General features: G+C 63.1%; 57 protein-coding genes and 1 pseudogene (1 of these 58 cut by a window edge). 29 read left to right on the plus strand and 29 right to left on the minus strand.

Translation table 11 applies throughout. The features are described from left to right. Positions 1-231, plus strand: partial view of a PIN domain-containing protein gene (locus CIT26_RS25500; RefSeq protein WP_095495129.1) — the 3' portion only. The gene continues 177 nt to the left of window position 1, outside the view; the window shows 231 of its 408 coding nt (coding positions 178-408); the start codon falls outside the window, past its left edge; it ends in the stop codon at positions 229-231. A 43-nt stretch (positions 232-274) separates the two neighbouring features. Here the strand turns inward: CIT26_RS25500 and CIT26_RS25505 are convergent, their stop codons facing one another. The 3 genes from CIT26_RS25505 to CIT26_RS25515 all read right to left on the minus strand — a co-directional run bounded on the left by CIT26_RS25505 (position 275) and on the right by CIT26_RS25515 (position 3,674). After that, the gene (locus CIT26_RS25505; RefSeq protein WP_095495130.1) at positions 275-856 is read right to left on the minus strand and encodes a DUF1349 domain-containing protein; all 582 of its coding nucleotides are present in this window, start codon (positions 854-856) and stop codon (positions 275-277) included. A gap of 100 nt (positions 857-956) precedes the next feature. Further along, entirely contained in the window at positions 957-2,474 is a 1,518-nt protein-coding gene (locus tag CIT26_RS25510; protein WP_095495131.1) for a S10 family peptidase, read from the minus strand. A 102-nt stretch (positions 2,475-2,576) separates the two neighbouring features. After that, positions 2,577-3,674 carry a lactonase family protein gene (locus tag CIT26_RS25515; protein ID WP_095495132.1) on the minus strand — a complete coding sequence of 366 codons (1,098 nt, stop codon included), beginning with the start codon at positions 3,672-3,674 and terminating at the stop codon, positions 2,577-2,579. Positions 3,675-3,844: 170 nt separating this feature from the next. On the opposite strand from CIT26_RS25515, the pseudogene CIT26_RS36095 reads away from it, so the two are divergent. The 3 genes and pseudogenes from CIT26_RS36095 to CIT26_RS25525 all read left to right on the plus strand — a co-directional run. Continuing rightward, positions 3,845-3,931, plus strand: a pseudogene (locus CIT26_RS36095) (amine oxidase); the annotation flags it as partial. A 3-nt stretch (positions 3,932-3,934) separates the two neighbouring features. Further along, positions 3,935-5,095: a CaiB/BaiF CoA transferase family protein gene (locus CIT26_RS25520; protein WP_095495133.1), complete on the plus strand. Its 1,161-nt coding sequence runs from the start codon at positions 3,935-3,937 to the stop codon at positions 5,093-5,095. Positions 5,096-5,115: 20 nt separating this feature from the next. Continuing rightward, positions 5,116-6,261, plus strand: coding sequence for an ABC transporter substrate-binding protein (locus CIT26_RS25525; RefSeq protein WP_206072817.1), 1,146 nt, complete (start codon positions 5,116-5,118; stop codon positions 6,259-6,261). 153 nt (positions 6,262-6,414) lie between these two features. Here the strand turns inward: CIT26_RS25525 and CIT26_RS25530 are convergent, their stop codons facing one another. Next, positions 6,415-7,251 carry an amidohydrolase family protein gene (locus CIT26_RS25530; protein WP_095495135.1) on the minus strand — a complete coding sequence of 279 codons (837 nt, stop codon included), beginning with the start codon at positions 7,249-7,251 and terminating at the stop codon, positions 6,415-6,417. Positions 7,252-7,317: 66 nt separating this feature from the next. After that, positions 7,318-8,106, minus strand: a complete 789-nt coding sequence (locus CIT26_RS25535; protein ID WP_095495136.1) for an IclR family transcriptional regulator — start codon at positions 8,104-8,106, stop codon at positions 7,318-7,320. Positions 8,107-8,342: 236 nt separating this feature from the next. Here CIT26_RS25535 and CIT26_RS25540 point away from each other — a divergent pair, with 236 nt between their 5' ends. The 4 genes from CIT26_RS25540 to CIT26_RS25555 are packed head-to-tail and all read left to right on the plus strand — an operon-like array spanning position 8,343 to position 11,336. Further along, the gene (locus CIT26_RS25540; RefSeq protein WP_095495137.1) at positions 8,343-9,455 is read left to right on the plus strand and encodes a mandelate racemase/muconate lactonizing enzyme family protein; all 1,113 of its coding nucleotides are present in this window, start codon (positions 8,343-8,345) and stop codon (positions 9,453-9,455) included. A gap of 10 nt (positions 9,456-9,465) precedes the next feature. Further along, complete coding sequence (locus tag CIT26_RS25545; protein WP_095495138.1) at positions 9,466-9,795, plus strand: L-rhamnose mutarotase; 330 nt, start codon at positions 9,466-9,468, stop codon at positions 9,793-9,795. Further along, on the plus strand, positions 9,788-10,864 hold the full coding sequence (locus tag CIT26_RS25550; protein ID WP_095495139.1) for a Gfo/Idh/MocA family protein: 1,077 nt from the start codon (positions 9,788-9,790) through the stop codon (positions 10,862-10,864). The genes CIT26_RS25545 and CIT26_RS25550 overlap by 8 nt, the downstream gene beginning before the upstream one ends. Position 10,865: 1 nt before the next feature. Next, the gene (locus tag CIT26_RS25555) at positions 10,866-11,336 is read left to right on the plus strand and encodes a MaoC/PaaZ C-terminal domain-containing protein (protein ID WP_095495140.1); all 471 of its coding nucleotides are present in this window, start codon (positions 10,866-10,868) and stop codon (positions 11,334-11,336) included. Positions 11,337-11,762: 426 nt separating this feature from the next. Here CIT26_RS25555 and CIT26_RS25560 read toward each other — a convergent pair whose 3' ends face one another. Together CIT26_RS25560 and CIT26_RS25565 are read right to left on the minus strand one after the other, a co-directional pair. Continuing rightward, a complete protein-coding gene (locus CIT26_RS25560) occupies positions 11,763-12,413 on the minus strand; it encodes a Vgb family protein (protein WP_095495141.1) in 651 nt (216 codons plus the stop codon). Between the two features lie 9 nt (positions 12,414-12,422). Then, positions 12,423-13,643, minus strand: coding sequence for a helix-turn-helix domain-containing protein (locus tag CIT26_RS25565; protein ID WP_095495142.1), 1,221 nt, complete (start codon positions 13,641-13,643; stop codon positions 12,423-12,425). Between the two features lie 137 nt (positions 13,644-13,780). On the opposite strand from CIT26_RS25565, the gene CIT26_RS25570 reads away from it, so the two are divergent. Both CIT26_RS25570 and CIT26_RS25575 read left to right on the plus strand, forming a co-directional pair. Next, positions 13,781-14,551: a DUF899 domain-containing protein gene (locus tag CIT26_RS25570; RefSeq protein WP_095495143.1), complete on the plus strand. Its 771-nt coding sequence runs from the start codon at positions 13,781-13,783 to the stop codon at positions 14,549-14,551. A 6-nt stretch (positions 14,552-14,557) separates the two neighbouring features. Beyond that, positions 14,558-14,863, plus strand: a complete 306-nt coding sequence (locus tag CIT26_RS25575; RefSeq protein ID WP_095495144.1) for a hypothetical protein — start codon at positions 14,558-14,560, stop codon at positions 14,861-14,863. Positions 14,864-14,902: 39 nt separating this feature from the next. Here the strand turns inward: CIT26_RS25575 and CIT26_RS25580 are convergent, their stop codons facing one another. From CIT26_RS25580 to ehuB, 5 genes are read right to left on the minus strand one after another with little or no spacing between them, the layout of a single operon-like run. Next, positions 14,903-15,625: a GntR family transcriptional regulator gene (locus CIT26_RS25580; protein ID WP_095495145.1), complete on the minus strand. Its 723-nt coding sequence runs from the start codon at positions 15,623-15,625 to the stop codon at positions 14,903-14,905. Continuing rightward, complete coding sequence (ehuA, locus tag CIT26_RS25585) at positions 15,622-16,401, minus strand: ectoine/hydroxyectoine ABC transporter ATP-binding protein EhuA (RefSeq protein ID WP_095495146.1); 780 nt, start codon at positions 16,399-16,401, stop codon at positions 15,622-15,624. Before ehuA ends, CIT26_RS25580 begins: the two co-directional genes overlap by 4 nt. Then, a complete protein-coding gene (gene ehuD / locus CIT26_RS25590) occupies positions 16,398-17,057 on the minus strand; it encodes an ectoine/hydroxyectoine ABC transporter permease subunit EhuD (RefSeq protein ID WP_095495147.1) in 660 nt (219 codons plus the stop codon). The genes ehuA and ehuD overlap by 4 nt, the downstream gene beginning before the upstream one ends. Continuing rightward, complete coding sequence (gene ehuC / locus CIT26_RS25595; protein WP_095495148.1) at positions 17,054-17,782, minus strand: ectoine/hydroxyectoine ABC transporter permease subunit EhuC; 729 nt, start codon at positions 17,780-17,782, stop codon at positions 17,054-17,056. Before ehuC ends, ehuD begins: the two co-directional genes overlap by 4 nt. 54 nt (positions 17,783-17,836) lie before the next feature. Beyond that, a complete protein-coding gene (ehuB, locus tag CIT26_RS25600; protein WP_095495149.1) occupies positions 17,837-18,706 on the minus strand; it encodes an ectoine/hydroxyectoine ABC transporter substrate-binding protein EhuB in 870 nt (289 codons plus the stop codon). 243 nt (positions 18,707-18,949) lie between these two features. Here ehuB and CIT26_RS25605 point away from each other — a divergent pair, with 243 nt between their 5' ends. The 6 genes from CIT26_RS25605 (at position 18,950) to CIT26_RS25630 (ending at position 26,382) form a co-directional block, all read left to right on the plus strand. Then, on the plus strand, positions 18,950-20,140 hold the full coding sequence (locus CIT26_RS25605) for a M24 family metallopeptidase (protein ID WP_245319548.1): 1,191 nt from the start codon (positions 18,950-18,952) through the stop codon (positions 20,138-20,140). Between the two features lie 75 nt (positions 20,141-20,215). Beyond that, a complete protein-coding gene (locus CIT26_RS25610) occupies positions 20,216-21,364 on the plus strand; it encodes a M24 family metallopeptidase (RefSeq protein ID WP_095495150.1) in 1,149 nt (382 codons plus the stop codon). A 10-nt stretch (positions 21,365-21,374) separates the two neighbouring features. After that, positions 21,375-22,631 (plus strand): sarcosine oxidase subunit beta family protein, encoded by a 1,257-nt coding sequence (locus CIT26_RS25615; RefSeq protein WP_095495151.1) that lies wholly within the window; start codon positions 21,375-21,377, stop codon positions 22,629-22,631. A gap of 13 nt (positions 22,632-22,644) precedes the next feature. Then, positions 22,645-22,941 carry a sarcosine oxidase subunit delta gene (locus CIT26_RS25620; RefSeq protein ID WP_095495152.1) on the plus strand — a complete coding sequence of 99 codons (297 nt, stop codon included), beginning with the start codon at positions 22,645-22,647 and terminating at the stop codon, positions 22,939-22,941. Continuing rightward, entirely contained in the window at positions 22,938-25,892 is a 2,955-nt protein-coding gene (locus tag CIT26_RS25625) for a sarcosine oxidase subunit alpha family protein (protein WP_095495153.1), read from the plus strand. The genes CIT26_RS25620 and CIT26_RS25625 overlap by 4 nt, the downstream gene beginning before the upstream one ends. After that, a complete protein-coding gene (locus tag CIT26_RS25630; RefSeq protein ID WP_095495154.1) occupies positions 25,885-26,382 on the plus strand; it encodes an aminomethyltransferase family protein in 498 nt (165 codons plus the stop codon). Before CIT26_RS25625 ends, CIT26_RS25630 begins: the two co-directional genes overlap by 8 nt. A 40-nt stretch (positions 26,383-26,422) precedes the next feature. Here CIT26_RS25630 and CIT26_RS25635 read toward each other — a convergent pair whose 3' ends face one another. From CIT26_RS25635 to CIT26_RS25670, 8 genes are all read right to left on the minus strand, one after another. Further along, complete coding sequence (locus CIT26_RS25635) at positions 26,423-27,460, minus strand: phosphotransferase family protein (protein WP_095495155.1); 1,038 nt, start codon at positions 27,458-27,460, stop codon at positions 26,423-26,425. A 31-nt stretch (positions 27,461-27,491) separates the two neighbouring features. Continuing rightward, entirely contained in the window at positions 27,492-28,703 is a 1,212-nt protein-coding gene (locus tag CIT26_RS25640; RefSeq protein ID WP_095495156.1) for an acyl-CoA dehydrogenase family protein, read from the minus strand. Between the two features lie 97 nt (positions 28,704-28,800). Beyond that, complete coding sequence (locus CIT26_RS25645; RefSeq protein WP_280951134.1) at positions 28,801-29,178, minus strand: SMP-30/gluconolactonase/LRE family protein; 378 nt, start codon at positions 29,176-29,178, stop codon at positions 28,801-28,803. Positions 29,179-29,191: 13 nt separating this feature from the next. Further along, complete coding sequence (gene kce / locus CIT26_RS25650; RefSeq protein WP_095495157.1) at positions 29,192-30,154, minus strand: 3,5-dioxohexanoate:acetyl-CoA acetone transferase; 963 nt, start codon at positions 30,152-30,154, stop codon at positions 29,192-29,194. After that, complete coding sequence (locus CIT26_RS25655; protein WP_095495158.1) at positions 30,151-31,098, minus strand: 3-hydroxyacyl-CoA dehydrogenase; 948 nt, start codon at positions 31,096-31,098, stop codon at positions 30,151-30,153. Before CIT26_RS25655 ends, kce begins: the two co-directional genes overlap by 4 nt. 10 nt (positions 31,099-31,108) lie before the next feature. Then, positions 31,109-31,930 carry an SDR family oxidoreductase gene (locus CIT26_RS25660; protein ID WP_167391533.1) on the minus strand — a complete coding sequence of 274 codons (822 nt, stop codon included), beginning with the start codon at positions 31,928-31,930 and terminating at the stop codon, positions 31,109-31,111. 439 nt (positions 31,931-32,369) lie between these two features. Then, positions 32,370-32,873: a sulfocyanin-like copper-binding protein gene (locus CIT26_RS38545; RefSeq protein WP_342587040.1), complete on the minus strand. Its 504-nt coding sequence runs from the start codon at positions 32,871-32,873 to the stop codon at positions 32,370-32,372. A 139-nt stretch (positions 32,874-33,012) separates the two neighbouring features. Further along, positions 33,013-33,684 carry a GntR family transcriptional regulator gene (locus CIT26_RS25670; protein WP_095495159.1) on the minus strand — a complete coding sequence of 224 codons (672 nt, stop codon included), beginning with the start codon at positions 33,682-33,684 and terminating at the stop codon, positions 33,013-33,015. A 146-nt stretch (positions 33,685-33,830) separates the two neighbouring features. On the opposite strand from CIT26_RS25670, the gene CIT26_RS25675 reads away from it, so the two are divergent. The 8 genes from CIT26_RS25675 to CIT26_RS25710 all read left to right on the plus strand — a co-directional run bounded on the left by CIT26_RS25675 (position 33,831) and on the right by CIT26_RS25710 (position 42,614). After that, complete coding sequence (locus CIT26_RS25675) at positions 33,831-34,418, plus strand: amino acid synthesis family protein (RefSeq protein ID WP_095495160.1); 588 nt, start codon at positions 33,831-33,833, stop codon at positions 34,416-34,418. Beyond that, positions 34,411-36,219, plus strand: coding sequence for an alpha/beta fold hydrolase (locus CIT26_RS25680; RefSeq protein WP_095495161.1), 1,809 nt, complete (start codon positions 34,411-34,413; stop codon positions 36,217-36,219). The genes CIT26_RS25675 and CIT26_RS25680 overlap by 8 nt, the downstream gene beginning before the upstream one ends. After that, complete coding sequence (locus tag CIT26_RS25685) at positions 36,216-37,268, plus strand: LLM class flavin-dependent oxidoreductase (RefSeq protein WP_095495162.1); 1,053 nt, start codon at positions 36,216-36,218, stop codon at positions 37,266-37,268. The genes CIT26_RS25680 and CIT26_RS25685 overlap by 4 nt, the downstream gene beginning before the upstream one ends. Further along, positions 37,265-38,740 carry an aldehyde dehydrogenase gene (locus CIT26_RS25690; protein ID WP_095495163.1) on the plus strand — a complete coding sequence of 492 codons (1,476 nt, stop codon included), beginning with the start codon at positions 37,265-37,267 and terminating at the stop codon, positions 38,738-38,740. The genes CIT26_RS25685 and CIT26_RS25690 overlap by 4 nt, the downstream gene beginning before the upstream one ends. 64 nt (positions 38,741-38,804) lie before the next feature. Then, positions 38,805-39,809, plus strand: coding sequence for an ABC transporter substrate-binding protein (locus CIT26_RS25695; protein WP_095495164.1), 1,005 nt, complete (start codon positions 38,805-38,807; stop codon positions 39,807-39,809). Positions 39,810-39,878: 69 nt separating this feature from the next. Continuing rightward, positions 39,879-40,739: an ABC transporter permease gene (locus tag CIT26_RS25700; protein ID WP_095495165.1), complete on the plus strand. Its 861-nt coding sequence runs from the start codon at positions 39,879-39,881 to the stop codon at positions 40,737-40,739. A 1-nt stretch (position 40,740) separates the two neighbouring features. Beyond that, on the plus strand, positions 40,741-41,541 hold the full coding sequence (locus CIT26_RS25705; protein ID WP_095495166.1) for an ABC transporter permease: 801 nt from the start codon (positions 40,741-40,743) through the stop codon (positions 41,539-41,541). Continuing rightward, positions 41,538-42,614 carry an ABC transporter ATP-binding protein gene (locus CIT26_RS25710; protein ID WP_095495167.1) on the plus strand — a complete coding sequence of 359 codons (1,077 nt, stop codon included), beginning with the start codon at positions 41,538-41,540 and terminating at the stop codon, positions 42,612-42,614. Before CIT26_RS25705 ends, CIT26_RS25710 begins: the two co-directional genes overlap by 4 nt. Positions 42,615-42,631: 17 nt before the next feature. Here the strand turns inward: CIT26_RS25710 and CIT26_RS25715 are convergent, their stop codons facing one another. After that, positions 42,632-43,120: a cupin domain-containing protein gene (locus tag CIT26_RS25715; RefSeq protein WP_167391535.1), complete on the minus strand. Its 489-nt coding sequence runs from the start codon at positions 43,118-43,120 to the stop codon at positions 42,632-42,634. Positions 43,121-43,232: 112 nt separating this feature from the next. On the opposite strand from CIT26_RS25715, the gene CIT26_RS25720 reads away from it, so the two are divergent. Beyond that, positions 43,233-44,141 (plus strand): LysR family transcriptional regulator, encoded by a 909-nt coding sequence (locus CIT26_RS25720; RefSeq protein WP_095495169.1) that lies wholly within the window; start codon positions 43,233-43,235, stop codon positions 44,139-44,141. A 438-nt stretch (positions 44,142-44,579) separates the two neighbouring features. After that, positions 44,580-45,476, plus strand: coding sequence for an arginase family protein (locus tag CIT26_RS25725; RefSeq protein WP_095495170.1), 897 nt, complete (start codon positions 44,580-44,582; stop codon positions 45,474-45,476). Between the two features lie 28 nt (positions 45,477-45,504). On the opposite strand, the gene CIT26_RS25730 is transcribed toward CIT26_RS25725, so the two are convergent. After that, a complete protein-coding gene (locus CIT26_RS25730) occupies positions 45,505-46,365 on the minus strand; it encodes an alpha/beta fold hydrolase (RefSeq protein WP_095495171.1) in 861 nt (286 codons plus the stop codon). A 260-nt stretch (positions 46,366-46,625) separates the two neighbouring features. On the opposite strand from CIT26_RS25730, the gene CIT26_RS37920 reads away from it, so the two are divergent. The 3 genes from CIT26_RS37920 (at position 46,626) to CIT26_RS25740 (ending at position 48,107) form a co-directional block, all read left to right on the plus strand. After that, positions 46,626-46,856, plus strand: a complete 231-nt coding sequence (locus CIT26_RS37920; RefSeq protein WP_245319549.1) for an autoinducer binding domain-containing protein — start codon at positions 46,626-46,628, stop codon at positions 46,854-46,856. Beyond that, positions 46,793-47,050 (plus strand): response regulator transcription factor, encoded by a 258-nt coding sequence (locus CIT26_RS37925; RefSeq protein WP_245319550.1) that lies wholly within the window; start codon positions 46,793-46,795, stop codon positions 47,048-47,050. The genes CIT26_RS37920 and CIT26_RS37925 overlap by 64 nt, the downstream gene beginning before the upstream one ends. Positions 47,051-47,207: 157 nt before the next feature. Further along, the gene (locus CIT26_RS25740; RefSeq protein WP_095495172.1) at positions 47,208-48,107 is read left to right on the plus strand and encodes a proline iminopeptidase-family hydrolase; all 900 of its coding nucleotides are present in this window, start codon (positions 47,208-47,210) and stop codon (positions 48,105-48,107) included. Between the two features lie 63 nt (positions 48,108-48,170). Here CIT26_RS25740 and CIT26_RS25745 read toward each other — a convergent pair whose 3' ends face one another. The 7 genes from CIT26_RS25745 to CIT26_RS25775 all read right to left on the minus strand — a co-directional run bounded on the left by CIT26_RS25745 (position 48,171) and on the right by CIT26_RS25775 (position 55,401). Beyond that, positions 48,171-49,028, minus strand: a complete 858-nt coding sequence (locus CIT26_RS25745; protein ID WP_095495173.1) for a hydrolase — start codon at positions 49,026-49,028, stop codon at positions 48,171-48,173. Between the two features lie 12 nt (positions 49,029-49,040). Then, positions 49,041-49,292, minus strand: coding sequence for a hypothetical protein (locus CIT26_RS25750; RefSeq protein ID WP_143747912.1), 252 nt, complete (start codon positions 49,290-49,292; stop codon positions 49,041-49,043). A gap of 186 nt (positions 49,293-49,478) precedes the next feature. After that, positions 49,479-51,392, minus strand: coding sequence for a CHASE2 domain-containing protein (locus CIT26_RS25755; RefSeq protein ID WP_167391536.1), 1,914 nt, complete (start codon positions 51,390-51,392; stop codon positions 49,479-49,481). Between the two features lie 24 nt (positions 51,393-51,416). Further along, entirely contained in the window at positions 51,417-52,127 is a 711-nt protein-coding gene (locus CIT26_RS25760) for a FecR domain-containing protein (RefSeq protein ID WP_095495176.1), read from the minus strand. Between the two features lie 95 nt (positions 52,128-52,222). Continuing rightward, positions 52,223-53,497, minus strand: coding sequence for a tetratricopeptide repeat protein (locus CIT26_RS25765; protein ID WP_143747914.1), 1,275 nt, complete (start codon positions 53,495-53,497; stop codon positions 52,223-52,225). A 228-nt stretch (positions 53,498-53,725) separates the two neighbouring features. Then, positions 53,726-54,178: a Crp/Fnr family transcriptional regulator gene (locus tag CIT26_RS25770; protein ID WP_245319565.1), complete on the minus strand. Its 453-nt coding sequence runs from the start codon at positions 54,176-54,178 to the stop codon at positions 53,726-53,728. Between the two features lie 35 nt (positions 54,179-54,213). Further along, positions 54,214-55,401 carry a magnesium transporter gene (locus CIT26_RS25775; RefSeq protein WP_095495179.1) on the minus strand — a complete coding sequence of 396 codons (1,188 nt, stop codon included), beginning with the start codon at positions 55,399-55,401 and terminating at the stop codon, positions 54,214-54,216. Positions 55,402-55,622 lie beyond the last annotated feature (221 nt).

Consider the following 55,622-nt stretch of genomic DNA (forward strand, 5'->3'; position numbering starts at 1 on the left):
ACGTTTCTGGCCACGCTACGCGGCCTCCTGACCGTCCATCCCATCACCATCGAGACGCACGAGACCGCGCTGGCGCTGGCCGAGCGTTATAGCTTTTCCATTTACGATGCCATGATCGCCGCCGCAGCTCTTCACGCTGACTGCGACACACTGTGGTCAGAAGATATGCAACATGGGATGGCGCTCGACGAAGGGCTGCGTATCGCCAATCCGTTTCGGCCAAATGCCTGATCCTTCGCGGATTTCCTCCCTGGCTGTATAGGCACACGACGCATCAGACATGGAGTTCCCTCGAGATCGCCGGGCCGACCGAAAAATCACTGAATGTGACTTCGAAACCTTCACGTTGCGGCGAACAGCACATCATGCCGATATCGACTGTTTTCGAGGGCGGGAAGTAGGCGAGCCGCACCGGCTTCCAGTGATGGTCGGAGGCATCAAGATACTGAACACGGACGGTCTCGGCATGGCGGGTCAACCGGATCCTGACGCCGTCTGGACCAGCCGGGATTCTGACCAACGACCAGTCGGAAGCATCATTGGTGACGACGACGGAAAAATATGCCAGCCCGTCGGTGAACTCGATGCCGGCCTTGACCCAGTGCGTCTCGCTCAGCCGGACCATCAAACCGGCCTGATCATAGAGCACCTTGTAGGCCCCCTTGACGGTGACCTCGGCGCTGAAGTCGCCCTCGACCTGCCGGTAGAGGAAGTGGCCATTGTCGCGCCAGAAGCCATAAAACGTCTCGCGCCAGAAATCGGTCTCCTTGCCGGTCCGCACATGCACGGAGCAGTCGCCGAAAGCATGATGCGGAGGCGGGTTGAGCCAGGTCAGTTCTGCATTCTGAGATGTCATCGACTTGCTCGTCTCTCCAGTTCGTGTTGCCTTGTCCGTCGCTCATGCGAAGAGGCGGCTACGATCTCATCCAGATCATTTGTACCCGGCTTCAACCGTTTCATTTCGGCGCTTGGTAAAGCTCGGTCGCGGCCTCTCTCAGCGCGCGCCGGCTGTCTGGCCTGAAATACATCATGTGGCCGCCTTCCAGCAGGTCGACGCGGATGGGCTTTGCGCCAGGAAGCGAAGGAACCTGGCCGACCAGGTAGCGTGACACCAGATAGGGTGTCACCAGGTCGGTGTAGCCGTTGACGATCAAAACGCCGAGGCCGGGATTTAGCGCGCGCGCCTGCTGAAGGTCATCCATCACGCCGACATAGCCCTGACGCGTCGGGCTCGTCCCGTAATCCCAATTGCCGCTGACTTCGCGGTTGAGAAGCCGGTAGCTTAGATCGGTGCGGAATTTCAATTCCTCCCTGATATAGCTGACAAAGGCGGAAGTGAGCGCCGGCACGCTTCGGTCGAGCACCGGATCAGGGCCGCGAGGCCTTGGACTTTCCGGGGCAACGTCTGCCGTTTCGATCGTGCCGTCATAGGCGCTGAGAACATTGCCCCTTGCCCGAGCAAACTCCTTGGCGAAGAGGGCGGTGGGAATGCGTGCAAAGTTTCGTTTGACGAGTTCTAGCGGCAGGCCGGTGATTTCCGCAACGCGCGGGCTCGCCAGGCGCCCACCTTGTTCGAGCCCGCTGGCAAGCGCGACGAGGTAATCGCCAAGCGCATAGCGTTCGACATCGGCCAACCGCTCCTGCAGCTCGGAACCGGTGACGCCTTCGCTGCGCAGGCGCACCGCCGCCAGCGACGGCAGCTCAAGCGCCCAGTGTAGCGGCTGGAACTCGTCGGGTCGCACGAGTGTGAATTCGAGCGCCGGCGAGATGAGCACGATGCCGCGAGGACTGATGCCGATATCATCCTGAAGCGTCTTGGCAAGCAGTGCCGCCCGAAACCCACCATAGCTTTCGCCGGCAAGAAACACCGGCGACGCCGTGCGGCCCGCCTGTGCCAGGTAGAGCCGGATAAAGGCGCCCATCGCGGCGGCATCCTGGTTGACGCCCCAGAAGCTGCGTGCCTCGGTTCCGGGTGCTTCGCGGCTGTAGCCCGTTCCGACGGGGTCGACAAAGACCAGGTCGGTCACGTCGAGCCAGGTGTTCGGGTTGTCCAAAAGCCGCTGCGGCGATGGGAGAAAACTTCCATTAGCCGCCGTCGCCATCACGCGTGGACCGAGCGCGCCGAGATGCAGATAGGCGGAAGCCGCTCCGGGACCACCGTTGAATACGAAAGTGATCGGGCGCTGGGGATCTGGTTCCCGGCTTGGCTCGGGACGTAGCGTGTAGGCGACATGAAAGATTTCCGCGGTGACGTCGCCCTTGCCCGATAGCAACGACAGCGTGCCGGCCTTTGCCTGATAGTTGAGCGTGCGTCCCGCGATCACGATCGAATGATCAGAGACCTGGGGCGGCGGAAGCAGCGACAGAACGCCGCCCGAAGGCGACGGCCGCTCGGCCACTTCCGCATGGCCGGCTGGAAGGCCGCCAACCAGCAGCAGCATAGCAAGGGTGATTTCTAGCAGCTTGGTACGCATGACGACTCCGCAGCGGAACAACTGGAAGCTACCACGCTGATGGCTCAGCCGAAATCACAGGACCGTGCACGCCCTCGCTGCTGGAAGGAGACAGCGTGACTTTCAACGCACGATCTTCACGCACATCGGCGTGCCGACATCGATGTATCGCCCGGTGTCGGCCAGCCGGCCCGTGGCCGCGTCGCGCGCGAAAATCGAGATGCGGTCGGCGTTCTGGTTGGCCGAGAAGAGATGGCCGCCCGAGGGCGTCAGTGCCAGATTGCGCGGCGTGGCGCCCCCGCACGGCGCATAGTCGACGAGCGCGAGCGTGCCTGTCTGCTGGTCGACGGAAAACACCGCAACGCTGTCATGGCCGCGGTTGGAACCGTAGAGGAAGCGGCCATCGGGCGAGATCTGGATATCGGCGCAATGATTGCCGTCGCGCGCCTGCTCCGGGACCGCCGGCTTCGTGTCGATGACCGAGAGCCTTCCTGACGGATCGTCGAGCGCAAGCGACGCCACCGTTGAATCCAGTTCGTTCATCACGAATACGAAGCGCCCGCCTGGGTGCAGCGCCACGTGATGTGGGCCGGCGCCGGGCGCAAGCACCGACTCCGCCAGTCTGGTCAAGCTGCCGTCACGCCCGATGCGGTACGAGACAAGCCGATCGATGCCGAGATCGGCGACGATCGCCACGCCGCCGGCGATCGTCTCGGTTACGCTGTGAGCATGGGAGCGTTCCTGGCGAGTTGTGTCGGGACCAGTCCCTGTATGGGCGACGCTCGACAACGGCGCGGTCAGGCCGCCATCCTCGCTCAGCCCATAGACGACGACCGAGCGATCGGGACCGCCTTCGCCGATGCCGTAATTGGCGACCAGCAGCTTCGTTCCGTCGCGAGTGATTGTGTTGTGCGCGGTGATGCTGCCAAGCGTCGGCTGCTTGTTGATGTAGGAGAGCGCGGCGGTTTGCCTGTCGAAGCGGTAGGCCGAGACCACGCCTTCTCGCCAGGTGAGCACCTCGGAATTGGCATAGACGTGGGAGCCGTCCGGCGTCACCGACAGAAAGGTCGGATTGTCGATGTCACCCGTCTCAGTCAGTTTCCTCGTCTCCAGCGTCTCTTCGTCGAAGCTGTAGACGCCGAGCCCGACGCCGCGCGCGCCCTGAAAATAAGGCGCCTCGCGGTTGAGACTGCCGACAAAGACCAGACAGGCATTCCGCATAAAACCTCCCTTGTTCCGCCGGCATTGGCCGCCGCGGATTCGCACGAAATTTCGCCTGTTCACGCTTGCAAGGCAATCCCATATGTGAAAAGTCTATTCACAAAAGAAGATTGACGGGAGGATAGATCATGCAATTCGCTGTTCCACGGTTCGTCGGCACTGGCGATCGCGAAGGAGAGCTCGTGCTTTATTGCGAGCACCTGCAGACGGTGAAGTACCGCAAGCCGGCCGATTTAGCCGGCAAGATGGAGAAATAGGCAATGGCTGCCACTGCCGAATTGCCGCTGACCGGGCTCGTCGTCGTCGACATGAGCCAGTTCCTGTCCGGGCCCTACTGCTCGCTGAGGTTGCTCGACCTTGGCGCCCGCGTCATCAAGATCGAGCGGCCGGATGGCGGTGACCTGTCGCGCCGGCTTTATCTCAGCGACACCGAGATCGGCGGCGACTCTACAATCTTCCACGCCATCAACCGCGCCAAGGAAAGCTTTGCCATCGACCTCAAGGACGAGGCCGACCTTGCGGCGCTGCGCGGCCTGCTGGCCAAGGCCGACGTGCTGATCCAGAATTTCCGCCCCGGCGTCATCGAGCGCCTGGGCTTCGACTTTGAGGCGGTGCGCAAAATCAATCCGCGCCTGGTCTATGCCTCGATCAGCGGCTATGGCGAGGAAGGCCCGTGGGTCAAGCGGCCCGGGCAGGATCTGCTGGCGCAAGCCCGTTCCGGCGTGATGTGGCTGAACGGCGATGAGGACCAGGGACCGGTGCCGTTCGGCCTGGCGATCGCCGACATGCTGGCGGGCTCCGCCGCCGCGCAAGGCATCCTTGCCGCACTGGTGCGGCGCGGCGTGACCGGCGCGGGCAGCCATGTCGAGACCAGCCTGTTCGAAGCGCTGGTCGACTTCCAGTTCGAGGTGCTGACCACGCATCTCAATGACGGACGCCGCCTGCCGCGGCGATCGGCCTTCCGCAGCGCCCATGCCTATCTGTCGGCGCCTTACGGCGTCTATCCGGCCAAGGACGGCTATCTGGCGATTGCCATGACGCCGATCCCGAAGCTGGCCGACCTCCTGGCGCTCGAAGAGCTAGCGCCCTATCGCGATCAGCCGTCGACCTGGTTCACCGCCCGCGACGAGATCAAGGCGATCATCGCGCAAAAAATCGCGACGAAAACGGTCGACGAATGGCTTGCCATCCTCGAGCCTGCCGACATCTGGTGCGCCAAGGTGCTGACCTGGCCGGAAATGATGGCCAGCGAAGGCTTTCAGGTGCTCGACATGCTGCAGACGGTGACGCGCGAGGACGACGTCTCGATCCTCACCACGCGCTCGCCGCTCAGGGTCGATGGCGTCCGCGCCAAGGTCGAGCGGGCTGCGCCACGCATCGGCGAGCACAGCGCAAAGATCCGCAAGGAGTTCGGATTGTGAGCGACGTGATGCTCAAAGGCATGACCTGGAGCCATCCGCGCGGCTACGATCCGATGGTCGCCTGTTCGGCGCTGTGGAAGCAGCGCACCGGCGTTAACATAGAATGGGACAAGCGCTCGCTGCAGGATTTCGAATCCTTTCCGGTCGAAGAACTGGCCCGTGCCTATGATTTGATCGTCATCGATCATCCGCATGTCGGCCAGATCACTGCCGAGAATTGTTTGGCGCCGCTCGATGTCGTTGGCCGCGAAGCGGAGCGCGCGGCGCTGGCGGCGGGCAGCGTCGGCCGGTCCTATCCGAGCTACAACTGGCAGGGCCGGCAGTGGGCGTTTCCGATCGACACGGCGAGCCAGGTGCAGGCGTGGCGGCCGGACATGCTTTCCGCCGCCCCGGCGAACTGGTCCGACGTGCTCGACCTGGCGCGGCAAGGCCGCGTGCTGTTGCCGCTCAGGCCGCCGCATTCGCTGATGACTTTCTACACGCTTGCCGGCAATCTCGGCCGGCCCGCCGTCGAAGGCCCCAGCGACCACGTCAACCCTGCAACGGGCAGCCGCGTTTTCGAGGTGATGCGCGAGATCGCGGCTCTCATCGATCCGGCCTGCCTTGGCATGGACCCGATCGACGTCCTGGAGGACATGGCCGGCTCTGGCTCGCGGATCGCCTGCGCGCCGCTGATCTACGGCTATGTCTCCTATGCCATTGCCGGATTCCGGAGCAGCCGCCTTGCCTTCGCCGACATTCCGTCTGTGGGCGATGCCGGTCCGGTCGGCTCGGCGCTCGGCGGAACCGGCATTGCCGTGTCGGCCTTTTCGAACGCCATGCAAAAGGCAATCGACTTCGCCTACTGGATCGCCAGCGGCGAGGTGCAGCGCGGCCCCTATGCGGCGGCCGGCGGCCAGCCCAGCCATGCCGCAGCCTGGGACGATGCAGCCGTCAATGCAGCCGCCGGCAATTTCTACAAGGACACCCGCCCCACGCTCGAGGGTGCCTGGGTCAGGCCACGCCACGATGGCTACATGGCCTTCCAGCAGGCCGCGTCCGATCGCATCAATCTCGGCCTGATCGAAAAGCACGATGCCGATCGCGTCGTTGCCGATCTCAATCGCCTGTTTGTGGAGAGTTTCCCGGCACCCGGCGCTGCCGGTGGAGGTCCTGAAACCAACTGAATGGAGGAGACCATGAACAGTCTGATCCGGGGCAACCCACGCTGCTGATCGGCCTCGGCTTCCGGCCGTCGACCGTGCGCACTTGGCCTGGTGATCGTGCTTGTGTCGCTCTATGGCCGCGAGAGGCACGTGTCGGCGACGATCTGAAGCCGCTTACAAACTCCAAAGCCGCTTCGCATTGCCGGAGAGCAGCTTTTGCCGCTCATCGAGGCTTGCACCGGCAAGCAGCGCGTGCGTCGCCGCCACCCAGGTCGCAAGCCCGCCGCCAAGCGTGCAGACCGGCCAGTCGCTGCCCCACACGACGCGGTCCCAGCCGAAGCATTCGATGGTGTGCTCCACATAGGAACGCAGCGTTTCGACAGTCCACGATCCAGCGTCCGCATAGGCGACCACACCGGAAATTTTGCCGACGACGTTTGGGCGGCGCGCAATCTCCGCCATATGCTCGCGCCAGGGATGCTCACTGGTGCCCTTGATGTCGGGCACGCCGCAATGGTCGAGCACGAACTGCACGTCCGGCGCGAGATCGGCGAGTGCAATCGCCTTGGGGATTTGGTGCGGCAGGACGACGAGATCGAAGGTCAATTGCGTGCCGGCAAGCCGTTTGATGTTTTCCCGAAACAGCGCGCCTTCCGAAAGCTCGTCCGGCATGACGTGGAGCACACGGCGAAAACCCTTGACGAAGGGATCGGCGCGCTGGCGCTCGATATAGGCGGCAAAGCCCGGCGCTTCCGGACGGCAGGAGGCGATCGCCCCGCGCAGTAAACTATCCCTCTGTTGTGACAGCGCTTTCACATGGCTGGTTTCGGCCTCGATGTCAGCCGGATCGACATCGACCTCCATATGCAACGCGCCCTCTATGCCGGCACGCCGGGCCTGGATTGCATATTCGTCGTAGGAAAAATCGCGGTTGAGCGCCGGCACGCCGGAGAGCCAGGGATAGCGCAGCGCCGATTGGTCAATCAGATGCAGATGGGTGTCGAAAATCATGACGACGCGCTCCTCCTCCGGCGTTTCAAATCATCTCACCGAGAAATCGTTCATTCAAATAAGAATTCACTTCGCCTGTCTGACCGTTGATCCCGCCAGTTGCGATAGCTTCTCGGTCGCCGCCAGCAGCAGTTCTATTGTCCTGGTGATATCGGGCGCCTTGGGTGCATTGACCAGGGTTATGTAGGGGATCGACAGCGCGGCGATCGCCTTGCCGTCCGAGCCAAGAACAGGTGTCGACAGGTTGAACACACCGGCCGTCTGCACCGACGCCATCATCTCATAGCCGCGTTCACGAATCTGATCGAGGCGGGCGAAGAATTCCGGCGATTGAGGCGGCTTGTCGGTGCTGCGCAGATGTTCGGAGATCATCATCTGCCGCTCTTCCGGCGAGCGAAATGCCAGCAGCACATGCCCGGAGCCGGTGTCGAACAGGCTGACATGCGCGCCAACGCGAATCGAGATGCCCCAATAGTCCGGAGCTTCCTGCTGCGCGATAACCACGGCAGAACCGCGGTCGAAGACGACAAGCTGGTTTGCCTGCCGCGAGGTTTCGGCAAGTTCACGCATCAGCGGCGTCGCATAGGAAACCAGCCGCCGCACCGGCGCGTGCAACTGCGCCAGACCAAACAGCTTGAGCGTCAGCGAATAACGATCACCGTCGGGCCGCGTGACGTAGCCGCGTCGCACCAGCCGGTCCAGCATACGGTAGAACTCGTTGGGGCTGCGGTCGAGCTTCTTGGCGATTTCCGCCTGCGTCAGGCCGCCGTCGACGCCGGCCAGAAGCTCGAGGATGTCGAGCCCCTTGTCGAGCGCCGGGGCGCGATAACGGTCCTCGTCCTCGTCCTCCGCCATAGCACTCCCCAGTGAATTTTGACTTTCATATACGCACAATGGCTTGCATCCGGAAAGAACTTTCAAACTTGACGACATCGTAAAGGTTTTGTTTGTATATGAATTAAGCACTGCAAATCGGGTCGGCGCGACGGGAACCGCTTAAGGCCAGGCGACCGGGTGAAAATGAGCCTGGACCTGTTCGCAGGCCCATCTGTTTTCTGCCGATACCGGCAACACATTGCGAGGTTAACGTCATGGCAAAGATCGAAAAAGTCGAACTGCGCATGGTCGACCTGGTGCCGAAGGTCAAGCGCACCGATGCGATCCAGAGTTTTGTCAGCCAGGAGACTCCCATCGTCACCATTACCGACGCCGACGGTGCGGTCGGCACCGGCTACAGCTACACGATCGGCACCGGCGGCTCCTCGGTGATGCGGCTCATGGCCGATCACCTCGCGCCGCGGCTGATCGGCCGTAACGCCGACATGATCGAGGCGATCTGGCACGAGCTCGAATTTGCCACCCATGCCACGACGATCGGCGCGATCACGGCCATCGCGCTGGCGGCCATCGATACGGCGCTGTGGGATCTCAGGGCAAAGAAGCAAAACCTGCCGCTGTGGAAGCTGGCCGGCGGCGCCAAGGACCGCTGTCCGCTCTACACGACCGAAGGCGGCTGGCTGCACATCGAGACCGAGGCGCTGGTCGAGGACGCGCTGGCCGCCAAGGCCAAGGGTTTTCGCGGATCGAAGGTCAAGATCGGCAAGCCGCACGGTTCAGAGGATCTCGCCCGGCTGACCGCGGTGCGCCAGGCGGTCGGGTCATCCTACGAGATCATGACCGACTGCAACCAGGGCTTTTCGGTCGACGAGGCGATCCGCCGGGCGGAGCGGCTGCGCGATCTCGACCTCGCCTGGATCGAGGAACCGCTGCCGGCCGACGACATTGACGGCCATGTGCGGCTGTCGAATGCGACGTCGACGCCGATCGCCATTGGCGAGTCGCTCTACTCGATCCGGCATTTCCGCGAATATATGCAAAAAGGCGGCTGCTCGATCGTGCAGGTCGATGTCGGCCGCATCGGCGGCATCACGCCATGGCTGAAGGTCGCGCATGCGGCCGAGACGTTCGACATCCCGGTCTGCCCGCATTTCCTGATGGAACTGCATGTCAGCCTGACCTGCGCCATTCAGAACGGCCGATATGTCGAGTATATTCCCCAGCTTGACGAACTGACCGGCAACAAGATGCGCATCGAAGACGGGCACGCGCTGGCGCCGGGCGAGCCCGGCATCGGCATCGACTGGGACTGGGATGCCGTCAAGGCGAAGAGCATCGCGGAATTCACGACCGATATAACAAAATAGGGAGCCGGACATGCAGCGGATGGGAATGGTGCTCGGCCTCAAGCCGGAAAAGGTCGCCGACTATGTGCGGCTTCACGCCGCCGTCTGGCCTGACGTGCTGGCCATGATTTCCGCCTGCAACATCAAGAATTATTCGATCTACCTCAAGGAGCCGGAGCACCTGCTGTTCAGTTATTTCGAATATCACGGAACCGACTATGCCGCCGACATGGCCAAGATGGCCGCCGATCCCAAGACGCAGGAATGGTGGGCACTGTGCATGCCTTGCCAGGAGCCGCTGCCGACGCGCGGGCAAGGCGAGTGGTGGGCATCGATGGACGAAGTCTTCCATCATGACTGATGGTGTTTTCGATCCTGCCTCGCTCTCCCAGGCGTGGGCACAGCCGTCAAAGCCCAGGCCGATTGTGATTTTCGGCGCCGGGTCGATCGTCGGCGATGCGCATTTCCCGGCCTATGGGAAAGCCGGCTTCCCGGTCGCCGGGCTTTTCGATCGCGATCAGGCCAAGGCGGAAAAGCTCGCGGCAAAATGGGGTGTCGCCGCTTACCGGTCGGTCGAGGAGGCCGCGGCGATCAAGAACGCCGTCTTCGACCTGGCGACGCCGCCGGCTCGTCATGCCGGCGTGCTCAGGGCGTTGCCCGACGGTGCGATGGCGCTGATCCAGAAGCCGATGGGAAGCGATCTCACCGAGGCGACCGAAATCCTCGAAATCTGCCGCTCCAAAAACCTGAAGGCGGCGGTGAATTTCCAACTCCGCTTCGCGCCGATGATGCTGGCGCTGAAGGATGCGATTGCCATGGGCTGGCTCGGCGACGTGGTCGATTTCGACGCCTGGCTGGCGCTTGCCACCCCCTGGCAACTCTGGGAGTTCCTGCTGAAGGCGCCGCGCGTCGAGATCGCGATGCATTCGATCCACTATCTCGACCTGATCCGGCAATTGCTCGGCGATCCCGGAGGGGTTCACGCCAAGACGCTCGGCCATCCCAACCACAAGGTCGCGCAAACGCGCACCAGCGCGATCCTCGACTATGGCGATACCGTGCGCTGTGCGCTGTCGATCAATCACGATCATAAATTCGGCCGAAAACACCAGGCCTGCGAGTTCCGCATCTGCGGCACCGAGGGCGCCGCCTATCTCAAACTCGGGCTGAACCTCGACTATCCGCGCGGCGAGCCTGATATCCTTGAAATCTATCCGAAGCGCGGCTCCGACTGGGTTACAGTGCCGCTCGTCGGCGAATGGTTTCCGGACGCCTTTGTCGGCCGCATGGCCAATGTCCAGCGCTACGCGTCAGGCGAGGATGCCGAACTTGTCAGTTCCGTCGAGGACGGCTGGAACACGATGGCACTGGTCGAAGCCGCCTACCGATCGAGTGCGGCGCCGGCAACACCGATCGCGGCGAGGCCCTGACATGGAGCAGACGATCTACTTTGAGGACTACCAGATCGGCTCGTCGCGCATGACCAGCGGGCGCACCATCACCGAGACCGACTTCGTCGTTCATGCCGGCCATACCGGCGATTTCTTTCCCCACCACATGGATGCCGAGTTCATGAAGACGACGCCGTTCGGCCAGCGCATCGCGCACGGCACGTTGGTCTTCTCGGTCGGCGTCGGGCTGACGGCAAGCGTCATCAACCCGGTCGCCTTCTCCTATGGCTACGACAGGTTGCGCTTCATCAAGCCGGTGTTCATCGGTGATACGATCAAGACCCGCACCACCATCTCGGCTAGGGAAGACGATCCCAAGCGGCCGGATTCGGGCCGGGTCATCGAGCGCTGCGAAGTGATCAACCAGCATGGCGATGTGGTCCTGGTCGCCGACCACATCTACATCGTCGAGCGCCGCGCCAAGCCGAACAGCGGTTCGAGCTCAGTTTGACAAAACGCGCAGTTTTCAAGCCAGGGCTCAACCTCCCGGAAGTGGCCGACGGTTAGGTCAAGTCGTGCCGCCAGCCTCGAATTCGCGGGCCTGTGAGAGATGGCGCCGAAACCCGAGACAAAAAACCCGCCTTGGCGGCGGCCATCACCTGTCAAGTTGAAACTACCTACAGTTGCAATTCCATCGCTTCAGATTTGCGCTGCCCCTCATTGCCCTGCGGTCCAACGTGGATTCCACCAACCCAAGGGCGGCGGCGGAACGGCGCTATCTGTGCTGCCGCCAAGAAAGAGCGGAGGCGCACCGACAGGCGATCGGCTTGCGCAGGGCTACAGCGGTCCAGTCCGCCGCGTCGATGGCCGCCTCTGCTGGCAGGACCCGGCGGACGGTTCGTCAAGGGGGAAAGCGCGCCCGCGAGGGCCGCTTCGGTTACTTGCTCGTGGAGCCTCGCCTGGGCCGGCGGATGGCTCTCACCTTGCCGCTGTTTCCACCGCCGCAGAAGAACTGATCGCCACCATCGGACTCGAGCCCCGACACGCCTGTTCCAGGCGGCATATCGAGCTTCTCCAGGACCTTTCCCGTTTCAGGATCTATCCGCCTGACGTCGCTCTCGTCACCTTCCCAGGTGCCGTGCCAGAGTTCGCCGTCGATCCAGGTGACCCCTGTGACGATGCGGTTGGAATCGATTGTGCGAAGAACTGCCCCTGTCTGGGGATCGATCTGATGAATTTTGCGACCGCGATTCTGCCCCACCCAAAGTGTCCCTTCGGCCCAGGCGAGCCCGGAGTCGCCGCCGCCACCTGGCGCCGGGATCGTGGCCAGCACTTGGCCGGTCTTCGGGTCGATCTTCTGGATGCGATCTTCGGCGATCTGGAACAAGTGCTGACCGTCGAAGGCCGTTCCTGCGTGCGCGGCGACATCGATCGCGCGCACCACCTTCCCGCTCGCAGGATCCAAGGCGTTCAGCCTGTATCCGGACGCAAACCAGACGTGCTGACCGTCGAACGTAACCCCAGCCACCTGGTCGACACCCGGAAAGGGTCCATATTCGCGGAGGACTTCGGCTGCAGATCGCTTCATGCTTCTATCCTAGTAGCCCGACAGTGAACCGGGGAGTAACAAGATTGTCGGGAATCCCGGTACGGGTGGGGTCATCCAGCGACGCGCTCGCCCGCGACCGAACGACTGCACCTTGCCTGCTGCCGCAAGCTGCTCGAGCGATCGCTGCACGGTGCGCGAGCTGGCTCCGAGCGCAATTGCGAGCGCCGAGCTCGACCACGACTCGCCATCGGCGAGGAAGGCAAGCACCGCTGCATGCTGCTCGTCGACGGGCGGCGCCAGCACCACGACATCGCGTGGGCGGCGCGGCTTAAGCGCAAAGCCTCGCTTGGTCGCGCTCACATCCGCCAGTGACCGCAGCTCCACGCGAAGCCGACCGACTTCGACCCGCAACCGTGCGCGATGCGATTCATCGGCGTGCTTGCCGCCGAAGGCGCGGGCGACGAGCGTGCTCCTCGGCACGTCCGCGGGCCAGGCTTCGCCCAGCGTGCGCGCAAGCGCGAACAAGACCGGGCGCGTCGCGAGCGAGACGATCATGCCGGCGTCCCGCACGACATTGCGGCAGGCGTCGACGACGAGCGCCCCCGACGTCAGCAGCGCTTCGACCTCCTCAAGCAGGAGCGGGCGCTCCTCACCACGGGCGATCAGGCGCGCGGCGGGCGTGTTCATCACGAGGGATGCGCCTTCAACCTCGGCCGTCAGCGCGGGAATGTCCGCCTGGCGCGCGGCATGCTCGGCCCGCGCGAGCGCAACGCGCGCCGCCTTGGTCCGGAGGCGTCGAATCGCGAGCCCCGCAATCACCAGCTCGTGGGCGGCCCTCGACGCGGGTGGGAGCGTTGTCGGGTCGAACCCGGCGAGCCTGCTCTCGGCCTCATCGAGGCGTCCGATCAGGAGCAGGCGCCGAGCTTCGAGATTGCGCGCATGCGCGGCATTGACGTGGTCGCCGTGCTTTTCAAGCGTCGACCGCGCGGCGTCGAGTGCCTTCGCCGGCCAGCCCAGGTCGCGCGAGACGAGTGCGATCTCGGCTTCGGCGACGACGCACCTCGCGCGGGCCACGGCCTCTTTCGGACCGAAGGCGCGCGCAGCACTTTTGAGGAGAGCCTTTGCTCGAACGAGATCGCCGAGCTGCGCCATCGCGATGCCGCGCAGCGCAAGCGCAGGCGCATCGTCACGCAGGGCGACCCGCTTCAATGCGCCGAGGGGATCACCCGTTGCGAGGGCGCGCGCCGCAGCGGTGATCAGCGAGTCCATCGGAATCCCGTCACACTTGTAACTCTCACCATTCGAAATCAGGTCCTAATCTATCTCAGGACCAACAGCCAGCGCGCCGTAAGAAAACGGTGCGAACGAGGCAGGACATAGAGGACAGAACATAGAGGAGAAGAACGATGCCGACACACAGGACCGGAACACGTGAGGAGTGGCTGGCAGCGCGGCTTGATCTGCTCAAGACGGAGAAGGAGCTCACGCGACAAAGCGACGAGGTGGCGCGGCGGCGGCAGGAATTGCCTTGGGTTCGGATCGACAAGGATTACCGATTCGAGACCGATGAAGGCAGCGCCTCACTGGCAGACCTTTTCAGGGGACGCTCGCAGCTCCTCGTCTACCACTTCATGTTCGGGCCCGATTACACGGCGGGCTGTCCGGCCTGCTCAGCGATCGCGGACGGGTTCGACGGCTTCGTCGTCCATCTGGCCAACCACGACGTCACGCTTTCGGCGGTATCGCGGGCACCGCTGGCGAAGCTGCAGGCGTACAAGCAGCGGATGGGGTGGACGTTCCCCTGGGCCTCCTCACACGGCAGCGACTTCAATTTCGACTTCGACGTTTCGTTCACCGAGGAGCAGCAGCGCGAGGAAGGCATCGAATACAATTATGTGCGCGAGGCGCCGTTCGCCGAGATACCCTCGCGTACGACTGCCGACGGCTCCGCGACGTTCGCTGCAATGAGCGGAACAGACATGGCCACGTACACGCGCGAGAGGCCGGGCATGAGCGCGTTCGTGCTCGAGGACGGCGTCGTCTACCACGCCTATTCCACCTATGCGCGCGGACTGGACGGCCTCTGGGGCATGTATCAGTGGCTCGACCGCGCGCCCCAAGGGCGTAACGAGACGGGCGTCTGGTGGCGCCGCCATGACGAGTACGGCCAGGGCTGACGTTCGATGACACTGCACTCCAACCACACCCGGAAGATGCCGCCCGCAGGCAGCGGATCTGCCGATTTCCCAAGCGACAATGTCGCCGCCCGCGGCGCGGCCGACTGGCTGTCCCTGGCGGCCGCGCCAACCTTCGCAATGATGGGGCTGCTGACGGCCGTCACCGGTGATGCGGGCATGATCTGCTCGGCGGCGGAAGATGCGTCACCGCTGAGTGGAATGGTCGTGATGTACTTGCTGATGAGCGCCTTCCATTCGGCGCCTTGGCTGAAGCTGGTCGCCAGCCGACGAAGCGCTGTCCGCCGGTCGTGATCCGGCGTTCGCCGATCAAGCGGCGACTTCGCGCAGCCCCTATGTGGCGATATTGGCCTCGCCTGCATGACGCATCATGCGGCGAAAACTCATCGAGATATGAGCTCGCCTTATGTGCCCGATGGACTCCCAGTCGCCGATCTCGGCGGCGGCAAGCACCTCTTCCATTTCGCGGCGGAACGCAGTGAACTCCTCCACAAGGCCCAACTGCGGCATCATCTTCAGGACGACGCGCGCAACCTGAAAATACAGACGCTCGCTGATCTCGCGCAGCGGCTGGTTGCCGGTCATCGCGGTGAGCTCGTAGAAAAAATCCATGTTGAGGCGCAGGAAAGCGCGCTGGTCGGGGTTGAGCACATCGGAATCGCAGCGCGCGATGAGTGCCCTTATCCGGTCGAGGTCGTCCGCCGTGCGCGGGATCGGCGAAAGCTTGCCGACGAGGAGCGCCAGTTCCAGGCGCAAATGATAGACCTGCTGCAATTCCTCAATGTCGACGTCGGTGACGATCGTGCCGACGCCATGGACGGATTGAACCAGACCCTCGGATTCGAGGCGCGCCAGGACACGGCGAACCGGCGTGCGGCTGATCTGGAATTCCTGGGCAAGTTCTTCCTCGGAGAGATGGCTCCCCGGCGCGTAGTCGAGCAGGCAGATACGGTCGCGCAATATCCGGTAGATACGCTCGAACCGCTCCCGCGCCGAAAGCGGACGCGGCGGCGCGGCGGTCACGGCCAGGGGCGAGGCATCTGTCTCAAGCGTCATCCAGCCTCCAGGACAGCGTGCAGGAACTGCCGTGTCCGCTCGTTCTTGGGGGCGCCGAACAACTCGCTTGGCGGCCCCTGCTCGCAGATCTTGCCGGCATGGAAAAAGCAGACGCGATCGGAGAATTCCTTGGCAAATCCCATCTGGTGGGTGACCATCAACATGGTGAGGTCATGTTCCCTACCGAGTTTTCGGATGACTTCAAGCACTTCGCCGACGAGTTCGGGGTCGAGTGCCGAGGTCACCTCGTCGAACAGCATGATCTTGGGCCGCATGGCGCAAGCGCGGGCGATGGCGACACGCTGCTGCTGGCCGCCGGAAAGCTGCGAGGGATAGTGGTCCTTCTTCTCCGACAAGCCGACCATGTCGAGCAGCTCGGCCGCACGCGCCTCGGCATCGGCGCGCTTCATGCCGAGCACGGTTATCGGGGCCTCGATGCAGTTCTGCATCGCCGTCATGTGCGGGAACAGGTTGAACGACTGGAACACCATGCCGATTTTGGCGCGGATCTTGCGGATGTGCGCGAGATCGGCGGGAACAAGCTTGCCGTTCCTCTCCATGTGGGTGAGCGGCTCGCCTTCCACCCAGATGACGCCGTCATTGATCGTCTCCAGCGTCATCAGCATGCGCAGCACCGTGGTCTTGCCGGAGCCGGACGGCCCGATGATGGAGACCTTCTCGCCGCGTGCTATTTCCAGATTGAGCCCGTCGAGAACGGTCAGCGCGCCGTAGCGTTTCGAAACATTGTCGAAGCGGACCATCGGTTGTTCCGTCATCGCATGGTCCTCCGGTTGAGCAGGCCTTCGAGGGAGCGAATGAGCGCGGCAGAAACCAGGCTCATGGCAAGGAAGAACAGGCCGACCAGCGTCATCGGCTCAGTGTAGCGGAAGGTTTCGGAGCCGATGATCTTGGCCGTCTGCATCAGCTCCAGCACGGCGATTGCGGAAAGCAATGGCGTCTCCTTGAACAAGGCAACCAGATAGTTGCCGAGCGCCGGAACGATCGGCGGGATCGCCTGCGGAATGATGATGTCGCGGAACGTCGTCCAGGCTGACAGATTGAGTGCGACCGAGGCTTCCCACTGGCCGCGATGGATGTTGTCGAACCCGGCGCGATAGACCTCGGAACAATAGGCTGCGTAGTGGATGCCGATGGCAAGCACCCCGGCGGTGAAGGCGTCGAGCACGACGCCAAATTTCGGAAAGACGAAATAGAGAAAGAATATCTGGATCAGCAGCGGGGTTGACCGGATCAGTTCGACCAGCACCGAAATCGTCCAGCCGGTCCACGGCACGGCGATGCGGACGACCGCCAGCACCAGGCCAAGCGAGGCGGCAAGCGCAAACCCGATCAGCGTCGCCTCGATGGAAACGATGGCAGCGCGGGCGAGCACCGGCAGGATTTCAAAAGCAAATGCCCAGTCCCAGATCATGCTGCCTTCCCCCGCGCCAGTCCGAGCGAAGCCCGCCTTTCGAGAAGCCGCATGCCGATGGTCACAACCAGCGACATTGCCAGGTACATCAGCAGGACGAGGGTGAAGATCGGAATGGTCTTGAACGTGTTCTGGTTCATTTGCTGCGCCTTGAAGGCGAGGTCCGAGAGCGTGATCAGCGAGACCAGCGCTGTCGATTTCAAAAGCTCGATGAACAGATTGCCCCACGGCGGAATCATGGCGACGAAAGCCTGCGGCAGGATGATCCGGCGCAGCATCTGGGGGCGGCTCATGTTCAATGCGGTAGACGCCTCCCATTGGCCGCGGGCGACGGACTGAATCGCGCCGCGCACGACTTCCGATCCGTAAGCTCCAACGTTCAGGCCGAGCGCCAGAACGGCAACCAGAAATGCGTCGAGCGTGACACCGAATTGCGGCAGCACGAAAAACAGCCAAAACAATTGCACCAGCGCCGACGTGCCGCGGAAGATCTCGACATAGACCGTGGCCAGCCATCTGAGCGGCGCCGGGCCATACATCCTTGCCAGCGCCGCCAGCACGCCCATGACAATTGCCAGCAGGCTGCCGAGGATAGCGATCTCGATCGTCAGGACCGCGCCTTGCAGCAGCCCCGGCATAAATACTTTGTAAGATTCCTGCGTTGCTAAGGCACCGATCACGACAAGCGCGGTGACCAGCATGGCAACAAGCGTACGGATTCCCATGCGGATTCCCCTAGAAAAAAGGGCGGCGCTTTCGCGCCGCCAGCAGTTGGGAACCTATTTGCCCGCGCAAAGCTCCGCGGTGGTCTTGTTGGGGAGGTAGTCCTTGCCGAAGCCGAGCGGCTCGACCAGCGCGATGTGCTCCGGCGAGCCGAGGAACGTCTTCAGCTCGGCGTTGAACGCCTCCTGCAGATCGGTATCTTCCTTGCGGAAGCCGAAGCCGCCATGGCCTTTCACCGACTTGCCGGCAACCTCGCCGAACGGCTTGGTCGATTCGACGCCGTCAGCCTTCTTGGCCATGTCGGCGATCGAAAGAGCGGTTAGCGCGGCAGCGTCGGCGCGGCCCGACTGGACGGCGGCGACCAGGCTGGACTGATCGGGCAAGGCAACGATCTGCCCTGCGGCAACGCCCGCATCCTTGGCATAGCCGCCCTCGACGGCGCCGGCCATCACGGCGAGCTTGAGATCCGGGTTTTCCTTGATGCTGGAAAAGTCCTTCACGCCCTTCGGATTGCCTTTTGCCACCAGCATGGCCTGACCGATGCCGTAGGACGGCTCGGAGAAATTGATCTCGGCGCAGCGCTTCGGATTGATGAACATGCCGGCGGCTATGATGTCGAAGCGGCCGGCCTTGAGACCCGGAATAAGCGAGCCGAATTCGGTCAGCACGCCGTCAACCTGCGCGATGCCCATCTTGGCGAGCACCGCCTTGGCAACTTCCGGCGCTTCGCCGGTCAGCTTGCCGTCAGGCGTGGCGTAACCGAACGGCGCCTCGTTGGCAAAGCCGACGCGGATGTAGCCGTCCTTCTTGGCCCGTTCGAGGGTGGTTTCCGCATAAGCGGGCAGCGCCGTGAGTGATGTCGCGGCAAGCACGAGGCAGGCGGCGGCTTTCACGACCATCCGGCGCGATATCGATGATTTGAACATGCTTTTCTCCCATTGAACAACTGACTGATGATTCCCAGGGCGCGGCCTTCTTCGAGGTCGACACCTGTTTGTCAAGACGTATACAACTGCCCTAGACATTGTGCAAGCGAAGATATAAAAGCGCTAGAAATTCGGGCGATAATTCGTGGTCAAACGACAAATTGTTGTCCAGTTGTGCACAATTTAAGCAAATTGCCCTGTTTAAAAAGGGGCAAAACAGCGTATCCGCAAGGCAGGATTTCGGTGGCGAGCGCGAGCGGTTTCGGGACATTCACGCAAGCGGAGTATGCGCAGCGCCTGGCCGGCGTGAAGTCACGCATGGAGAAGGCCGGCTTCGACCTCATCGTCTGTCAGGATCCAGCCAATATGTGCTGGCTGACCGGCTATGACGGATGGTCGTTCTATGTTCCGCAGTGCGTCCTCGTTCATCTGGAAGAGGACCGGCCGATCTGGTTCGGCAGGGCGCAGGACGCCAGGAGCGCACGCCTGACCACAGGCCTGCCAGAGAAGAACATCGTGCCGTTCTCGGAACGGCTGGTGCAGCAGCCCGTCGAACATCCCTATGACGAACTCGCCCAGATGATCCGGTCGCGTGGCTGGAGAAAGGCTCGCATCGGCGTCGAAATGGACGCGCATTATTACACCGCGCGCTGCCACGCCCATCTCATCAACGGGCTGCCTGACGCGCACTTCGCCAACAACCACGATCTCGTCAACTGGGCGCGGCTGGTCAAATCCGAAGCCGAGCTGGTGCTGATCCGCGAGGCCGGTGCGATCTGCACGTACGCCATGAACCGCGCTATCGAAAAGATGCGACCTGGCGTGCCCCAGAACCATGTCATTGCGGAAATCTATCACGCACAGATCATGGGCGTGCCCGGAGCTGGCGGCGACTATGCCGCCATCTGTCCGCTGATGCCCGTCGGCGAGGGCACCAGCACGCCGCATCTGACCTGGTCCGACGCACCGCTGCCGGACAGCGGCCTCGCCATTCTGGAGATCGCCGGGGTGCGGCGGCGCTATCATGCGGCGCTGACGCGGACCGTACATTTCGGCAGGCCGCCGCAAGCCATCCTCGATATGGCCAAGGCGATCGTTGAGGGCGTCGACGCCGGCCTTGAGAAGGCGCGCCCCGGCTACACCGCCGAAGAAGTAGAAGCCGCCTGGCAGGCAGTGTTGAGGAAGAACGGGCTGAAGAAGGAGAGCCGCGTCGGCTATCCGGTTGGGCTCGCCTACCCGCCCGATTGGGGCGAACGCACCGCAAGTCTTCGTCCCGGCGACACCACCGAGATGCAGTCCGGGATGTGCTTCCATTTCATGACTGGCGTTTGGCTCGACGATTTCGGCATCGCCATCTCGGAATCCTTCGTCGTCACGGATCGCGGCGGCGAACGCCTCTGCGACGTGGCGCGCGAACTTATCGTCATCGACTGACCATGAGGGCGGGAAGCCGGAACTGACGAAAGATCAAGCCGGCAACGAAGCCGGCAACAAGCACGAGGACGCCTGATGGACCGCAATCCGTTTTCCGAAGCCGAAGTCGCCGGCCGTCTGGTCAGGGTCCGCACGGCGCTGGCCGAGCGCGAGCTCGACGCGGCGGTCTTTGCTTCGCCGGAGAATGTCTTTTACCTCACCGGGCTCGATCACTGGGGATATTTTGCCCCTCACCTGCTGATCGTCCCGATCGAAGGAAGGCCTGTTCTGGTCACCCGCTCGATGGAAAAGGTGACTATCGAGAAACAGGTGACGGCAGCGGAATTCCGTGGCCATTCTGACAGCGAAACGGCGGCCGATCTTGCCGCGCGGGTGCTTGCGGAGCTCGGCCTGTCCGGCAAGCGGATCGGCCTCGAATACTGGACGGCCGGTCTCAGCCATGGGCTTGCCATCGCACTCCAGACGCAGGCCGATGCCAGATGGAGCGACGTCTCCGGCCTGATCGACAGGATGCGGCGGGTGAAGAGCGCCGAGGAACAGGCGCTGATGCGTCAGGCGGCACAAGTGACCGACGCCGCCGCCGGCGCCGCGATCGCCGCGATCTCGGACGGCGCTTCCGAACAGGAGGTCGCGGCCCAATGTGTTTCAGCAATGATCCGCGCCGGCGGTCATGCTCCGGGCTTCGGACCTTTCATCCGCCCGGCCGCGCGCCTGGGCGAGGAGCACACGACTTGGGGCGACGGGATCTACCGCAAGGGCGAGCCGGTCTTCGTCGAACTGTCCGGTTGCATCTCGCGCTATCACGCGCCGCTCGGCCGGCTCGTTCGCATCGGCTATATCAGCGACGAAGACGCCGCGATGGCGGAGGTGACCGCCAAGGCGTTCAATGCGGTCGTCGAGGCGCTGCGGCCCGGCGCCAGGGCGCGCGACGTCTACGCCGCCTGGCAGGCAGTCGCCGACGAGGCCGGTCTCTCCCACTATCGCCGCCATCACTGCGGCTACCTCGTCGGTGCCGGCCAGCCGCCATCATGGACCGGCGGCAACTCGGTGACGGGCTTGAGGCACGATTCCGACCTCAAGATCGAGACCGGGATGAGCTTCCACATCCTGTCGTGGCTGATGGGCACCGGTCGTGGCGATGACTTCGTCTCCAACACCGTACTTCTGACCGATGCGGGCGCCGAAGTGCTCACCCGCACACCGGCCGGCCCGATCGTTCGATAGGCCCGCACGCATGGCGCGCTATTCGGCATTTTCGATTTTCCGCAACGCGCTGTCCGGCCAAAAGAACTGGCAGCGCGCCTGGCGGGCGGCGGAGCCAAAACCGTCCTACGACGTGATCGTCATCGGCGGCGGTGGGCACGGCCTCGCTACCGCCTTCTACCTCGCCGAGAACCACGGCATCCGCAACGTCGCGGTGCTCGAAAAAGGCTATGTCGGCGGCGGCAATGTCGGTCGCAACACCACCGTCATCCGCTCCAACTACCTGCTCGACGGCAACACCCAGTTCTACGAATTCTCGATGAAGCTCTGGGAGGGCATGTCGCGGGCGCTGAATTTCAACGTCATGTTCTCGCAGCGCGGCCAGCTGGTCACCGCGCATTCGGCCGATCAGCTCGATAGCTTCAGCCACCGTGCTAACGTCATGCGGCTGAACGGCATCGATGCCGATATCCTCGACCGCGAAGACGTGCGCCGGCTGGTGCCCTATCTCGACTTTTCCGACACCGCCCGCTTCCCGATCCACGGCGCCATCTTCCAGGGCCGGGCGGGCACGGCGCGCCACGACGCCGTCGCCTGGGGCTATGCACGCGCCGCCGACGGCCATGGCGTCGACATCATCCAGAATTGCGAGGTGACAGGCTTCCTCCGCGACGGCGACAGTATCGTCGGCGTCGAAACGACGAAGGGCCGGATCGGCGCCGGCAAGGTCGGCCTCGCTGTTGCCGGTCATACATCCGTGCTCGGCGCCAAGGCCGGCCTTGAACTGCCGATCGAAAGCCACGTCCTGCAGGCCTTCGTCACCGAACCGCTGAAGCCGTTGGTAGACCATGTCGTCGCCTATGGCGCCGATCATTTCTACGTCAGCCAGTCGGACAAGGGTGGGTTGGTCTTCGGCGGCAATCTCGACGGCTACAATTCCTACGCCCAGCGCGGCAATCTCGGCGTCGTGCGCGAAGTGGCGGAGGCGGCGATTGCGCTGATGCCGTGCATTTCGCGCGTCCGCCTGCTGCGCCATTGGGGCGGCGTCATGGACATGACGCCCGATGCCAGCCCGATCATCTGCCCGACACCGATCGAGGGCCTCTTTCTCAACGGCGGCTGGTGCTATGGCGGCTTCAAGGCGACGCCGGCTTCCGGCTGGTGCTTCGCCCACACGATCGCCACCGGCAAGCCGCATCCGTTGATCGCAGCCTACGGGCTCGATCGTTTCCGCACCGGCCACACGCTCGACGAGGCTGGCGCCGGTCCTTCAGCCTGGCTGCAATAGGAGGCGCAAGACAATGCTGCGCATCGAATGCCCCTGCTGCGGTCTGCGCGACCATGACGAGTTCCGCTACGGCGGCGATGCTTCCGTCATGCGTCCGGCCCACGACGATCCAGATCCGCAGGCCTGGTACCGTTACGTTTATATCAGGGCAAATCCGGCAGGCCTGCATCGCGAGTTCTGGCAGCACGTGATCGGTTGCCGCCAATGGCTGGTGGTCGAACGCGACACGCGCAACCACGCCATCGCATCGGTCGAGCTGGCCAGGCAATTATCGGCTAGGAAATCACCCGCCAGGAAGCCACCGGCATGAGTTCGAACCACAAGCGGCTGTCGATGGGTGGCCGTATCGACCGCGAGCAGCCGGTCGAGTTTACCTTCGACGGCAGGAGCCTGATCGGATATCGCGGCGACACGCTTGCCTCCGCGCTGCTCGCCAACGGCGTCACCCTGGTCGGGCGCAGCTTCAAATATCATCGGCCGCGCGGCATTTTTTCCGCCGGGCCCGAGGAGCCGAATGCGCTGGTCACGCTCGCAACCGCAGGTAAGCGCGAGCCGAACCTGCCGGCGACGACACTGGAACTTGCAGACGGCATAGTCGCGGAAAGCCAGAACCGTTGGCCTTCGCTTGCCTTTGACGTGCAAAGCGTCAGCGGCCTGTTCGCGCCGTTCCTTTCGGCCGGCTTCTACTACAAGACCTTCATGGGTCCGACGCGCCGCGCCTGGATGTTCTACGAGCACTTTATCCGCAAGGCGGCCGGGCTGGGCAGAGCCGGCAGCGACCCTGATCCCGACCGCTACGACATCAGTCAAGCCTTTGCCGATGTCGCAATCGTCGGCGGCGGCCCGGCGGGATTGTCGGCGGCGCGTGCTGCCGCAGCGGCCGGCGCGCGGGTCGCGCTGATCGAACAGGATTTCCTGCTCGGCGGCCAGCTTCTGGCGGAGCCGTCCGACAGCGCAGCGGCCGCATGGTTGAGACAGGCCGAGGCCGAGCTGGAGAGCTCCGAAACCGTCACTCTGATGAAGCGGACAACCGCTTTCGGCATCTATGACGGCAATGTCATCGGACTGGTCGAGCAACGCGACCCAACCAATCCGCAGCTGGCGGGCGAGGCGCGGCAGACATTCACCATGCTTCGCGCCCGCTCGATCGTTTTCGCCACCGGCGCGATCGAGCGACCAATGGTGTTCTCGAACAACGACCGGCCCGGCGTCATGCTTGCCTCGGCCGCCCGGACCTACCTCAACCGTTTCGCCGTCCTGCCCGGCAAAAAAATCATCGTCGCCACCACCAATGACAGCGCCTGGCGCGCCGTCTTCGACCTCGCCGATGCCGGCGCAGACGTGACAGTTGCCGATCTGCGCGCAGCGCCGCCGGCCGCGCTTGCCGCAGAAGCCGCACGGCTCGGCGTGGTGGTGCGGGCGGGAACGCACATCGTCGACCTGCGCGGCGGTCATGCCGTCAGGCGTGCAACGCTCAACGGACCGGACGGCCAGTCCGAGGCGTCCTGCGACCTGGTCTGCGTGTCCGGCGGCTGGTCGCCAACCGTGCATCTCACCTCGCACCTGGGCGTCAAACCTCAATATCACGACGACATTGGCGGCTTCGTACCGGGGGCGTTTCCGGCGGACCGGTTCGGCGCTGGCTCGATGATGGGAAATTATTCGACCGCCGGTGCCATCGAGGACGGTCATCGCGCCGGCACCGAGGCGGCATCGTTCTGCGGCAAGTCGGCGCCGGCGCCCACTCCATCGAAACTCGATCTCGGCGAGACCGCCACGGCACTGCTTTTCGAAATCCCTTCTGTCGGGCGTGGAAAGGCCTTCGTCGATTTCCAGATGGACGTGACGACCGGGGATGTCGAGCTCGCCCATCGCGAGGGCTATGAATCGGTCGAGCACCTGAAGCGCTACACCACGCTTGGCATGGGCACCGACCAGGGCAAGACCAGCAATTTTGCGGCGCTTGCCTCGATGGCTACCCTGCGCAACGCGACGATCCCCGAGACCGGCGCTACGACCTTTCGACCGCCCTACACGGCGGTCGCCCTCGGCGCGCTTGCCGGACGCGCCATCGGTCATCATTTCAAGCCGATCCGCCGCACGCCGATGGACGGCTGGCACATGGCGAACGGCGCCGAGATGCTGGAGGTCGGGCTCTGGATGCGGCCCTATTTCTACAGGCAATCCGGGCTCGACGTGAACGAAGCCTATGTCGCCGAAATGCGGAGTGTGCGGCAGGCAGCAGGCCTGATGGACATCTCCACCCTCGGCAAGATCGACGTCCAGGGCCCGGATGCGGCGATTTTCCTCGATCGCATCTACGCCAACGGCTTTGCCAAACTGCCGGTTGGCCGTGCGCGCTACGGCGTCATGCTGCGCGACGACGGCATCGTCTTCGACGACGGCACCACGACGCGTCTGGCCGAGAACCGGTTCTTCATGACCACCTCGACCGCCAAGGCCGCCGACGTGCTGTCGCGTCTGGAATTCCTGCTCGATACGGCCTGGCCGGATTTGCGCGTAGCCGTGACCTCGGTGAGCGATGAATGGGCGGCGATGTCGGTTGCCGGGCCGAAAAGCCGCGCAATTCTGAGTGCGGCGTTTCCCGCTCTCGATGTTTCCGACGCGGCACTTGCGCATATGGGATTGCTCGAAAGCGAATGGCAGGGCCGTGCGCTCCGCATCCTGCGCCTCAGTTATTCCGGCGAGCGCGCCTACGAAATCTATGTTGGCGCAACTGCCGGTGAACAGCTCTGGACCCACCTGCTCGAAGCCGGCAGGCCGTTCGACCTGAAGCCTTACGGCGTCGAGGCGCTTGGCGCGCTGCGCGTCGAAAAGGGCCATGTCGCCGGACCTGAAATCGATGGGCGCACGACGCTCGACGATCTTGGCCTCGGCCGCATGGCCGGCAAGCGCACCGGCTTCGTCGGCGACGTGCTGCGACGGCGCCCCGCCTTCCAGGCGCCCGACCGCCAGCGCCTGGTCGGACTGGAATGCATCGAGGAGGGAAAACGCCTTCGCGGTGGCGCCATCCTGTTTCTGCCGGACGAGAAACCTTACGGCCACGGGCACGGGCGCGTTACCTCTGTCACCTTCAGCCCAGAACGCGGCCACTATGTCGGGCTGGCCTTGCTTGCCGGCGATGTCGCTAGCGAAGGAAGCGAGGTCGTGGCCGTCTATCCGATGAAAGCCGAAACGGTGCGTGCCCGCATCGTCTCGCCGGTGTTCCTCGATTCGCAGGGAGAGCGGCTGCATGGCTAGCCCGGATTTCAGCCTGTCCGTAGCCGATTGCCCGCTCATCCAGGTCGACGGCTGGGACGGCGCGCTGGGGCAATTCGAATCGAGCCTCTCGGCGTCGCTCGGCACCAAGCTTCCCGCCTCGGTCGGAGAGACGGTTCGCCAAAAAGGTCTCCTCGTGATCCGCGTCGCGCCTCGCCGTCTCTGGCTGGCTCTCGACGACGGTATTGAAGCGCCTTCGCTTGCCGTCGATCCAGATCTCGGTTGTTCGGTCTCTCTCGACGAAGGTCGCGTGCGTTTCAGAATGGCTGGGGCCGACGTCGCGTGGGTCGTCTCCAAATGCATCACTGTCGACTGGCGCGCGCCGGCGGCCGCCCCGGGCCGCGCCGTGCTGACATCCTTGCACCATGTGCCCGTGCTTTTCCTGCGCACCGGCGATACCGCGTGCGAACTCATCGTGCCGCGAAGTTTTTCGCAAAGCCTCTCGGACTGGATTTCCGGACTGGATTGCTGACGCCGCAGGTAGGGAAAGGACCAGGGCGCGAGCGCTCGTCTCAGGCGGCGCTCCACGGTCTTGCCCCTTGGATGATCTCTTGAGCACGTGCGGCAAAGCGACCGGCGAGCGGCGACTTGCTGGCGGCATCGGCCGACGCCGCGCTGCCTGCCCGCGCCCGGTCGGCGATGCCGATGAAGATCACCGCGAAACGGAACAGCGAAAAAACCAAGTGGAAGCGTTGCAAGGGCGCAGTGGGTACGGCATGCGCGAAATAATGGTCGAGGAATTCGCGCTGGCTGGGGATGCCGAGGGCAGCATGATCGAGGCCGAGGATGCCGCCATATTCGTCCGGGGTCGAATGCCAGGTCATCGAGCAAAAGCCGAGATCGGCGAGCGGATGGCCGATCGTCGATAGCTCCCAATCGAGAATGCCGATCACCTCCGGCTTGTCGGGATGGAACAGCAGATTTCCGAGGCGGAAGTCGCCATGGGCGATCGACACGCGTCCATCATCCGCGGGCACATGCTGCGGCAGCCAGTCGGCGACCGCTTCGAGTGCCGGAATTCTGTCGCTCGGCGATTCCCTGAGCTGCCTGGTCCAGCGACCAATCTGGCGCTCGAAATAGTTGCCGGGCCGGCCGTAGTCGCCGAGACCGACCGCGCCGGGACGGACAGCATGCAATTTGGCCATCGCTTCGGCCATGCCGAAATAGATGCCGCGTCGCTCCGCCGGCGAAAGGCCGGGCAGCGAACAGTCGTGGAAGACGCGACCATCCAGCCGCTCCATCAGGTAGAAGGGCGTGCCGAGCGGCTCGACACCGTCGTGATAGAGCACCGGCCCGGGCACCGGGACATTGGTCGGTGCGAGCGCTTCAAGCACGCGGAATTCGCGGTCGACGGCATGCGCCCCGCGCAGGATCGGCCCGGCCGGCTTCTTGCGCAGCACCATGCGATGCGCACCATAGTCGACGAAATAGGTAGGGTTGGACTGTCCGCCGCCGATCCGCTCGAGCGTCATTGCGGCATCGCCGAAGCGGTTCGCGAGAAAGCCCTTCAATGCCGCAGGATCGAAATCCGCATTCGACGGCTGCGCCATCTTTTCCTCCGGAGACGCCAGTGCGCGTCCGCTATGCCTCGCCTTCGACATTCCAGCGCCAGAAGCCCCTCTCTTCCTCATCGAGGAAACGGTTCAGCACCATCTTGTGGACCTCATCGGCGCCATCCACCAGCCGCGCCTGGCGAGCATAGCGGTAGATCCATTCGAGCACCGTGTCCTTGGAATAGCCTCGCGCGCCATTGATCTGGATCGCCACATCGGCCGCGTCATGCAGCACATTGGCGACCTGGACTTTGGCCATCGATACTTCCTTGCGGGCAAAGGCGCCGCGGTCCAGCTCCCACGCAGCCTTCATCACCAGGACGCGGCCGATCTCGATGTGCATGGCGAGGTCGCCGAGCTTCAGCTGGACGCTTTCGCGGTCGGCGAGGCGCTGGCCGAAACTATGGCGTTCGGCAGCGTAGGCGCGCGCGATCTCAACGCAGCGCTTGGACAATCCGAGCCAGCGCATGCAGTGGGTAAGTCGCGCCGGGCCGAGCCGCACCTGCGTCACCTTCATGCCCCTACCCTCGCCGGCCAGGATATCTTCGACAGGGATTTCGAGCCCGTCGAATTCCAGCTCGCAATGCCCGCCATGCTCCTCCGGGCCCATGATCTCGATGCGGCGCGTGATGCGCCAGCCGGGCTGGTCCTTGTGGAACATCAGGGCCGACAGACCATGACGCGGGTCGTCCGAGGTTCGCGCGATCAGAATGAAATGGCTGGCCTCCTCCGCGCCGGTGATGAACCATTTGCGGCCGGTCACCACATATTTGTCGCCGCGCCGCTCCGCACGCGTCATGATCATCGAAGGGTCCGAACCGCCGCCGGGGTGCGGTTCGGTCATGGCAAAGGCCGAGCGCACCTTGCCCTCGACAATCGGCTTCAGCCATTTTTCCTTCTGCGCCGGCGTGCCGAGCGCCTCCAGAACCATCATGTTGCCGTCGTCGGGCGCTGCCGAATTGAACACCACGGGTCCGAAGATCGACCGGTTCATCTCCTCGTAGCAGACCGCCATATCCATCTTGCCGAGACCGGCGCCGCCGGTTTCGTGCTTGAGCTGCAGGCACCACAGGCCCGCCATCCGCGCCTTGGCGCGAAGCCCCTCCAGCAGCGGCAAGGCGATATTTCCATGCGCGTCATAGGACATCTTGTCGGCTTCGAGCGGCAGGATCTCACGCTCGACGAAATCGGCAATGCGGACGCGGTAATCTTCGGTGCGGGCGGGAATATCGAAATTCATGGACAAACTCTCAGCGAAGCGAGGTGGCCGCCATCGTCTAGAAATCGAGCGAGCGCTCGTTTTCCTTATTCGCCTCTATCCCCTTTTGCAGCCGCCGTCATCCGGCGAAGCGTGGTTCCGCCACGCCCTTGATGCCAAGGCCGGTTATTGCGAACAGGCTGCCGCGCAGGACGCCATCGCCGGGGAAGCGCGGCAGCGGCGGTTTTGCCATCGAGGTCACGTAGTGGATGTCGAGCTTCGGTCCGCCGAACATCACGCTGGTGATCTTCTTGATGGGCATGTCGATGATGCGATCGACATTGCCGTCGGGCGCGTAACGCACCAGCCGGCCGTCATAGACGAGGGCATTCCAGAGGAAGCCTTCGGCATCGACGGTCGACCCATCGGCAGCGCCACCCCGGCTGGTGTCGACGCGGACGAAGGTGCGCCGGTTGCTGGCGGCACCAGTCGCGATGTCATAGTCGTAGGCCCAGATCTCGCGAGCCGCCTCAGAACGCGACCTTGTCGCCGCCCTTCAGTGACAGGATCTCGCGCGCCTCGTCGGGCGTCGCCACCCCCATGCCGAGCCCCTCGATGATCTTGCGGGCAAGCACCACCTGCTCGGCGTTCGATTTGGCAAGCTTACCCTTGCCGGCCCAAAGACTGTCTTCGAGCCCGACGCGGATGTTTCCGCCAAGCGCTGCCGATTGGGCCGCGATCCGCAATTGGCTGGCGCCGGCACCGAGCACCGACCAGCGGAACTGGTCGCCGAACAGCCGGTCGGCGGTGCGCTTCATATGGGCGACGTCTTCGGGGTGCGTGCCTATGCCGCCAAGCAGACCGAACACCGACTGCACGAAGAACGGCGGCCTGACCAGCCCGCGGTCGGCGAAGTGCGAGAGATTGTAGAGATGGGCAATGTCGTAGCACTCGAACTCGAAGCGCGTGCCGTTGTCGTAGCAGGTCGCAAGAATGTATTCGATGTCTTTGAACGAGTTGCGGAAGACAAGGTCGCGCGTCGCTTCCAGATGCGGCTTTTCCCAGTCGAACTTGAAAGTCTCGTATTTGTCCACGAGGTGATAAAGCCCGAAATTGATTGAGCCCATGTTGAGCGAGGCGACCTCAGGCTTGAACTCGGCGGCCGGGCGCACGCGTTCCTCGACCTTCATGTAGGGACTGCCGCCAGTGGTGATGTTGATGGCGGCATTGGTGGCCTGCTTGATGCGCGGCAGGAAGCGGGCGAACGCCGCCGGCGTCTGGTCAGGCTTGCCGGTCTCGGGGTCACGGGCATGCAGGTGCAGGATCGCCGCACCTGCCTCCGCGGCCGCGATCGCCTCGGCGGCGATCTGGTCCGGCGTGATCGGCAGATAGGGCGACATAGTCGGTGTGTGGATCGCCCCGGTCACCGCACAGGTGATGATCACTTTGCCTTTGGGCAGCTGGGCGCCGGGCTTGCGGCTTGTTTCCGTCATCTTCCAAACTCCTGATCCGATTTTTTCTTGTGCGCCGCCAGCGCCATCAGCCGGCGGTCGCGCCACACCTGCCGTTCGCCGAGTCCTTCCCGCGGCAGCCGCTTGCGGCGGTCGGCCTCTACCGTTTCGATGACCTCGCCGGCCCAGTCAACGCGGCGCTGCATCTGCGGAAAAATGTTGGAATAGATCGTCTGATAGCGCTCGACATAGTCGCGTACACCGCCCGGCGCGTTGAGGTCGATCGTTTCGAACGGACCCATGAACGACCAGCGCAGCGCCAGCCCGTCGCGAATGCCGATATCGACGTCCTCGACGCTGGCATAGCCGTCGGCGACAAGACGAAAAGCCTCCTCCAGCAGCGCGCCCTGCAGGCGGTTCATGATGAAGCCGTCGAGCTCGTGCTTCATCACCAGCGGCGCGTGGCCTGCGGCGACGAGGAAGGCGCGGGTCGTTTCGACCGTTTCGGGAGAGGTCCATGGCGCCGGTACGACTTCCGCGGCCGGGATGAGATAGGGCGGATTGATCGGATGCACGACCAGGCAGCGGTGCCGCCCTTGCACATGGTCAGTGAATTTCGACGGCAGCAGCGCCGAGGTGGAGCTGGCGATCACCGCTTGCGGAGCGGCAATTGCATCGATCAGGGAGAACACCTCGCGCTTCACGTCGAGACTTTCGGGCGTGTTCTCCTGGATATGGACCGCATCGGCCAGCGCTTCTTCCAGCTCCGCAACGACGGCGATGCGATCAAGCACGGCATCGATTGCCTGTCCCCGCAGCAGATCGTTCGCGGCGAGGTCGCCCAGAACGCCGGCGATGTAATCGTGCGCGCCGGCCGTCGCGGCCGGCGACTGGTCCCACATCCGCACATCGTGGCCGGCGCGGGCGAAGCTGATCGCCCAGGCCCGTCCGATGAACCCGCTGCCGACAATTGCTACCTTCGTCATGGTCCGTTCCTCAAAGCGTTTCGACATTGCCGTCGACGCCGAGCGACTGGCCGGAAATATTGATCCCTGCATCGGACAGCAGGAAGGCGACCATCGCGGCGACGTCATAGGGGCTGGTCATGCGGCGCAGCGAGATGTTCTGGAGATAGCGCTCCGTCATCTCCTTGTTCGACACACCGAGCTGCCTGGCCCGGTCGGCGATGACCTTATCGATGCGTGGTCCCTCGATGATGCCGGGCAGGATGGCGTTGACCCTTATGCCGTGCGGCCCGAGTTCCTTGGCGAGGCTTTGCGTGAAACCGATGACGCCGAACTTGGCCGCCGAATAGGGGGTGCGGAAAGCATAGCCGTGGCGGCCGGCGGCGGACGACATCGAGACGATCGAGCCGCCGCCCGCCGCCTTGATCAGCGGCACGGCACGCCGGGCGCAGAGGAACTGGCCAGTCAGGCAGATGTCGATGCAGCGCCGCCAGTCTGCCGGTTCGATTTCGTCGACGCCGCCGGTCGGCCCGGCGATGCCGGCATTGTTGATCAGCGCGTCGAGGCCGCCGAGCTTTTCCTTCACAGTCTCGAACAGCCGGTCGACGTCGTCTTCGCGCGAGACATCGGCCTTGACCGCGGCGACGAGGGCGATCTTGTCCGGAGCAGCAGCCAGCGCCTCGTCGGAAACGTCGCAAACGACGATGCGCGCGCCGAGCCGCGACAGCGTGTCGGCAATGGCCAAGCCGATACCGCCGGCACCTGCCGTCACCAGCACGCGCTGCCCCTTCAGCCCGGTTAGAAAATCGTCCGCCGATGTCGGCGCCCCTTTACTTATCGCCGTCGCACTCATCGTCCGATCCTTTCTCATTGCAGCCGCCGTTCGCGCAGCGCCGACAGCGCCCAGAACGACCAAACCGTACAGTATTGCCCTTGTCGCATAGGGCAGCTGAAATAGTGACGAAAGCATTGCCCGCTGGTGGCTTGGCGAGCAAAGGCAGCTGCTCGGGCACGTCAGACTTTCGAATTTCAGGTAAGCCGCCCATGGATTTGCATTGATCTCCACGACCAAGACATAACGCGCGGCTTGCTCGCATAGCCCCTAAGGGCGCCCTGGAGGCTGCTCCTGCGGAAACTTGTTTTCGTCTATGATTGCCACGGCCTGCTCGATCCTATCTCTCACCTCGAAACCGATCCAGTGTCCGTCCATCAGATGCGTTTGCCTCGCACAGGCGAGGAAATAGCTCCCGGCCTGCTGCGCAACAAAGTTGAGTTGCCTCCGCTCATTGATTTTAATTCCCTCTGGCGGATCGGTGTACACCCCAGATCGCATCCTCGGCCGTCAACTTCACTGGCATCTCTGACTGAGCGTAGACCCTGGTCACCATCAGGCTGTGCCGGAAAGACGAGGAGCCATTGATGAACTCGATCTCTACCGACCATTCTGCTGGCACGACGATGGTGAGATTGCCGCCCCAGTAACCGTTGAAGTCGATAATGTCGGTCCGGATGTTGTCCCTGCATACCGCTCGACTTGGTTCCAATCGGCAACAATCTCTATGGCCACTGTCTTGGCTGCGGGATCGTTCTTGATCCAGCTCGGGACGAAAGGCTCCCCAGCCAGTGCAATTCCAGGCAAAAATCCCAAGGCGACGGCGAGAAGAGCAAGGTGGGCAAAGCGCGCCATCGCAATCAGAGGCTCCTCCCGAGCGGGGCGGCCGAGCGCAAGCGACCGCCAATCGAGGTCGACCTGGCTTGTTCCCTAAGGAAGAGAATACGCTCGAAATAGCATCCACACCAGCAAACCCAGAGTGCGCTATTGTCAGCCGTCAGAAACAACGCCATTGCTGCTATATCATCGGGATGCGCGTTGGAATTGCCTGCAGTGCGTCAGTGCGAGGGCGACGGGTGATTCCGTAATGTGAAGTTTCTGCTTCAGCTGTTGCGAAGGGTCTGTTGCGCAATTCGCCAAGCCTGCTCCACATGCCGCCGGGCCGCCGCTTCGGCCTCATCGCCGTTGCGCGACTTGATCGCGTTCATAATATCGGTCATTTCGGCAATTGCGGCATCGCGACGATTCTCCGAAGCGATGGTCATGGAACGCAGCTGGTTGATGCGGACGTTCAGCCCCTGGACGATCTCCCAGGCGATGCGCTTGTCGGCGGCATCGAAAAGCACTTCATAGAATTTTGTCGTCGCCCGCATCACCTCGATCGGATTGGTTGAGGCCCACGCCGTGAGCAGCACGTCCAATGCACGCTCAAGCGCGGCGATCTGGTCCTCAGTCGCCGTCAGCGCGCAGGCGCGCGCCGCGATGCCCTCCATCAGAGCACGCAGTTCATAAATCTCATCAGTGCGGCTGAGATCCGGCCGGGCCACCGCGGGTCCATGGCCCGGTATCATCTGGACAAGGCCTTCGGTCTCCAACTGCCGCAGAACTTCGCGCACCACCGAGCGACTGACGCCGAGCTGGTCGCAAAGCGGCCGCTCGACCAACCGTTCGCCGGGCTGGAAGTGAAACCCCATGATCGCGTCGCGCATGCGCTCCAGCGCCAGCGTTCTCAGCGTCTTGGTGGATCGTTCGATCCTCAGTGTGTCGTCGGCCAATTCATCTACTCCCAGCATCCGCAAAGAAACAGATTCGACGATCCGTTGACAAGGCATTTGGTCTTCAATAGTATGGTATACCATAAGATTGTAGAGGCAAAGGAACTTTTCCGGATGTCTCAGCCTGATCGACCACAGAGGATTCGATGAAGCCGACCATCCGAAAGATCGTCACCTATGTTGAGAACACGCTGATTGAAGGCGGCAAGGCGGCCCCCCGGCCGCTGCGCCTGATCGGCGTGGCGGCAGTGCTCGACAATCCCTGGGCCGGGCGCGGTTTCACCGAGGACCTTTCTCCCGAAATCCGCGCCTATGCGCCGGTCTTGGGGGAAATGCTGACCCGCGAAATCCTCGCAGTCGCGGGATCGGGCGAAGCCATCGAAGGCTACGGCAAGGCCGCAATCTGCGGCACATCGGGCGAGATCGAGCATGCCTCGGCGCTCATCCACACGCTGCATTTCGGCAATCACTATCGGCGTGCCGTCGGCGCCAAGACCTATCTTGCCTTCACCAATCTGCGTGGCGGGCCGAACACGCCGATCATGATCCCGCTCATGGACAAGAACGATGAAGGCCGACGTTCGCACTACCTGACGGTGCATTTCCAGATTGGCGACGCACCGGCGCCGGACGAGCTGGTGGTGGCGCTTGGCGCCTCGATCGGCGGACGACCGCATCATCGCATCGGCGATCGCTACCAGGATCTCAAGGAGGTCGGCGATCTGCATGGCTGAGCTGACGGACCGTGGTTGGCATCGCGGAACGGCGCCTGACGGCACCGGCTACATCCGCGCCGGATCCGGCGCGCCGGTCCTCCTCATCCACGGCGTCGGCATGAACGCGGCGATCTGGGGGCCCCAGATCGAGCTGATGAAGGGCAGATGGGATGTGATCGCGATCGACATGCTGGGGCATGGCCGGTCGCCGCTGCCGCCCGAGGACGCCAGTCTTGCCGACTATGCAGGACAGGCAATCCGGCTTCTTGATCACCTTGGCCTGGATGCTGTCTCGATCGTTGGCCATTCAATGGGGGCGCTGGTCGGGCAGCAAATCGCTCTCGATGCGCCCGAACGGGTCCGCCGCATCGTATCGCTCAACGCGGTCTTTCGCCGCCCGGCGGACCTTGCGCAGGCGGTGCGCGAGCGCGCCGCCGAATTGAATGGCGCGGAAAACCCGTCAGGGACGGATGCAACGATCGCGCGCTGGTTCGGCAACCCGGTCCCCGACAGCTTGGCCGAGGCCGCAAGGACGACGCGCGTGGCACTGCAAAGCGTCAACCCGGACGGCTATGCTCGCACATATCGACTTTTCGCCCATGCGGATGCGGCGCATGGCGATCGTCTTCCCGGTCTCGCGGTGCCGGCCTTGTTCATGACCGGCTCGCAGGACAGAAATTCGTCACCTGCGATGTCGGCGGCGATGGCGCGCCTCGCGCCGCGCGGTCGCTGCGTCGTTCTGGAGGGCGAAAGACACATGATGGCCGTAGCCTCGCCTGACACGGTCACACGGCGCATTGTCGATTTTCTCGACAGCAACGACGGCGCAAGCGCCTCGGCGCGACCGGCGATGGACGCAGCCTTCGACGCGGGCGAATTCAGGCGGGCGCTCGGTTCCTTCCTGACCGGCGTTACCATCGTCACCGCGATCGGGCCGGAAGGAGAGCCTCGAGGCTTCACCGCCAATTCGTTTACATCCGTTTCGCTCGATCCGCCGCTTGTGCTGGTCTGCATCGCCAAGAAAGCGCTGGGTCATCCGGTGTTTTCGACCTCGAAGTGCTTTGCCGTCAACGTGCTCTCGGAGGAACAGCGAGCCGCATCCGGCGTCTTCGCTTCGAAATCGCAGGACAAGTTCTCGGCTGTCGAGTGGCGCTTCGGCCCGACCGGCAGCCCGCTGCTCGCTGGATCGGTGGCTACGTTTGACTGTGACATGGAGCAGTTGGTCGACGCCGGCGACCATTCGATCCTCATCGGCCGCGTTCGCGAATTCTCCCACAATTCATCGCAGCCCCTCGGCTATTGCCGTGGCGCCTATGTCTCGCCCGGTCTCAGCCAGGAAGCGCTGGCGGCGGCGCCTCCGGACATGGAGGTCGGCGCTATCCTCGAAGATGAAGGCCGCGTGCTGTTCTTCGAAACCGTCGACGGCTTTTTCGAATTGCCGGCGGGCCGAGGGCTCGGGACGCCCGGCGACACGCGAAGCCTCAAGGGATGCCTCGCTGCGAAAGACATCCAGGCTCATCTCGGATTCCTGTTTGCGGTCTGGGATGACGCCGCAAATCCATCGCGAACGCATGTCTACTACCGCGGCACGGTAGTCGAGCCCCACTCCAGCGATCGCCAGGTCCGGCTCGTCGACATCGACAGGATTGCCGGACTGAACATCGCCGACGCTGCCGTGCGCTCGATGCTCGCCCGCTATGTGCGCGAATGTCGGGAGGATGCGTTTGGGGTCTATGTCGGCAACGAGGTCGAAGGTGAAGTCCGCCCGCTCGCCAGGCCGGTATCCATGAACACTTCCAATCCGGGTCAACAGATATGAAGTTCTCGCTCTTCGTCCATATGGAACGCTCGGACCCGGCAAAGCCGCATGCCGAGCTCATCGACGAGCTCGAGGAGTTGGTCCTGATGGTCGAGGCGGCAGGCTTCGAGACGGCCTGGATCGGCGAACACCACGGTATGGAGTTCACCATCTCGCCAAACCCGTTCATCAACATCGCCTATCTCGGCGCCAGGACGAAGCGCATCCGGCTCGGCACAGGAACGGTCATCGCGCCGTTCTGGCATCCGATCAAGCTCGCCGGCGAGGCAGCCATGACCGATGTCGTCACGGGCGGCCGGCTCGACATCGGCATCGCCCGCGGCGCCTACAGCTACGAATACCAACGCCTGTTCCCTGGGCTCGATGCCTGGGGCGCGGGCCAGCGCATGCGCGAGATCATCCCCGCTATCAAGGGCCTCTGGCAAGGCGACTTCGAGATGTCCGGGGAGTTCTGGTCGTTTCCCTCCACCACCTCGTCGCCCAAGCCGGTGCAAAAACCCCACCCGCCGATCTGGGTGGCGGCGCGCGATCCGAACTCGCATGACTTCGCCGTCTCCAACGGCTGCAACGTCCAGGTGACGCCGCTCGCCTCCGGCGATGACGAGGTAACCAGCCTGATGGAGCGCTTCAACGCGGCGTGCGCCGCGCATCCCGACATGGCCCGCCCCGAGATCATGCTGCTGATGCACACATTCGTTGCAGAAGACGCCGCCGATGCGGAGCAGCTGACGAAGGACCTGTCGCTGTTCTACTGCCAGTTCGGCGCGTGGTTCCAGAACAAGAAGCCTGTTCGCCAAGGCATATTGGAAGCGCTCACCGGCGACGAGATCGCGGCCATGCCGCAATACGCGCCCGACAAAATGCGACAGAACCTGGTTATCGGCGAAGCCGAAGAGGTGATCGCCCGGCTGAAGGCATATGAGGCGCTCGGCTACGACCAATATTCGATCTGGATCGACAGCGGCCTGCCGCACGAACGCAAGAAGAAGTCGCTGCAGCTGTTTGTCGACAAGGTGATGCCGGCCTTCGGGCATGGGAGGCCGCAATGACCCTTGTGGCCTTCAGCAACTTCATAGATGGGGCGTTCGATACGCCGACAGCCACCTTCGAAAGCATCGATCCATCAACCGGAGCGCCCTGGGCGACGATGCCCGCCGCAACCGAGGCCGATGTCGACCGCGCCGTCGAGGCGGCGCACCGGACGCTGCACTCTGCCGCGTGGGCCTCGCTGACAGCGACCGCCCGCGGCAAGCTGCTGGTGCGCCTCGGCGACCTGGTCGTCGCCAATGCCGGCCGCCTGGCCGAACTGGAAACGCGCGACACCGGCAAGATCATCCGCGAGACCCGCGCCCAGATCGCCTATGTCGGCGACTATTACCGCTACTATGGCGGGCTTGCCGACAAGCATGAAGGCTCGCATCTGCCCATCGACAAGGCCGATATGGACGTCACCATCAGGCGCGAGCCGATCGGCGTCGTCGCTGCCGTCGTGCCGTGGAATTCGCAGCTCTTCCTTTCGGCCGTCAAGCTCGGTCCGGCACTGGCGGCCGGCTGCACGGTCGTCTTGAAAGCCTCGGAAGACGGCCCAGCACCGCTGCTGGCCTTCGCCGAACTCGTTCACGAGGCCGGATTTCCCGCCGGAAGCGTCAACATACTGACCGGGTTCGGGCACGATTGCGGCCGGCGCCTGACAAGTCATCCGCTGGTTTCACGCGTCGCCTTCACCGGCGGACCTTCGACCGCTCGCGCTATCGTCCGCAACACGGCGGAAAATCTCGCCTATACGACGCTGGAGCTGGGCGGGAAAAGTCCCGTTGTCGTTTTCGCCGACGCCGACCTGGACAGTGCGGCCAACGCGGTCGTGGCCGGGATTTTTGCGGCGTCTGGACAAAGCTGCGTCGCCGGCTCCCGGCTGCTTGTCGAGCGTTCGATAAAGGCCGAGTTCCTGGACAGGCTGAAGCACAAGGCCGAGGCCATCAAAATTGGTAATCCGCAGGATCCGGCCACCGAAATGGGACCGCTGGCAACGCCACGCCAGCGTGAATGGATCGAGAACGTCGTTGCCGAGAGCCTCGCCAAGGGCGGGACGCTGGTCACCGGCGGAAAAAGGCCCGACGATCATCCGCACGGCTTCTACTACGCACCGACCATCATCGACGCCGAGAATCCAGGACTGCCCTGCTTGCGGGAGGAATTGTTCGGTCCGGTGCTCAGCGTTCTCGCCTTCGACACGGAAGCCGAAGCCCTGGCGCTTGCCAACGATACGCCGTTCGGCCTGGCCTCGGGCGTGTTCACCACCAATCTCGCCAAGGCGCACCGCATGGCGCGCGAAATCCATGCCGGCGTCGTCTGGGTCAACACATACCGCGCCGTTTCGCCGCTCGTGCCGTTCGGCGGCTATGGTCAGTCGGGGCTCGGCCGTGAGGGCGGACTTGACGCCATCCGCGATTACACGCGCTCGAAATCCGTCTGGATACGGATATCCGACGAGCCAATCCCGGACCCGTTCGTCATGCGATGAGGGCAGCGCCAATCGCGCAATTTCATAAAAACAAGAAACCAAGCGACCAACAGAGGAGAATGACATGAAACTGATTTTGACCGGCATTTTGGCCGGACTCTTGGCAGCCACCGCCGCACGGGCCGATGAAATGGTGTTCACCAGCTGGGGCGGAACCACCCAGGAGGCGCAGACCAAATCCTGGGCTGCTCCGTTCGAAGCCAGTTCCGGCATCAAGGTCCTGCAGGACGGCCCGACGGACTACGGCAAGCTGAAGGCCATGGTGGAAGGCGGCAGCGTCGCCTGGGATGTCGTCGATGTCGAAATGGATTTCGCCATCAAAGCGGCCAAGGACGGCCTGCTAGAGCCGATCGATTTCAACGTCGTGCCGAAAGCCGATCTCGATCCTCGCTTCACCACCGACCATGCGGTCGGCAGCTTCTACTATTCATTCGTTCTTGCCTGGAACAAAGGGGCCGTGTCGGGCGAGCCAACCGGCTGGGCCGACATGTTCGACCTGACGAAATTTCCCGGCAAACGCACGTTTTACAAATGGTCGGCACCGGGCGTCATCGAGATTGCGCTGCTGGCCGACGGCGTGCCTGCAGACAAGCTCTATCCGCTCGACCTCGACCGGGCGTTCAAGAAACTCGACACGATCAAGTCGGAAATCGTCTGGTGGGACAGCGGCGCGCAGTCGCAGCAGCTGATCGCCTCCGGTGAAGCAGCCTTCGGGCAGCTCTGGAACGGGCGAGTCTTCGCCCTCCAGCAGGACGGCGCCGATGTCGGGGCATCCTGGAAACAGAACATGACTGCCGCCGATGTACTCGTCATCCCCAAGGGTTCGAAGAACAAGGCGAGCGCGATGAAATTCCTGGCCACGGCGACAAGCGCGAAAAGCCAGGCAATGTTTGCTGAAGCAAGCGGCTACGCACCGATCAACACGGCAGCCAAGGCCGAAATGCCGGCCGATGTCGTCAAGTCGTTGCCGGACGCCTATGTCGACGGACAAATCGACCTCGACATGAACTACTGGGCTGAGAACCGCGATAAGATCGCGGAGCGTTGGTACGCCTGGCAGGCCAAATAGCCGCCGATCTCACCCATGAACCGGCGGGGCGTCGCTAGGCGTCCCGCCTGAGCTGCCGGGATCATCGCCATGTCGGGCAATTTGCTTCATCGACTGCCAATCCTCCGAAGGTCAGACGGCATCGGCGGCGCCTTGCCGGCGCTGACCCTCATCACCCTGTTCTTCGTGGTGCCGGTCGTGGCATTGCTGTTGCGCAGCGTGACCGATCCCGTACCGGGCCTGCAGAACTACGCCACCCTGTTTGGCGACGGTACCTACGCGCGGGTCTTCTTCAACACCTTTCTGGTCGCCACCGTCGTCACCGCCGTCACTGTCATCGTGGCGTTTCCGGTCGCCTGGATGCTGGCGATCATGCCGCCCGCCCTCGGCTCGATCGTCTTCGGCATCATCATCCTGTCGATGTGGACCAACCTGCTCACCCGCACCTATGCCTGGATGGTGCTGCTTCAACGCACCGGCGTCATCAATCGGACGCTGATGGATATCGGCCTGATCAGCGAGCCGCTGCCGCTGATCAACAACCTGACTGGCGTCACCATCGGCATGGTCTACATCATGCTGCCGTTCATGATACTGCCACTGGTCGGAACGCTGCGCGCCATTGATCCGATGACGCTGCGCGCCGCCGCTCTGTGCGGTGCGAGCCCCTTCGACGCCTTCCGCCGCATCCTGCTGCCATTGTCGCTTCCCGGAATCGCTGCAGGCGGCCTGATGGTTTTCGTCATGTCGCTCGGCTATTTCGTGACGCCCACGCTGCTCGGCGGCACCTCCAACATGATGCTCGCCGCAATGATCGCCCAGATGATCCAGTCCTTGCTCAACTGGGGGCTCGGAAGCGCGGCGGCTTTCATCCTGCTTTTGGTCACCATGGCACTCTACGCGCTGCAACTGCGCCTCGTCGGCGCCAAGCGCATGACAGGAGGCATCTGAGATGCTGCTCGACTACGACCGGCTGGGCTGGCTGCGCGCAGCACTTCTGGGGTTCACCGGCCTGGTTGCCGCGTTTCTGCTACTGCCGGTAGTTTTCATCGTGCTGCTGTCGTTCGGATCGTCGCGGTGGCTGGCTTTTCCGCCGCCCGGCTGGACGCTGAAATGGTATGAGGAGCTCTTCGCCGATCCGGCCTGGCTCGAAGCGGCGCTGACCAGCGCGCGCATTGCCACCACGGCCGCGATTCTCGCCGTCGTCATCGGGCTCCTGGCTTCTTTCGCCCTGGTCAGGGGACAGTTTCGCGGGCGCAACACGCTTCGCGGCCTGCTGCTGACGCCAATGGTGCTGCCGGTCGTCGTCTTCGCCATCGCCATCTATGCATTCTTCCTGCGGATCGGGCTCGGCGGCACCACGGCAGGCTTCGTCATCGCACACACAGTCCTGGCACTCCCCTTCGCCATCATTCCCATCACCGCGGCACTCGAAGGGTTCGACAAATCCATCGAGGATGCGGCGATCGTCTGCGGCGCAAGCCCATTCGAAGCAAAACTCCGGGTCACCTTGCCGGCGATCAAGATCGGGATCTTCTCGGCGGCGATCTTCGCCTTTCTCGCCTCATGGGACGAGGTGGTGGTCGCGATCTTCATGGCCAGCCCCACCTTGCAGACTTTGCCGGTCAAGATCTGGGGCAGCCTGCGCCAGGATCTGAGCCCGGTCATCGCCGCGGCGTCCAGCCTTCTCGTTCTCCTGACGCTGAGCCTGATGATCGTAACCGCACTCATTCGGCGGAAATTGTCGAAATGATCGAACCGTTCCTCTTCATTCGCGACCTGCGCAAGACATTCGGCAGCTTCGTCGCCGTGCACGATGTCACGATCGATATACCCAAGGGCGAGTTCCTAACCTTTCTCGGCCCTTCCGGCTCCGGCAAGTCGACGACGCTCTACGTGATCGCCGGCTTTCAGCAGCCGACATCCGGCAACGTTCTTCTCGAAGGCAGGTCGCTGTTGTCGGTGCCGTCGCACAAGCGCAATATCGGCATGGTGTTCCAGCGCTACACACTGTTCCAGCATCTCACGGTCGCCGAGAACGTTGCCTTTCCGTTGCGCGTGCGCCGCCGGCCGGACGCCGAGGTGAAACGAAAAGTCACCGAGATGCTGTCGCTGGTGCGGCTCGAGAGTTTCGGCGGCCGATATCCTGGCGCGCTGTCCGGCGGACAGCAGCAGCGCGTGGCGCTTGCCCGGGCGCTGGCCTACGATCCGCCGATCCTTCTGATGGACGAGCCGCTTTCGGCGCTCGACAAGAAGCTGCGCGAGGAAATCCAGGCCGAGATACGGCGCATCCACCGCGAAACCGGCGTAACGATCCTGTACGTCACCCACGATCAGGACGAGGCGCTGCATCTTTCGGATCGCATCGCCTTGTTTCGGGACGGGCGCATCGAGCAGATCGGCACCGGTGAGGACCTCTATCTGAGACCTGCGAGCGAATTCGTGGCCAGCTTCATCGGAAATTCCAATTTCCTGCCGGCCGAACATCTTGAAACCGTCAACGGCTCCGCCACGATCCGCCTGGCCGATGGCTCGGTTGTCTCTGGGGTCAGGATCGATCAGGACTTCAGCCATGGCCAGAAGACCAGGCTGATGGTGCGACCGGAAGCGTTTCGGCTGAAACCCGGCCCGGCGACTGCCGGGCTTGCGGTCGAATTCATCGACACCGCTTTCTTCGGCGAACGGCGGCGCGTCATCGCGCGCACGGCCGCCGGCCAGGAGATCGACGTCAGGCCGACATCCGACATGGCGCAAGCACATGAAGGCATCGCCTCGCGCAGACAGATTTTTTTCGATCCCGCCGCCGCATTTCTGTTTCCGGCCTGACAGACGACAGTTTGACCTCAGCGCGGCGGATCAGCCGGCGGCTCGATGGTGACGCCGTATTTGGCGGCGATGGCCAAGACCTTTCCCATTTCCGGCATGCCGGCGGCGGTCGCGGCGTCCAATTCCGCAAACATCTGATCAAGGCCGCAACTCGGCGCGCAAAAGACGAGCACGCGGGCCGGCTTGTCGCCGACATTGCGGATGGCATGGCGCCGGCCGCGTGAGCCGAAGAAGAAACCGCCGGGCGCAACGCGATGGGGCGCGGATTCGCCCTCGAATTCGATGACGAGTTCGCCGCTCAGCACATAGAAGGCTTCATCCTCACGGGCATGGGTGTGCGGTGGTACTCCCGCGCCCGGCGGAACCACGGACTCCCAAAGCGAGAAGGACCCCTCTGTCTCGGCGCCGGTGGCTTTGTAGATATGGGTGATGCTCAGAACGTTGAGCGTCGAGCCGACCGCCGGCTCGCGAACGAACGGCTCGGCTGCTTTAACTTTGGCATCCATCGTCGATCTCCTTTGCGGTTCAGGTGGCTCACCAAGAGATAGGCCCGTGCTCGCCCGTCGATTAGCCGGAATTGTATAGGACATTCTGTCCGGATTTCAGGACAATCGGGAAATGGACCCGCTCGACGGCATCGCGGCGTTCGCTCGCGTCGTGGACAGCGGCAGCTTCTCGACTGCGGCAGATCGGCTCGGACTCTCCAAATCCGCCGTCAGCGCCCATGTGCAGCGGCTCGAGGAGCGGCTGGGCATTCGCCTCCTCAACCGCACCACGCGTCGACTCTCGATGACCGAAGCGGGCGCAGCTTACTACCGCCACTGCGCGCGGATTCTCGCCGAAGCTGAAGCTGCGGAACGAGAGGCGAGCGCGCTGCAGCGCGAACCGCGTGGTACGCTTCGCATTTCGGCGCCCGACAGCTTCGGCTGGATGCATGTGGCGCCGGCCGTTCCCGAGTTCCTGAGGCGCTATCCGGAACTTTCCGTCGATATTGCTTTGAGCCCGGCGCATGTGAGCCTGGTCGATGAGGGGCTCGATCTGGCGATCCGCATCGGCGTGCTCGAGGATTCGCCGCTTGTCGTGCGCAAGCTCGCGCCATCCCGGCTCGTCGCCTGTGCTGCACCCGCTTATCTCGACAAGCATGGAATGCCGCGCGAGCCGGGCGACCTTGCCAAGCACAACTGCCTCTGCACCAGCCTTTTGCCTTGGGGCGATGAATGGCGCCTTGCCGGCAAAATTGGCGAGGCGCGCGTGGCCGTGGGCGGCAGCTTTCGCAGCAACAATGCGGAGATGCTGCGCGTTGCGGCGCTCGACGGCATCGGCATTGCCCTACTGCCCACGTGGGCGGTAGCGGAGCCGCTGCGCACTGGCGCGCTGCGACGCGTGCTTGATGCCTGGGAGCCTCCAGCCAGCACGATCTACGCCGTCTATCCCAGCAACAGGCTCATGTCGATGAAGGTCCGAGCCTTCGTCGACCATCTTGCGCGATGCATAGGGCGCACGCCGTATTGGGATGAAGGCCTTTGAGAAGAGCGCCCATTTTGGATCGTTTTGAGCTAGCCCATTGATCCAGCCTCGCAAGTTTGTCTCTGAATACGGTCAAGAACCGCCTCGCCACCGGTCGGAAAACTTGCGGTCTTAACTTCAAAAGGGAATTGGGCGGGTTGAAATTTCCTCAGCTTTGTCCACTTCGGTATCAATTGCCCGACTGGTGCGACCTCCGGCGAAAACAGCGCGATCGAATTGACGAGAAAAATACCGTCAGCGGTGCTGGAGACAACGTCGAAGAGCGTGGCGGCCTGAAGCGTACCGAGAGGTGTTGCGTACCGAGGCTACGTCGGCTGCGAGGTGAGTTTGGCCGCAAAAGCATCGCTTATGTGGCCGTCAAACCGGCAGCCGCGCAGCCCTCAGTAGCGAAGACCGCCGCGTTGCGCCGGCTCTCACTCGCGATAGCTGGAGCATCTGATGCCGACCCGCCCCTATGCCATCCTTGAAGCGCCGTCCTCGCTGGGTCTGGCGACCGACGGCGTGGAGGGCTTGCCCGGTCGGCTGCTGGAACTGGGCCTCGCCGAACGCATCCATGCGCGCAGCGCCGGGCGGCTGGCCGTCCCGCCGAAGGACCCGAAGCCCGACCCTGCCACCCTGACGCTGAATGCCAACGCGATCGCGGCGTGGTCGCCGAAGCTCGCCGACGCCGTGGAGGAGGTGCTGGACGCTGGCGAGTTCCCGGTGGTGCTGGGCGGCGACTGTACGATCTTGCTGGGTCCGATGCTCGCGCTGCGCCGGCGCGGTCGCTACGGCCTGTTCTTCATCGACGGTCACGCCGACTTCTTCCAGCCGGAAGCGGAGCCCAACAGCGAAGGCGCGTCGATGGACCTGGCCCTCGTCACCGGCTACGGGCCGGCGCTGCTGAGCGACCTGGAGGGCCGCCGCCCGTTGGTTCGCTCCGCGGACGCTGTCGCCTTCGCATTTCGCGACCACGAGGACCAGGCCGAATTCGGCAGCCAGCCCTTGCCAGCGGAGCTCATGGCCTACGATCTGCACGCCATCCGCCGCCTGGGCGTCGAATCCGCCGCCCGGGCGGCCGTTGGCCACCTGACGCGGGCGGAACTCGACGGCTTTTTCATCCATCTCGACGCCGATTGTCTCGATGATGCGATTATGCCGGCGGTCGATTTCCGCGTACCGGGCGGGCTCTCGTGGGACGAGTTGTCGGCGGCGCTCCAGATCATCCTGGCGAGCGGAAAGGCGGTCGGACTCGAGGTCACCATCTACAATCCGCGCCTTGACGAGGACGGCAGCGCCGGCCATGGCCTTGCTGACGTCCTGGCCGCAGCCCTCGGCACAGCCGCACCCGCTTAGTACGGGCAAATCCGACACCGTGACCCATTCACCTGGACCGGCCCGTTTCCCTGTTGATGAAATCAAGGATCAGGTGAGCTGCCGTTTCCGCACGGGTTTCGAGCAGGAGATGACCGGCGTCGAGGATATGGGCGTCCATGCGGGGAAGCGCCTCGATCCAACTCATGGTTTCGGCGAGTTCGAAGAAGGGGTCATGGCGACCCCACACCATCAGTGCAGGCGGCTGATAGGTTTGCAGATAGCCCTGGATCTCTGCGAAGCGGCGCACATAGTTTCCATAGTCCGCCAGGAGGGCACGTTGTGCCTCGAGCCGTCCCGGCAGGCTCATCACGCGCCAGTCCTCATCCCAGTTTTCGGCAGCCATGGACTTTGCGACATCGTCGGGCAGGCCCCCGACATACTGATACCGTGTCCCTTCCCAGGTCAGATGAGCGGTGGCGGCGGCCTCATTCTCCGCGGTAGGCTTCGACCAAAAGGCGATGGTGTCTGCCCATTGGCGGCCGAACCCACTGGTATGAGCGTTGGCATTCTGGATGATCAGACCCGTCACCAGCGCGGGTGCATGCATCGCGACATGAAAGCCGACTGGCGCGCCGAAATCGTGAAGGTAGATGAAGCGAGGACCGACGGAGAAGTGGTCGAGGACTTCGAGGATTGCGTTCCCCATTGCTTCGAAGGATGTCGAGGCGAGGACATCGGACTCCCCGAACCCCGGAAGATCGGGAGCGATGACGAACAGGTCGTCGAGGAGCATCGGGGCCAGACGCCGGAACGTGCGCGCTGAGCTGGGAAAGCCGTGCAGCAGCAATAGGGCGGGACTGGAGGGATCCCCTCCGACATCCACCGCGAGACGGCTTCCGCCCATGACACGAAGATAGTGCCGGATCATCGCAGGCCTCCTTCTCTCACCGAGCCATTGCTCGTTTCGCCCGCCTTTCTCCCGGATTTATTCTAAATCTATGGGTTACGTCGCGCCATAGCGTGCTTGCGGATACGCTCGTACGGGCAAAATCACTCCCAGTCGATTGCTTTTTAGGGACAATCTGTTTCCTCACACAGGCGCCGTCGGACTCTTCGGGATCCCAGCTTTCCACCTGTCTCCCCGAATGATCCCGCGCCCTACCCGCCCCCCGGTCCAGGCATGATCCCGTGATCAGCTATCTGCTCGATACCAGGATGACCTGCGGCGTCACCGTGCCCATCCGTCTTGCCGGCGGGGATCTGGCCACGTTCACCGCGATCCGCGCCGACCCCGAGACCGGGTTCGAGGCCGAAGCAGGCAGTTCATCGCCGAAATCGGCGATCTGGGCCATCTTTTGCACGACTCCGTCTATGCCGGTTTCGATGCCGGAATCCGCACCTGCCAATATGTCCATCTGACGTCGCGCGAGCGTCAGTGCCTGCGCCTCGCCGCCGCCGGACTGACGGCCAAGCAGGTCGCGCGCGAGATTGGCCGCGCGGTGCCGACTGCAACGCTGCATCTCAATGCGGCGACGCGCAAGCTTGGCGCGCGAAACCGCTTCCACGCCATCGCGCTGGCTGCCCACTACCGGCTGCTCGCGCCGGAGCATTGAGGCTCTCCGCCTGAGGGCCACCGGCCCCGCCAGGGCAAACCTATAAATAGTGCTAGCTGTAAATGCGCCGGGCCGCTTAGTACCGTCGGCCGCAAACGAGGCTTGGGAGGGTCCGTCACTATGGTTCCTGCCGCGCCATGACGCGGAGCTTGGAACTGTGACGGCACATGCGACCACCGAAGGATTTAGCGACTACAGGGGTTACCGCACCTGGTATCGCGTAATCGGCGATCTCAACTCGGGGAAGTTGCCATTGGTCGTCGCTCATGGCGGGCCGGGTTGCACGCATGACTATGTCGATTCGTTCAAGGAGTTGGCCGATACCGGGCGGGCCGTCATCCACTACGATCAGATCGGCAACGGCAAATCGACCCATCTGCCCGACAAGGGCGGCGACTTCTGGACCGTCGATTTCTTCCTGGGCGAACTCGACGCGCTGCTCGCTCACATTGGCGTAGCCGACCGTTACGCCCTGCTCGGCCAATCCTGGGGCGGCATACTCTCGGCTGAACATGCCGTGCGACGCCCCGCCGGACTCAAAGCATTGATCCTGGCCAATTCGCTGGCCTCAATGGCGCTATGGATGGAAGGCGCGCTGCAATTGCGCGCCGGGCTGCCGGCCGATGTGCAAAATGCACTTGACCGGCACGAGGCAGCCGGAACCACCGATCACCCGGATTATGTTGCGGCAACCAAAGCCTTCTATGACCGCCACGTCTGCCGTGTCCTTCCGACGCCGCCGGAAGTCGCCCGGACATTCGCGGCAATCGAGGAGGATCCGACGGTTTATCACACCATGAACGGACCCAATGAATTCCACGTCATCGGCACCATGCGGAACTGGACCATCGTCGAGCGCCTGCATCTGATCGAGGCGCCAACCCTGGCGTTCCGCGGATTTTACGACGAAGCGACCGAGGCCTGCGTCCAGCCCTTTCTCGATCATATTCCCGACGTCGAAGGCATGGTCTTCCCGAATTCCAGCCATATGCCGCATGTCGAGGAGAAGGACGATTGCCTCGCCGCCGTCGGACGCTTTGTGGCCAAATACGATTGAGGTCCGCGCTCCACAGCAGCCTATCTTTGCACAAGCTTATCGTGCCGGGCTTGGCCATTGCATTCATCTTGATGCGTTCCGTCGTTCCTTGAGCGCCTGGGCCAGGAAATCCTTGACCGGATCGAGAACCGCGTCGCGTTCGTGGGCTACCCCGGGCAGCAAATCAAAGCGTACGCGCGCACCCGCTTGCTCGAACGATCGACACAACGTCCTGAGGCGTTCCGGCCTCGTTTGTCCTGCATCGTTGGCGCCCGGCATCCAATGGGTGCTGCCTTGGACATGCGTGATTTCCCAGGTCTCCAGGTCGGCATCGCCGACGATCATCTGGACAGGCACTTTTGCCAGCGCTGCGGCGTCGAAGGTGATGCCGAATTTCTCCGGCAGGTCACGAATGCCCACCCACCAGTCCCGCGCGGGATCGAGCAAGGTCACGGAGCCCGGCGCGCCGATCGAAGCCGCCCATAGCCTGTCGGGATGGAGGATGGCGAAGCGATGGGTGAAATGCCCGCCACCGGAAAATCCAAACATGGCGAACCGGGTCCAGTCCTGACGGTATTTGGCGCTGACCTCCTCGATTATGGCGAGCAGCACCTGATCGTAGCGGATGTCGCCCTCGATCATGTATTTGTATCCGCTGCGGGCGTCGTCGCCGAGAACGCCGATTGGAAACAGCGGGCACAAAATGGCGCACTCGTTCCAGCGTCCGAATTCGGCGAATGCGTCGCGGAAGCCCAGGAACGAGGTGCGGCCAGTACCATGGACAGCCACCAGCAGGTCGACTTTGGCGCCTTCCCCAACCGCGGGCGGTACATACAGACAATAATGGAAGCGTGGGTCTGATTTGGAAGCAAAGATGGCGGTCGCGCCAAGATCGTATGTAGCGCGACCGCGATCCGCGAATCCCGTGGCGATGCTGGTCAAGTCTACAACTCCTCAGCCAGTCTTGTCATTCACAGCCAGCGTATACTGTTCGGTCCGCGTCGTGAACTGAAGGTCCTTCCGGGCAGCCAAGAGAGGACCGAGGACCTCGTAGCGCATCGGGATCAGGGCGACGTCGTTGAAGACGATCTCGCTGAGTTCCGAGAGCATCTTTTCGCGCTTGGCATCGTCCAGCGTCCGCTTAGCCACAGCCAGTTTGGCATCGAGATCGGGATTTGAATAGCGGCCCGAATTTGCGTTGCCCAATACCGGCATCCGGGTTCTGCGTCGTGACCAGCGCTGTCATCGTGGGCATCCGCCTTATCGGCATAAACCGACCAGCATAAGCGAACTGGGCGACATGGTAGCCCGGGCTGCCCATCGTATTTCCGCCGCCCTTGGCTTTCGCTCGCCGGCTGCCAATGACATAGCGAGTTGAACTGGTGCCAAGCATCACACGACTGCCTCGGCAGATTGCGACGAGGGGTGTATCTCCGGAACGGTGAAAACCGGCACCTCGCCCTTGAAGCCTTGGAGTTCGAAGGCACCCGCCTGGACAACCGGCATCGATGCTCCTTGCGCAAATCCGGGACCAAGCACCAGGGGGATGCTCAGCTTTTTGGTCGTTGACTCGAGCCGTGCCGTGCGGTTCACCGGCGAGCCGATCGCGGTGTAATCGAAGCGCCGTTCGGAGCCGAAATTCCCTACGGAGCAGATGCCAGTCTCGATGGCGACGCCGATTTCGATAGAGGGGTGCCCGCGCGCGGTGAACGCGGCATTTTCGCGCTTCACCCGTTCGATCAGAGCAAGCCCCGCTTCGAGCGCGCGCTCGCGATGATCTGGCTGGTCAAGCGGCGCGTTCCAGAAGGCTAGCACGGCATCGCCCATGAACTTATCGATGGTCCCGTCGCGCTTGAGTATCTCATCGGTCGCAAGGCCGAGGAAGTGATTGACCACCTTTCCGATTTCCTGGGCATCGAGTTGTTCGCTCATCGCCGTGAAGCCGCGTATATCACTCAGCAGGATTGTGATCTCGCGCTTCTCTCCGGACAGGATCGCTTCGGTATCCGAATTTGCGAGGCGTTGCACCACGGAGGGCGACAGAAATTGCGAAAACTGCCGGGCCAGGGTGGACCGGCGCTGCTCGCTGCGCCTGTAGAGGGCATAGCCTTCGAAGCCAGCTACGAGGATCGTCGCAAGCGCCGGCTGCAGTGGGTCATAGAGCACACCCTGCAGGCTGTATTCGAGAGCGCCAAACACGAAGGGCGTGGCAGCCAGGAGCGCCAGAGCGAATGCGCCAAGCACGACCCGCTCGGCGAGCACTCCAGAAAGCCCGATGAAAACGATGCCACCAAGGACAAACCAGAGCCGCTCGAGCATCCGCCCTTGCGTAGGCTCTACAAGATAGCGCCCGGCAAGCATCTGGCCGATTGCATCAGCGTGGATGTCCACGCCTGGTCGCGCCGGACGCGTCGGGGTGGGCAGATACTGGGTCAGTCCCACGGCCGACAGATCAACAATAGCTATGGCGTTCCGCAGCAGCGGATCGCCGCGGCCCGAAAGGATATCACTGGCAGATGTGCGCGGCGTATTGGTGTCGGTTTCCCAGAGGCGGATGCTGCCCTGCGGCTCGAGTGGCACAATGGTGCCGGCCATCCTGAGTGCGTCAAACCCGGCGGCATTCATCCGGGCCACGTAGCCGTTCTCTCCGGCGTAGAGGCGCAGGAGTTCGAGCGCGAAGGACGGCCAGAGCTGCACGCCTTGAGCCGTATTTCGGAGCCAGAGCAGCGGCACATGGCGTAATACGCCGTCGGGATCGGGCAAAGTGCGAATTACGCCGAGGCCTGCAGCGGCGCTCGAGAAATCAGGAAGCGAGCCTGTCAGACCGGTGAAGCCAGGAAGCGTCTCGGGTACTTGCCCGACGATCGACCAGCCGGCTTTGGGCTCTGCTTCTGATACGGTCGCCTCATTGCCCAGGCTGACGGCGAGCGCCGTTCGATTTTTCGCCAGCGCGCTGGCAAGGCGCTTGTCTCCGGCGATGCCATCAGGAGAGATGTCAGCCTCGGGCAGCACCAGCGCAAGCCCGATCACCGCGGCACCAGACTCGGCGACACCATCGACCAGATCGGCCAAAAGGCCACGATTCCAAGGCCATCGCCCATACGCCTTAAGGCTCGCGTCGTCTATCGAGACAATCACAACAGGATTGCTCGTCGCCTCGCGCGGGGCGAGGAACTGGTAGAAGTCATACGTACGCTCGCGCAGGTGCGATAGCGGCCGGTCGAAAGCAAAATGGCAAGCGAGCAGCAAGAGTACGACCGCAAGACCCGGAAGCTTGCGCCGGGCAGCCCGCCGCCAATCAGCCAAGGGGCTCATGCCGGTCGGCCGGGCCTACCGGCAGTCGGGATAGCAGTCATCCTCATCCACTCCGCTGCCCGCAGGTGGCGTTGGGCTGTCAGGGAACTCCATGACAGCTCCTGGCAATGCGCCGTCGGTGGACTTGCAGGCTTTGAGCGAGCTGCCGAGTGCTGACGCACAAATCGCGCTTACGTCCAGCCCCGGACCCGGCTCGCCTGGAAGGCCGGTGCCGGCTATCCGCTCTATGCTGTCCAATATCGGGAAGGCGTCGATACCGCCGTAGCCGGTCAGCAGTTTGCCATTGTCCGACGTGCAGGCGTGGCCCGGGTTTGTGATCACGAGCTTGCGGCCATTCATCATGCAGGTCATGCGGCCGGCGCGCAGTATGCCGACGGTCTGACCAGCTATCACAAGCACTTCAATGATGCCGCCTCTGGCTCCGAGCACCATGTGTGGCGTCGCAACTTGCATGTCGCCGCCCTTCGAAACCTGACCGCCGTAGAAACGGGCCAGGCCGCTGTTCATCCCGATGTCGATCTTTCCTGATCGGGACCCCGGGTTGTAGACGAATTCATCGATCGTCAGGCTGGTGTTCGGACCAATCTTGGCGCTCGACTCGTCCCGGAACACGAGCATTCCGAGACCGGTGATATTGCTGCGCAGCTGGTCGCCGAGTTCGACGGCAGCGCCGACGTTCATCGCCTCGCGATCATTGCGGATGATGTTGGTCTGGTAGGCCGTCATGGACCCGACCGTTTCAGCGACAGATGGTGCCGCAAAGGCAAGGCAGGCGATACAAGTCGCTATCTGACGATACAGGGTCCTCATCGCGGCCTCTTTCAGTTGAGCGTCAACGTGTAGCTCACGAGCAATTCGAATGAATTTCGGTCGCGGCTAGCGATATCGAAGTCGGTTTCGCGATAGGCGAGGTCGACACTGACCTTCTGCCACTCCGTGAGCTGAAAATCGCTTTCCGAGGCAACGCGCCAGAAATCGCTCTCTATGTTCGTGCCGATGCCGACGGACAAGTCGGGAGTGTCGCTGTGGCCGGCCGAGAAGGCGACCTGATGTGACCATACGAAAAGGTCCGGCACTTCCATCATCACGCCGCCGTAGCGGACCTCTCCCATGTAGCTGCGGCCGATTTCGCCAGCTCCGGAGGCGAAGTCATTCGAGCCGACCAGGCGCAGTCCGAGCGCCTGGCCATTGCGGAAGCGGTAGCTGCCGCCTGCCTCATAGAAGACCCTGCTATCGGCGAAGATGCCTTTCGAGCCGCTTAGATCGATGTAGCCGGCACCTGCAAAAAGCGTCGTCTCGACGGTGGGGCGCACGAGGAAGCGCCCACTTAGACCGACGCCGGTCTCGTGAACGTCGCTGTCGAAGCGATCTGTAACGGCGAACGCGGAAAGTAGCAGCCGTAGCGAATCGATCCCGCTGTTGGGCAGTCCCTTGTCCAAGGTAATGGCGGCGTTACCGTGGGTAAAAGTCTCCTCGGCACCGGGAACCGACAGGTCTTTGGTGAAAAAGCGCTCTGTAGCGGCCAACGAGCCCGAGAGGACAAGTGCATCAGCACTTGGCGTGCCGAGATCCCATCGGACAAAGCCTTCCGCCCGCCCATAGGGCGAGACCAAGGTGCGGTCGTCTTCGGCCCCGCCCGGCTCAAAATCGGTGGATGCGCTGAACATGCCGCCAGTCAGAGCGATTTCCCAGGTGACGCCAAGTAACGCGCGCTCGATGCGGGCGAGCAGGCGAACGGCTTCCTGCTGCTCATCGGCGGACAGGTCCCCGACCTCGAGGCCGTACTGCACCTGCCGCCGGGCCAATTCATAGGAGCCGACATGATAGTACAACCGGCTGGCCGCGAGCCGGGCGCGCGCATCGCGAGGATATTTGATGAGATACTGCTCGATCGACGAGATCGCCTGATCGTACTGCCCTGCGTTGACGGCAACTGTGACGAATTGAGCTAGCGTTCCATTGTCGGTCGGATTGGCAATGCGGGCCGAAAACGCATCGTCATAGGCCGGATAGAGACCTTGTGCGCCGGCCGGCAATATGCCGGTACAAAGCAGCGCCGCGGCGAAGCCGAAGATCATTGAAAACGAGGAATGCATGCCGAGAACCCCACCCAACCCGACTAGTGCAGCGGATCTAGCACGCCTACACGAAAAAAAGCGACAGAACTGTCACGAGACCTCCGAGTCTTCAGCAGCTGTTGCAGCTGCGCAACAAACTATCGGGTTCATTCGCATTTCGCCTACGCTGGTTGGTCAAACATCTTCTCAGCGTTGCTTGACTTCGAGAAAGTATTCGCTACAAACGGCAACTAAGACAAATCATAATCAGCCGTGGATTGCGCAGCCGACAAGATCAATATTGTTTGCGCGATTCTGCACGTATCTGGTCGCCGCATGACCCATCAGGGTCACATGCAGCTCATCCGAAGGTCTTCCGTCGCGTTGCGCAGCGGTCGGAGAGGGCTGGCGGGCGATGCTTCGCAGGACGCCCTGCGCAATGTGCGGCCTAGCCTTTGTTATCTTGTTGAACACCGACGAGGTCAGCTTATAGGCCACAACGTCCTCGTCCGCGATCGCGTCCGTCGAGCGTGCTCGCTCTGTCAGGAAACCCATCTCCCCCACCGTGATGCTCGCCAGCCGGCGCCGCCCGCCAGGCGTACTTACCCAGACGCTGATACAGCCGCGCGTCAGCATCCACAGCCGGCCTGCCGGATCGCCAGCACGGCACAGCACGGCGCCTTTGGGGAATTCGACGTGGTCGAGATAGCTCATCAGCACCTTCAAATCTTCCGGGACGCGTCCGCGGACGCGACCTACAGCACGAGCATGGTGGCCAGTCCCAGCATCAGACCCATGCCTACGATATCGGTCACGGTGGTTAGGAAGATGGCCGAAGCCACGGCCGGATCGGCGCCGACACGCCGCAGGCCCAACGGGATCAGCACGCCGGAGATTCCGGACATGAGGCACGATCCGGACATTGCGAGCAGGATCACAAGTGCCAGCATGGGCGCCTGGGATGCCGACTCCGGCTGCCGTGAAGCGTAGAACCACATGGCCGCAGCCGCCACCAGACCGACGAGCAGGCCGTTGGCGATCCCGAGCGCTCCCTCCCTCAGCACCAGGTGCAGCTTCGGTCGTTTGTCCACATCCCCTAAGGCGAGGCCACGCAGCGTAATAGCCAGCGCCTGGCAGCCGGTGTTTCCGCTCTGTCCGGCCAACACCGGGAGGAACGCCGCCAACGCGACGATCTTCTCGATCGTGCCTGTGAACGAGCCGACCACGAAAGCGGCTATGAAGGCCGTCAGCAGGTTGAGCTGCAGCCACGGATGACGTTTCAAGAAGGCTGAAAACAGCGGAGTGAAAGAACGCTCCTCCTTCTGGACACCCACCATCTGGCCAGGTTGGGCAGAAATCTCGATGATTTGCTGCTCGAACAGCCGCCAGCCGCGAACCTGCCCGAGCAGCCGGTTCTCCGCGTCCACGACGGGATAGACAGGGTAGTGACGGCGTACCGCCGCCTTGCAGGCTTCGCTCAAAGGCATATCGACGTGAAGGGCGAACGGACTTGCCAGCATGATCTGATCCACCGTCGCGTCGGCCTCGCTCAGCATCAGATCGCGCAAGACCACCAGGCCAACCAGTCTATCGCCCTCGTCCGTGATGTAGAGGTAAGTCAACTCGGTCGGCACCTGCGCGCGCCTGACGGCCTCGACTGCGGCGGCTACCGTCGTCCCGACAGCAACGCTGGCGGGGATCGGGTCCATCAGCTCGACGATGGCCTCGGGGATCGCGAGATCCTTGCCGTCGGTATGAGATTTGATGGGCATCCTTTGCGATGGCAAATACTCCGCCACCTTCCGGGCGTGCCTATCCGGTAACAACTTTAGTGCGTCGCGGATTAACTCGGGAGACTCTCGGGCTAGCAATTCAGCCGCGTCGTCAGGTGCCCGAGCACGCAGCGTGCGCACCAACTTCTGAATGTCGTTCTCTTCCCTCATCTATTCCCCCAACCTCTAATGTTGCGCCTCTGAGCTTATAGACGGGACCGGTTCGCTCTGCCCAGGCGCACGGTGGCCCAAGCGCCTCGATCCGGAAATCTTCGCCTTCTCAGGGCGCCCGAGTAGACCGACCCAGGCAAATCTGAGCCATTGCGTGGGTGCATACAGGCGGGCTGTAACGTCAGCGTGTCGCCAAGAGAATTGACGTGTTGCCGAACTTC

The sequence above is a fragment of the Mesorhizobium temperatum genome (genome assembly GCF_002284575.1).
Lineage (GTDB): Bacteria > Pseudomonadota > Alphaproteobacteria > Rhizobiales > Rhizobiaceae > Mesorhizobium > Mesorhizobium temperatum.

What these genes read in the sequence shown, in the direction of transcription:
- CIT26_RS25505 (WP_095495130.1), bottom strand. Translation starts at nt 856, where the DNA reads ATGACATCTCAGAATGCAGAACTGACCTGGCTCAACCCGCCTCCGCAT.
- CIT26_RS25510 (WP_095495131.1), bottom strand. Translation starts at nt 2,474, where the DNA reads ATGCGTACCAAGCTGCTAGAAATCACCCTTGCTATGCTGCTGCTGGTT.
- CIT26_RS25515 (WP_095495132.1), bottom strand. Translation starts at nt 3,674, where the DNA reads ATGCGGAATGCCTGTCTGGTCTTTGTCGGCAGTCTCAACCGCGAGGCG.
- CIT26_RS25520 (WP_095495133.1), top strand. Translation starts at nt 3,935, where the DNA reads ATGGCTGCCACTGCCGAATTGCCGCTGACCGGGCTCGTCGTCGTCGAC.
- CIT26_RS25525 (WP_206072817.1), top strand. Translation starts at nt 5,116, where the DNA reads ATGACCTGGAGCCATCCGCGCGGCTACGATCCGATGGTCGCCTGTTCG.
- CIT26_RS25530 (WP_095495135.1), bottom strand. Translation starts at nt 7,251, where the DNA reads ATGATTTTCGACACCCATCTGCATCTGATTGACCAATCGGCGCTGCGC.
- CIT26_RS25535 (WP_095495136.1), bottom strand. Translation starts at nt 8,106, where the DNA reads ATGGCGGAGGACGAGGACGAGGACCGTTATCGCGCCCCGGCGCTCGAC.
- CIT26_RS25540 (WP_095495137.1), top strand. Translation starts at nt 8,343, where the DNA reads ATGGCAAAGATCGAAAAAGTCGAACTGCGCATGGTCGACCTGGTGCCG.
- CIT26_RS25545 (WP_095495138.1), top strand. Translation starts at nt 9,466, where the DNA reads ATGCAGCGGATGGGAATGGTGCTCGGCCTCAAGCCGGAAAAGGTCGCC.
- CIT26_RS25550 (WP_095495139.1), top strand. Translation starts at nt 9,788, where the DNA reads ATGACTGATGGTGTTTTCGATCCTGCCTCGCTCTCCCAGGCGTGGGCA.
- CIT26_RS25555 (WP_095495140.1), top strand. Translation starts at nt 10,866, where the DNA reads ATGGAGCAGACGATCTACTTTGAGGACTACCAGATCGGCTCGTCGCGC.
- CIT26_RS25560 (WP_095495141.1), bottom strand. Translation starts at nt 12,413, where the DNA reads ATGAAGCGATCTGCAGCCGAAGTCCTCCGCGAATATGGACCCTTTCCG.
- CIT26_RS25565 (WP_095495142.1), bottom strand. Translation starts at nt 13,643, where the DNA reads ATGGACTCGCTGATCACCGCTGCGGCGCGCGCCCTCGCAACGGGTGAT.
- CIT26_RS25570 (WP_095495143.1), top strand. Translation starts at nt 13,781, where the DNA reads ATGCCGACACACAGGACCGGAACACGTGAGGAGTGGCTGGCAGCGCGG.
- CIT26_RS25575 (WP_095495144.1), top strand. Translation starts at nt 14,558, where the DNA reads ATGACACTGCACTCCAACCACACCCGGAAGATGCCGCCCGCAGGCAGC.
- CIT26_RS25580 (WP_095495145.1), bottom strand. Translation starts at nt 15,625, where the DNA reads ATGACGCTTGAGACAGATGCCTCGCCCCTGGCCGTGACCGCCGCGCCG.
- ehuA (WP_095495146.1), bottom strand. Translation starts at nt 16,401, where the DNA reads ATGACGGAACAACCGATGGTCCGCTTCGACAATGTTTCGAAACGCTAC.
- ehuD (WP_095495147.1), bottom strand. Translation starts at nt 17,057, where the DNA reads ATGATCTGGGACTGGGCATTTGCTTTTGAAATCCTGCCGGTGCTCGCC.
- ehuC (WP_095495148.1), bottom strand. Translation starts at nt 17,782, where the DNA reads ATGGGAATCCGTACGCTTGTTGCCATGCTGGTCACCGCGCTTGTCGTG.
- ehuB (WP_095495149.1), bottom strand. Translation starts at nt 18,706, where the DNA reads ATGTTCAAATCATCGATATCGCGCCGGATGGTCGTGAAAGCCGCCGCC.
- CIT26_RS25610 (WP_095495150.1), top strand. Translation starts at nt 20,216, where the DNA reads ATGGACCGCAATCCGTTTTCCGAAGCCGAAGTCGCCGGCCGTCTGGTC.
- CIT26_RS25615 (WP_095495151.1), top strand. Translation starts at nt 21,375, where the DNA reads ATGGCGCGCTATTCGGCATTTTCGATTTTCCGCAACGCGCTGTCCGGC.
- CIT26_RS25620 (WP_095495152.1), top strand. Translation starts at nt 22,645, where the DNA reads ATGCTGCGCATCGAATGCCCCTGCTGCGGTCTGCGCGACCATGACGAG.
- CIT26_RS25625 (WP_095495153.1), top strand. Translation starts at nt 22,938, where the DNA reads ATGAGTTCGAACCACAAGCGGCTGTCGATGGGTGGCCGTATCGACCGC.
- CIT26_RS25630 (WP_095495154.1), top strand. Translation starts at nt 25,885, where the DNA reads ATGGCTAGCCCGGATTTCAGCCTGTCCGTAGCCGATTGCCCGCTCATC.
- CIT26_RS25635 (WP_095495155.1), bottom strand. Translation starts at nt 27,460, where the DNA reads ATGGCGCAGCCGTCGAATGCGGATTTCGATCCTGCGGCATTGAAGGGC.
- CIT26_RS25640 (WP_095495156.1), bottom strand. Translation starts at nt 28,703, where the DNA reads ATGAATTTCGATATTCCCGCCCGCACCGAAGATTACCGCGTCCGCATT.
- kce (WP_095495157.1), bottom strand. Translation starts at nt 30,154, where the DNA reads ATGACGGAAACAAGCCGCAAGCCCGGCGCCCAGCTGCCCAAAGGCAAA.
- CIT26_RS25655 (WP_095495158.1), bottom strand. Translation starts at nt 31,098, where the DNA reads ATGACGAAGGTAGCAATTGTCGGCAGCGGGTTCATCGGACGGGCCTGG.
- CIT26_RS25660 (WP_167391533.1), bottom strand. Translation starts at nt 31,930, where the DNA reads ATGAGTGCGACGGCGATAAGTAAAGGGGCGCCGACATCGGCGGACGAT.
- CIT26_RS25675 (WP_095495160.1), top strand. Translation starts at nt 33,831, where the DNA reads ATGAAGCCGACCATCCGAAAGATCGTCACCTATGTTGAGAACACGCTG.
- CIT26_RS25680 (WP_095495161.1), top strand. Translation starts at nt 34,411, where the DNA reads ATGGCTGAGCTGACGGACCGTGGTTGGCATCGCGGAACGGCGCCTGAC.
- CIT26_RS25685 (WP_095495162.1), top strand. Translation starts at nt 36,216, where the DNA reads ATGAAGTTCTCGCTCTTCGTCCATATGGAACGCTCGGACCCGGCAAAG.
- CIT26_RS25690 (WP_095495163.1), top strand. Translation starts at nt 37,265, where the DNA reads ATGACCCTTGTGGCCTTCAGCAACTTCATAGATGGGGCGTTCGATACG.
- CIT26_RS25695 (WP_095495164.1), top strand. Translation starts at nt 38,805, where the DNA reads ATGAAACTGATTTTGACCGGCATTTTGGCCGGACTCTTGGCAGCCACC.
- CIT26_RS25700 (WP_095495165.1), top strand. Translation starts at nt 39,879, where the DNA reads ATGTCGGGCAATTTGCTTCATCGACTGCCAATCCTCCGAAGGTCAGAC.
- CIT26_RS25705 (WP_095495166.1), top strand. Translation starts at nt 40,741, where the DNA reads ATGCTGCTCGACTACGACCGGCTGGGCTGGCTGCGCGCAGCACTTCTG.
- CIT26_RS25710 (WP_095495167.1), top strand. Translation starts at nt 41,538, where the DNA reads ATGATCGAACCGTTCCTCTTCATTCGCGACCTGCGCAAGACATTCGGC.
- CIT26_RS25715 (WP_167391535.1), bottom strand. Translation starts at nt 43,120, where the DNA reads ATGGATGCCAAAGTTAAAGCAGCCGAGCCGTTCGTTCGCGAGCCGGCG.
- CIT26_RS25720 (WP_095495169.1), top strand. Translation starts at nt 43,233, where the DNA reads ATGGACCCGCTCGACGGCATCGCGGCGTTCGCTCGCGTCGTGGACAGC.
- CIT26_RS25725 (WP_095495170.1), top strand. Translation starts at nt 44,580, where the DNA reads ATGCCGACCCGCCCCTATGCCATCCTTGAAGCGCCGTCCTCGCTGGGT.
- CIT26_RS25730 (WP_095495171.1), bottom strand. Translation starts at nt 46,365, where the DNA reads ATGATCCGGCACTATCTTCGTGTCATGGGCGGAAGCCGTCTCGCGGTG.
- CIT26_RS25760 (WP_095495176.1), bottom strand. Translation starts at nt 52,127, where the DNA reads ATGACGGCCTACCAGACCAACATCATCCGCAATGATCGCGAGGCGATG.
- CIT26_RS25765 (WP_143747914.1), bottom strand. Translation starts at nt 53,497, where the DNA reads ATGCATTCCTCGTTTTCAATGATCTTCGGCTTCGCCGCGGCGCTGCTT.
- CIT26_RS25775 (WP_095495179.1), bottom strand. Translation starts at nt 55,401, where the DNA reads ATGAGGGAAGAGAACGACATTCAGAAGTTGGTGCGCACGCTGCGTGCT.